Raw genomic sequence first — 49,929 nt, 5'->3', positions numbered from 1 at the left:
AGCGTTAGCGTGGGACACGAGGACCTCCGTTGGTCGGTGAAGGGTTGAACAACTCCACTCAACCCGCGGGGGTCCTCCTCACGCCACCACCCGATGCACCAAGGTCATGACCGGGTACACCTAGTCCGGCGCGGGGAAGGGGCACGACGCGGCGTCGATCGCGTGCATCGCGCGCAGCCCCGCACCGAGCGCAGCCGCGGCCGCGGCGGGGGAGCGGCGTCCCGCCGGCGAGACGATCGACACGGCGGGGATCGCGGCGATCGCGTCGGGCGCTCGGGTGCCCGGCGGCGGCACGTCGGCGGCTCGGAGGGTCACGCCGTGACGCTAGCGTGACGCCATGAGCGAGACGGATCCCCGGCGGGTGCTGGTGCTCGGCGGCACGCAGTGGCTCGGCCGCGCGATCGCGCGGGGTCACGTCGAGCGCGGCGCCGACGTCACGTGCCTCGCGCGCGGCGAGTCGGGCACAGCGCCCGACGGTGCGCGGCTCGAGCGGGCCGATCGAGATGCGCCGGATGCGTACGACGGGCTCTCGGGGGAGTGGGACGAGGTCGTCGACGTCACCCGCATCCCGCGGCACGCGCGCAGTGCGCTCGACGCGCTCGCGGATCGCGCGGCGCACTGGACGTTCGTGTCGTCGGTCTCCGCGCAGCGCCTGGAGGCGCCCGTCGGCGCCGACGAGGACGACGACCTCGTGCCGGAGTCGGCGTCGGAGGAGGACTACGGCGGCGCGAAGGCGTGGATCGAGCGCGTCGCCCGCGAGCGGCTCGGCGCCCGGCTCCTCGTCGTGCGCCCCGGGCTCATCGGCGGGCCCGGCGACGGCAGCGACCGCTTCGGCCACTGGGTCGCGCGGCTCGCCCTCGCGGCCGACGGTCCCGTGCTCGTGCCGGCGCGCGACCAGGCGACCCAGACGATCGACGTGCGCGACCTCGCCGCGTTCCTCGTCGACCGCGCCCCCGCGATCGACGGCGTCGTCAACGCCGTGGGCGCCGAGCGGCGGCTGCACGCGCTCATCGAGACCGCGCGCGGCATCGCCGGTCACACGGGCGAGCTCGTGCTCGCCACCGACGAGCAGCTCGAGGCGGCCGACGTCGGCCACTGGGCCGGGCCGCGCGCGCTGCCGCTCACGCTGCCCGCCTCGCTCGAGCCGCACGCGCAGCGCTCGAGCGCCCGCTACCGCGCGGCGGGCGGCGAGCACCGCCCGCTCGAGGGCATGCTCACCGACGTGCTCGCCGACGAGCAGGGGCGCGGCCTCGACCGGCCGAGCGCCAACAGGCTCTCGCGCGCCGACGAGCTGGAGGTCATCGATTCGCTAGCCTCGACGACATGACGGAAGAGCACCTCCTCGACGAGCTCGAGCTGCTCGAGCAGCAGCCGCTCGAGGAGCGCGCCGACCAGCTGGCCCGCATCCACGACCGGCTGCAGGCCGAGCTCGGGGCAGTCCGTGGTTGACCCGCGTGGCTGACGCCATCCGGCTCGATCAGGCGCTCGTCGAGCGCGGCCTCGCGCGCAGCCGCAGCCAGGCGCAGCAGCGCATCGCCGCCGGGCTCGTCTCGGTCGACGGCCGAGGCGTCGTGAAGGCGAGCCAGAAGGTGCCGGCCGGGGCCGAGATCGCCGTCTCCGAGACCGACGCGTGGGTGTCGCGCGCGGCGCACAAGCTCATCGCGGCGCTCGACGCCTTCGGGGTGGATGCGTCGGGTCGCGACGCGCTCGACGCGGGCGCGTCGACGGGCGGCTTCACCCAGGTGCTGCTCGCGCGCGGCGCTCGGCACGTCACGGCCCTCGACGTCGGGCACGGCCAGTTCCAGCTCGACGTGTCGAGGCATCCGGTCACCCTGCTCGAGGGGCGCAACGTGCGCGACCTCGAGCCGGGCTCGATCGCGCCCGCGCCGAGCCTCGTGACCGCCGACCTCTCGTTCATCTCGCTCGCGCTCGCGATCGGGCCGCTCGTCGGCGTCGCCGCGACCGGTGCCGACTTCGTCGTGCTCATCAAGCCGCAGTTCGAGGTGGGGCGCACGGGCGTGCGCGAGGGCATCGTGACCGACCCGGCGCTGCGCGCGCAGGCGATCGAGCGCGTGCTGTGGGCGGCGTGGGATGCGGGGCTCGGCACCGCGGGTCTCATCGGCAGCCCGATCGTGGGCGCGCGCGGCAACCTCGAGTACCTCGCGCACCTCTCGGCGAGCGTCGGGTCGAATCCGACAGAATGGCTGGACGAGTGCGTGCGGCTGTCGAAGGAGGCGCGGTGAACGAGGCAGGGGATGTGGCGGAGCGCCGCTTCCTGCTCGCGTTCCACCCCGGCCGCGCCGAGGCGGTCGAGAGCGCCGTCACGATCGCGCGTCGGCTGCTCGCGGCGGGCGTGACGCCCGTCGTGCTCAGCGACGACCGGCCCGTGCTGCTCGAGGCGGAGCCGGCGCTCACCGCGGTGGAGGGCTGGGACCGCGAGAGGCGCCTCGAGATCGAGCTCATCATGACGCTCGGCGGCGACGGCACGATCCTGCGTGCGGCCGAGCTGCAGCGCGAGCTCGACGCGCCGCTGCTCGGCATCAACCTCGGCCACGTCGGCTTCCTCGCCGAGGCGGAGGTCGCCGAGTCGGCCGAGGTCGTCGAGCGGGCGCTGCTGCGCGACTACGCGGTCGAGCAGCGGCTCACGCTGTGCGTGCGCGTCTTCCGCGGCGACGAGCTCGTGCACGAGACGTGGGCGGTCAACGAGGCCGCGATCGAGAAGTCGGGCTCGGGCCGCATGATCACGACGCTGCTCGAGATCGACAGCCGAGCGGTGTCGTCGTTCGGCACCGACGCGGTGCTGCTGTCGACCCCGACGGGCTCGACCGCCTACTCCTTCTCCGCCGGCGGCCCGATCGTCTGGCCGACCGCCGAGGTGCTGCTGCTCGTGCCGCTCGGCGCGCACGCGCTCTTCACCCGGCCGCTCGTCGTCGCGCCGACGTCGACGATGGCGGTCACGATCGCCGAGGACTCGACACACCCGGCGGTGCTGTGGTGCGACTCGCGCCGCTCGTTCGACCTGCCGCAGGGCTCGCGCGTCGAGGCGACGCGCGACGCGAAGCCGCTGCGGCTCGCTCGCCTGTCGAAGGCGCCGTTCGCCGACCGGCTCGTCGCGAAGTTCCACCTGCCGGTGGAGGGATTCCGGCGGAAGCGGCAGTGACGCGCCTCGACGAGCTGACGATCCGCTCGCTCGGCGTCATCGACGACGCGCGCGTGCCGATCGGTCCCGGCTTCACCGCCATCACGGGCGAGACGGGCGCGGGCAAGACGATGGTCGTGCAGGCGCTCGCGCTGCTGCGCGGCGAGCGCGCCGACGCGGGCGTCATCCGCTCGGGCGAGGAGCGCGCGGCCGTGCAGGGCGTGTGGATCGTCGACGACGCGGATGCGGTGGGTCTCGTCGAGGACGCGGGCGGCACGGTCGACGACGGCGAGCTCATCCTCGGGCGGGCGCTCACCCGCACGCCCGACGCGACCGCGCGCTCGCGCGCACAGGCCGGCGGCGCCGCCGTGCCGGCGGGGCTGCTGCGCGAGCTCGCCGACCGGCTCGTCGCCGTGCACGGGCAATCCGACCAGCAGCGGCTGCGCTCCGCCGAGGCGCAGGCGGCGGCGCTCGACCGCGCGGCCGGAGCCGCGCTGCAGGAGCTGCTCGCCGAGTACCGGGCCGCCCACGCGGCCTGGAGCGACGCGCGCGAGACGGCCGAGCGCATCCGCGCCGAGCACGACGCCCGCGCCGCCGAGGCGACGCGCATCCGCGAGGAGCTCGAGGAGCTCGAGGCCGTCGACCCCCAGCCGGGGGAGCAGGACGAGCTCGCGGCGCTCGCGCACCGGCTCGAGCACGCGGAGTCGCTGCGCGCCGACCTCGGCGAGGCGCACCAGGCGCTCTCGAACGACGACGACGTGCCGGACGCGGTGACCCTCGCGGGCCAGGCGCGCCGGCTCGTCGAGCGCGCCGCGGGCGACGACGCGGCGCTCGCGGAGGCGCTCGAGCTGCTCGTGCAGGCGGATGCGCTGCTGCAGGAGGCGTCGGCGTCGATCGTCACGGCGCTCGACGACCTCGAGCGGCCAGAGCGGAGCCTCGACGAGGTGCAGCAGCGGCGCGCCGAGCTCTCGGGGCTCGAGCGCCGGCTCGGCCGTCCGCTCGACGAGGCGCTCGAGGCGGCGCCCGGCGCCGCGCTGCGGCTCGCGGAGCTCGAGGGCGACGAGGCGGAGCTCGAGCGGCTCGAGGCAGAGCAAGCCAGGCACCTCGAGACGGCGACGGCGCTCGCCGACCGGTTGAGCGCGCTGCGGCGCGATGCGGCGGGGCGGCTCGAGGCGGCGGTGGGGGAGGAGCTCCGCGCGCTCGCGATGCCGAACGCGCGGCTCGTCGTCGAGGTCGCGCAGGCCGACGCGCTCGGCCCGGCCGGGCGCGACCGCGTGACGATGCTGCTCGCGCCCCACCCGGGCGCCGAGCCGCGACCCATCCAGCGCGGCGCGTCGGGCGGCGAGCTCAGCCGCATCATGCTCGCGATCGAGGTCGCGCTCGCCGACGAGAGCGTGCCCACCATGGTCTTCGACGAGGTCGACGCGGGCGTCGGCGGCGCCGCCGCGACCGAGATCGGCCGGCGGCTCGCGCGGCTCGCGCAGCACTGCCAGGTGATCGTCGTCACGCACCTCGCGCAGGTCGCGGCCTTCGCCGAGCACCACGTGCGGGTCGAGAAGGGCACCGACGGCCGCATCACGGCCTCGCAGGTCGCCCCGGTCGAGGGCGAGGAGCGACTGGCCGAGCTCGCCCGCATGCTCTCCGGCAGCGCATCCGAGACCGCGCTCGCCCATGCCCGCGAGTTGCTCGAAGACTCGGGCGCGGTGGGTTAGGCTCGAAGCCCGTGGACCTCAGTGCGAACGGGACCGACACGTCGGCCAAGGTGACCAAGCAGATCTTCGTCACGGGCGGTGTCGTCTCCTCCCTCGGCAAGGGGCTCACCGCCGCGTCGCTCGGCAACCTGCTGACCGCGCGCGGCCTGCACGTCGTGATGCAGAAGCTCGACCCGTACCTCAACGTCGACCCGGGCACGATGAACCCGTTCCAGCACGGCGAGGTGTTCGTGACCGACGACGGGGCCGAGACCGACCTCGACATCGGCCACTACGAGCGCTTCCTCGACGTCGACCTCTCGCAGGCGGCGAACGTCACCACCGGCCAGATCTACTCGCGCGTCATCGAGCGCGAGCGCCGCGGCGAGTACCTCGGCGACACCGTGCAGGTCATCCCGCACATCTCCGACGAGATCAAGCGCCGCATGCGGCTGCAGTCCGAGCAGGACCCGCAGCCCGACGTCATCATCACCGAGATCGGCGGCACGGTCGGCGACATCGAGTCGCAGCCGTTCATCGAGTCGGCGCGCCAGATCCGCCACGAGCTCGGCCGCCAGAACGTCTTCTTCGTGCACGTCTCGCTCGTGCCGTTCCTCGGCGCCTCCGGCGAGCAGAAGACGAAGCCGACGCAGCACTCCGTCGCGACGCTGCGCTCGATCGGCATCCAGCCCGACGCGCTCGTGCTGCGCAGCGACCGGCCGGTGAGCGAGTCGAACCGCAAGAAGATCGCGCTCATGTGCGACGTCGAGGAGCGCGCGGTCGTCAACGCGATCGACAAGCCCTCGATCTACGACATCCCGAGCATGCTCACCGAGCAGGGCCTCGACGCCTACATCATCGAGCAGCTCGGCCTCACGGCGGGCGAGATCGACTGGTCGCGCTGGCAGCCCGTGCTCGACGGCGTGCACAACCCGAAGCACGAGGTCACGATCGGCCTCGTCGGCAAGTACATCGACCTCCCGGATGCGTACCTGTCGGTGACCGAGGCGGTCAAGGCCGGCGGCTTCGCGAACCAGACGAAGGTCAACCTGCGCTGGATCCGCTCCGACGACTGCGAGACCCCGGAGGGCGCGGCCGCCCAGCTCGGCGAGCTCGACGGGATCGTCGTGCCCGGCGGCTTCGGCATCCGCGGCATCGAGGGCAAGCTCGGCGCGCTGAAGTTCACGCGCGAGAACGAGATCCCCACGCTCGGCATCTGCCTCGGCCTGCAGTGCATGGTGATCGAGGCCGCGCGGAACCTCGCCGGCATCGAGGGCGCCTCCTCGACCGAGTTCGACGTCGACACCCCGGCGCCGGTCATCGCGACGATGGCCGAGCAGGAGCAGCACATCCACGGCGGCGACCTCGGCGGCACGATGCGGCTCGGCATCTACGAGGCGAAGCTCGCCGAGGGGTCGCTCGCCGCGCAGCTCTACGGCGCCGACTCCGCCGAGGAGCGCCACCGCCACCGCTACGAGGTCAACAACGCCTACCGCGAGCAGATCGCCGAGGCGGGGCTCTGGTTCAGCGGCACCTCGCCCGACGGCCACCTCGTCGAGTACGTCGAGATGCCCGGCCACCCGTTCTACATCGCCACCCAGGCCCACCCGGAGCTCCGCAGCCGGCCCAACCGCGCGCATCCGCTCTTCCGCGGCCTCGTCGCGGCCGCCCTCGACCGGCAGCGCGCCTCGAAGCTCTTCGACGAGACCGACGAGTCGATCGAGACCCCCTGATGCTCGAGGACGCGCTCGGGCGGCAGCCGGTGCTCGCGGGCGAGCAGCTGTTCTCGGGGCGCATCTGGGATGTCGAGCGGCAGGAGTTCGAGCTCGGCGGCGAGCGGATCGTGCGCGAGGTCATCGTGCACCCCGGCGCGGTCGCGGTCGCGGCGCTGAACGAGCTGGGCGAGGTCATGCTCGTGCACCAGTACCGCCACCCGGCGGGCGGCACGCTGTGGGAGCTGCCCGCGGGCCTGCTCGACGTCGACGGGGAGGACCCGCTCGTCGCCGCGCAGCGCGAGCTCGCCGAGGAGACCGACCTCGAGGCCGGCTCGTGGCGCACGCTCGTCGACCTCTCGCCGTCGGGCGGCGGCTCGACCGAGATCATCCGCGTCTACCTCGCGACCGACGTGCGGGAGCTGCCGGAGCAGCACGCGCGCGTCCACGAGGAGGCCGCGATGGAGCGCCGCTGGGTGCCGCTCGAGGAGGTCGTCGAGGCGGCGCTCGCGATGCGGCTGCACAACGCGACGCTCCTGTCTGCCGTGCTCGCGCTCCACGCCATGCGCGCGCGGGGCGCCGAGCCGCACGCGGTCGACGCGCCGTTCGACTGGCACCCCGCGCACCGGCCGTGACGCTGTGACCGTGTCACCGGCGGTCGCGGTCGACCGGCTGCTGCGGCAGCTCGCCATCGAGCGGGGCCTCTCGGCGCACACCGTCGCCGCCTACCGTCGCGACCTCGCGGGCTACGTCGCCGTGCTCGAGGCGCGCGGCGTGACGGATGCGTCGGCGATCGTGCGCGCGGACGTCGCCGCCTTCCGATCGGCCCTCGCGGATCGCGGGCTCGCCGCCTCCTCCGTCGCGCGCCACCTCTCGGCGGTCAAGGCGCTGCACCGCTGGCTCGTCGACGAGCGCGTCGCGAGCGAGGACGTCACGCGCGACGAGCGGCCGCCGAAGCTGCCGCAGCGGCTGCCGAAGGGCATCTCGGTCTCGCAGATGCAGCGGCTGCTCGAGACGCCGAGCGGCGACGACCCGGCGGGCCTGCGCGATCGGGCGCTGCTCGAGCTGCTCTACGCGACCGGCGCGCGCATCTCGGAGGTGCTCGGGCTCGACGTCGACGACCTCGCGAGCGAGCACGGGCTCGTGCGCGTCACAGGCAAGGGCGCGAAGCAGCGGCTCGTGCCGGTCGGCTCGTTCGCACGCGAGGCGGTCGAGGCGTGGCTCGTGCGAGGCCGGCCCGCGCTCGCCGCGAAGGGCCGCGGGGGACCGGCGCTGCTGCTCGGCGCGCGCGGCGGGCGGCTCAGCCGCCAGGCGGCGTGGGAGATCATCCAGCGCGTCGCCGACGAGGCGGGCGTCGAGCACGTCTCGCCGCACACGTTCCGCCACTCGTTCGCGACCCACTTGCTCGAGGGCGGGGCCGACGTGCGCGTCGTGCAGGAGCTGCTCGGTCACGCATCGGTCGCGACGACGCAGATCTACACGCACGTCACGGCCGACACGCTCCGCGACATGTACACGACCGCGCACCCGCGCGCCCGCTGAGCGGCTACCGCTCGGGCTCGGCTCCCTCCGCCCACAGCGATCGCGGGTTCGCGCGGAAGCCCGCGCGCTCGTAGACCGGGATCGAGTCGCGGCTCGCGTGCACGGTCACGTGCTCGAGCCCGCGCCGCCGGGCCTCGTCGAGCACCGCCTCGGCGAGCCGCCGGCCGATGCCCGCGGCGCGCCGCTCGGGCACGACGTAGCAGCTCTGCAGGTCGCCAGAGCGGCGCTCGAACGAGAGCGGCGTCGGCACTCGCGGCTGGATCGCGAGCCACGCCATGCCGACGACCTCGCCGCCCGCGATCGCGACGATCGGCACGTGCGAGCCGGCGTGCGCGCGAGCCCACGCGGCCGCCTCCGCCGCGTACGCGCTCCGCTCGGGCAGCGGCCCGTCGCCCGACTCCCGCACCCACCGCCAACGGAGCTCCGCGACCGCCTCGAGCTCCGCATCCGCCGCCACCCGCACCTCGACGTCCATGCGCCCATCGTCGCACTCGCCGCCCGCGCCGCCGATGCATCCGCCGCCGATGCATCCGCCGCCGGGTGCGCTTGCGCCCGACGGGGGCGGGCACGCCCGCCCCCGCGCGGCCGAAGCGCCCCTGTCGCCGGGGCGTCGGTGCGCGCTGACCGATACGCCGTCGACCGGAACGCCAGCCTGGCGGAGCCGCGCTCGCGGCCCGCTCAGCCTCAACCAGAGGTTGAGATACACGCCGTCCCCGCCTGCGGGGCGGAGGCGCGCCGCGTTCCTAGACTCGGAGCCATGAGCACGAGCAGCGAGACCCTGACCGGCCTGGAGGCGCCCGCGCTCGGGCCGACCGGGCGTCCCGCGCGCGACTTCCCGGTGCCGGCGCCGCTGCCGAGCCACGGCCCGGCGCGCATCATCACGATGTGCAACCAGAAGGGCGGGGTCGGCAAGACGACGACCTCGATCAACCTCGGTGCCGCGGTCGCCGAGTACGGCCGCCGGGTGCTCGCCGTCGACTTCGACCCGCAAGGCGCGCTCTCGGCCGGCCTCGGCGTCGACAACCACGACGCGACGACGATCTACGACCTGCTGCTGAACCCGCGCCTCGACCCGCGCGAGGCGATCCAGCAGACGAGCACCCCGGGCCTCGACGTCATCCCCGCGAACATCGACCTCTCGGCCGCCGAGGTGCACCTCGTCAACGAGGTCGCCCGCGAGCAGATCCTCGCGCGCGTGCTCCGCAAGGTCGCCGACGACTACGACCTCATCCTCGTCGACTGCCAGCCCTCGCTCGGCCTGCTGACGGTCAACGCGCTCACCGCCGCGCACGGCGTGCTCATCCCGCTCGAGAGCGAGTTCTTCGCCCTCCGCGGCGTCGCGCTCCTGAAGGAGACGATCGACAAGGTGCAGGACCGCCTGAACCCCGCCCTGCAGCTCGACGGCATCCTCGTCACGATGTACGACGCCCGCACGCTCCACGCGCGCGAGGTCATGGAGCGGGTCGTGGATGCGTTCGGCGAGACCGTGCTCGAGACCGTCGTGCGCCGCACGGTGAAGTTCCCCGACGCATCCGTCGCCGGGGTGCCGGTGACGCAGTTCGCCCCCGAGCACAGCGCAGCGGAGGTCTACCGCCAGCTCGCCCGCGAGCTGATCCACCGTGGCGCCATCGCCTGAACCGGTCGCGCCCGAGGCAGCCGGGGAGTCGGCCGCCGACGAGGAGCGGCGCGGCTTCCGCCTCGCGCTCGACAACTTCGACGGCCCCTTCGACCTGCTGCTGACGCTCATCGGCAACCGCTCGATGGACGTCACCGAGATCGCGCTCTCGCGCGTGACGGATGAGTTCATCGCCTACGTGCGCACGCTCGACACCCAGGAGGAGCTCGAGCAGGCGAGCGAGTTCATCGTCGTCGCGGCGACGCTGCTCGACCTCAAGATCGCGTCGCTCCTGCCCGCTGGCGACGTCGTCGACAGCGAGGACGTCGCGCTGCTCGAGGCGCGCGACCTGCTCTTCGCTCGCTTGCTGCAGTACCGCGCGTTCAAGCAGGCAGCAGCGTGGATGGAGGAGCGCATCACGGCCGAGAGCGGTCGCCACGCGCGCTCGGTGCGGCTCGAGGAGCGCTTCCGGCAGCGCGTGCCCGAGCTCACGTGGACGCTCTCGCCCGACGACTTCGCCGCGCTCGCGCTCCTCGCGCTCACGCCGAAGGAGATCCCGACCGTCGGCCTCGGCCACCTGCACGCGCCGCTCGTATCGATCCGCGAGCAGGCCGCCCACATCGTCGCGACGCTCCGCTCCGCGGGCACGACGACCTTCCGCGAGCTCATCGCAGGCGAGGCGACGCGCGGCGTCATCGTCGCTCGGTTCCTCGCCGTGCTCGAGCTCTACCGGCACGCCGCGATCACGTTCGAGCAGGTCGAGCCGCTCGGCGAGCTCTCGATCAGCTGGACCGGCCACGACTTCCGCGACGAGGACCTCGTGAGCTTGGGGGCAGACTATGACCATGCCTGAGACGGATGCACTGACCGACGACGCGCGCGTGGACGACGCGGGTGCTCGGGGCCGTGCGCACCTGCCGCTCGAGCGCCGCATCGAGGCCATCCTCATGGTCGCCGACGAGCCGCAGGGCGCCGTGCACCTCGCGACCGCGCTGCAGGCGCCGGTGAAGGCGGTCAAGGCGGCGATCGAGGCGCTCCGCGCCGACTACGACGGCCAGCAGGTCGGGGACCGTCCCGCCGGCCCCGAGCGCGGCTTCGAGCTGCGCGAGGTCGGCGGCGGCTGGCGCATCTACGTGCGCGAGGCGTACGACGCCGACGCGGCCGACTTCGTGCTCACCCAGACGCCCACGCGGCTCTCGCAAGCCGCGCTCGAGACGCTCGCGGTCATCGCCTACAAGCAGCCGATCACGCGCGGCGCGGTCGCGGCGATCCGCGCCGTGAACGTCGACTCGGTCGTGCGCACGCTGCTCGGCCGCGGGCTCATCCGGGAGGCGTTCGCCGACTCCGAGACCGGCGCGATCCACTACGAGACGAGCGAGCTGCTGCTGAGCCAGCTGGGCCTCAACTCGCTCGACGAGCTGCCGCCGATCAGCCCGCTGCTGCCCGACGGCGAGGAGGACGTGCTCGCATGACCGATCCGACCAAGGCCGAGGGCGAGCGCCTGCAGAAGGTGCTCGCGGCCGCGGGCGTCGCGAGCCGCCGCGTCGTCGAGGACATGATCGTCGCCGGCCGCATCGAGGTCGACGGGAGGGTCGTCACCGAGCTCGGCACGCGCATCCGCCCCGACGCCCGCGTGAGCGTCGACGGCACCGCCGTGCAGCTCGACGTCTCGAAGCGCTACCTCATGCTCAACAAGCCCACCGGCGTCGTCTCGACCATGCGCGACGAGCAGGGGCGGCGCGACCTGCGCGAGTTCGCCGACGAGGTGGGGGAGCGCGTCTACAACGTCGGCCGGCTCGACGCCGACACCTCGGGGCTGCTGCTGCTCACGAACGACGGCGAGCTCGCGCACGTGCTCGCGCACCCCTCGTTCGGGGTCGAGAAGACGTACGTCGCGAAGGTGCGGGGCGTCGCCGACCAGCGCGTCATCCGCCGGCTGCTCGACGGCTTCGAGCTCGACGACGGCGAGATCCACGCCGACGCGGCTCGGCTCGTCGGCCGCCCCTCCCAGGGGCACTCGATGATCGAGCTCACCCTGCACTCGGGCCGCAACCGCATCGTGCGGCGCATGCTCGACCACGTCGGCCATCCGGTCGTCGAGCTCGTGCGGCGCTCGTTCGGTCCGCTCCACCTCGGCACCCTCCGGTCGGGCCGCGTGCGCGAACTCACTAGCATGGAGCGAGGCGCCATCCTCACCCTCGCGAGGTCCGAGCGCTGAACCGCCGCCGACCGCGGCCCCCGACACCACCCCTGGAGGAGCGTCCGTGACCCACCGACTGCGCGGTCCCGTGCGCATCGTCGGCACCGGGCTCCTCGGCACCTCGATCGGCCTCGGCCTCTCGGCGCGCGGCGTCGAGGTGCAGCTGAGCGACGCGAGCCCGACCGCCGAGCGGCTCGCCGCCGACTTCGGCGCCGGCCGGCTCGCGCGGCCGGGCGACCAGCCCGAGCTCATCGTGGTCGCCGTGCCGCCGGACGTGACCGCGCGCGTCGTCGCGGCCGAGCTCGAGGCGTTCCCGGATGCGGTGGTCACCGACGTCGCGTCGGTCAAGGCCGTGCCCCTCGTGGAGCTCCGCGAGCTCGGCGCCGACATCAGCCGCTACCTCGGCTCGCACCCCATGGCGGGCCGGGAGCGCTCCGGCGCGCTCGCCGGCTCGGGCGACCTCTTCGTCGGCCGGCCGTGGGTCATCGCCGGCCACGACGACATCTCCTACGAGCGGGGCAGCCTCGTCGACGACCTCATCCTCGACCTCGGCGCCGTGCCGATCGAGTCGACGCCCGAGGAGCACGACCGCGCCGTCGCGATCGTGAGCCACGTGCCGCAGCTCGTCTCGTCGCTCATGGCCGCGCGGCTCGCCGACGCGCCCGACGAGGCGCTGCGGCTCGCGGGCGGCGGCGTGCGCGACGTCACCCGGGTCGCGGCCTCCGATCCGGCGCTGTGGATCCAGATCCTGGGCGCGAACGCCCCCGCCGTCGTCGAGCAGCTGCGCGCGATGCAGGCCGACCTCGCGAGCCTCGTCGACGCGCTCGACGCCCTCGAGGCAACCGGGAGCCGGAAGGCGGTGGCGGATGCGCTGCGCGCCGGCAACGAGGGCGTCGCGCGCCTGCCGGGCAAGCACGGCACGCACGCGCGCTTCACGCGCGTGCAGGTGCGGATCGACGATCGACCCGGCCAGCTCGCGCGGCTGCTCGCCGACATCGGCGACGCCGACGTCAACCTCGAGGACGTGCGCATCGAGCACGCGGAGGGCGCGCAGTTCGGCGTCGTCGAGATCACCGTGCTGCCCGACGCGCTGCAGCCGCTGCACGAGGCGCTCGAGCAGCTCGGCTGGCAGGTGGTCGCATGAGTGCCGGGGCGCAGGGCGCGACGGTCGTCGCGATCGACGGGCCCGCGGGCAGCGGCAAGTCGTCGGTCGCGCGCGCGGTCGCGCGCGAGCTCGGCTTCCAGTTCCTCGACACCGGGGCCGCCTACCGCGCGCTCGCGTGGCTCATCGTCGAGCGCGGCGGCGACACCGACGACCCCGCGACCGTGATCGGCGCCCTCGACGCGCTCGACTCGCTCGAGCTGACGGTCGACGCCGCCGGCCAGCGCGTCGCGATCGCAGGCCACGACGTGACCGACGAGATCCGCAGCGAGCGCATCTCGGTCGCCGTCTCGGGCGTCGCTCGCACGCTGCCGGCGCGCGAGGCCGTCAACCTGCGGTTCCGGGCGATCATCGCCGAGGCGCGGCCCGGCATCGTCGCCGAGGGCCGCGACATCACGACGGTCGTCGCGCCCGACGCCGACGTGCGCGTGCTGCTGACCGCCGACGAGGCCGTGCGCATCCGCCGCCGCTTCGGCGACGTGGGCGGTGACGAGCGGCAGGTGGGTGCCCGCCTGGCCGCGCGCGACGCATCCGATGCCAAGGTCGTCGACTTCCTGAGCGCCGCGGAGGGCGTGACCGTCGTCGACTCGACCGACCTGACATTCGACGAGACCGTTGAGGCCATCGTGCGCCTCGTGAACGAGGAGAGCCATGACTGACGAGCTGCACGGCGACGAGCGGGAGCTCGAGCCGGACTTCGAGACCGACGTCCAGACCGATGCCGATGCCGATGCCGATGAGGCGCGGGTCTCTGCGCTGCGCGCGGGTCTCGCCGACTACGAGCTCGACGAGGAGGACGCCGCGCTCCTCGACATCGGCGACGAGGACGAGGACGGCTACCGGATCGAGCCGGCGCTGCCCGTGCTCGCGATCGTCGGCCGCCCGAACGTCGGCAAGTCGGCGCTCGTGAACCGCATCCTCGGGCGCCGCGAGGCCGTCGTCGAGGACACGCCGGGCGTCACGCGCGACCGCGTCTCGTACAAGGCGGAGTGGAACGACCGCCGCTTCACGCTCGTCGACACGGGCGGCTGGGAGCCCGACGCGCGCGGCATCGACCGCTCGGTCGCGCAGCAGGCGGAGATCGCCGTCGAGCTCGCCGACGCCGTGCTCTTCGTCGTCGACGTCAACGTCGGCCCCACATCCACCGACGAGCACGTCGTGCGGATGCTGCGGCAGTCGCAGCGGCCCGTGCTGCTCGTCGCCAACAAGTCGGACGACTCGCGCCGCGACCTCGAGGCCGCGTCGCTGTGGAGCCTCGGGCTCGGCGAGCCCCACCCCGTCTCGGCGCTGCACGGCCGCGGCGTCGCCGACCTGCTCGACCTCGCGATCAAGGCGCTGCCCGAGGTCTCGGCAGTCGCGAAGGAGGAGTTCGGCGGGCCGCGCCGCGTCGCGCTGCTCGGGCGCCCGAACGTCGGCAAGTCGAGCCTGCTCAACAAGGCCGCGGGCGAGGAGCGCGTGGTCGTCAACGAGATGGCCGGCACGACGCGCGACCCGGTCGACGAGCAGATCGAGCTCGGCGGGCGCGTGTGGCGCTTCGTCGACACGGCCGGCATCCGCCGCCGCGTGCACCTGCAGCAGGGCGCCGACTTCTACGCGACGCTGCGCACGCAGGCCGCGCTCGAGAAGGCCGAGGTCGCGGTCGTGCTGCTCGACGTCACCGAGGCGCTCTCGGAGCAGGACGTGCGCATCATCGACCTCGTGCTCGAGTCGGGGCGCGCGCTCGTGCTCGCGTTCAACAAGTGGGACCAGCTCGACGACGAGCGCCGCCGCTACCTCGAGCGCGAGATCGAGCAGGACCTCGCGCACGTCGCGTGGGCGCCGCGCGTCAACATCTCCGCCCGCACGGGCCGCCACCTCGAGAAGCTCGTGCCGGCGCTCGAGACGGCGCTCGAGTCGTGGGACAAGCGCATCCCGACGGGCAAGCTCAACGCCTTCATCGCCGACCTCGTCGCCGCGCACCCGCACCCGCTGCGGGGCGGCAAGCAGCCGCGCATCCTGTTCGCGACGCAGGCGGGCACGCGCCCGCCGACCTTCGTGCTGTTCACGACCGGCTTCCTCGACCCGCAGTACCGCCGCTTCATCGAGCGCCGCTTGCGCGAGGACTACGGCTTCGAGGGCACGCCGATCGCGGTGAACATGCGAGTGCGCGAGAAGCGCGAGCGCCGCTGACCTGTCCCCGCCCGTCGAGTAGCGGCCGAAGGCCGCGTATCGAGACGCGTCACGATCGACCTCGACGAATGAGGCCACACCACCCGTTCGTCGAGTAGCGGCCGCAGGTCGCGTATCGAGACGCGTCACGATCGACCTCGACGAATCAGGCCACACCACCCGTTCGTCGAGTAGCGGCCGCAGGTCGCGTATCGAGACGCGTCACGATCGTCCCCGACGAGTGAGGCCACACCACCCGTTCGTCGAGTAGCGGCCGCAGGTCGCGTATCGAGACGCGTCACGATCGTCCCCGACGAATGAGGCGACACCACCCGTTCGTCGAGTAGCGGCCGAAGGACGCGTATCGAGACGCGTCACGATCGTCTCGATACGGCCCTTCGGACCTACTCGACGAGCGGGGTGGCCTGCGGGCCTACTCGACGAGCGGGGTGGCCTGCGGGACTACTCGACGAGCGGGGTGGCCTGCGGGACTACTCGACGAGCGGGGTGGCCTGCGGGACTACTCGACGAGCGGGAGACGAGCGAGTGGCTGGTCAGCGCACCTGGCGCGCCTCGAACTGCATGCGCGGGTGCGCGAACGCATCCTGCGCCTGCACGATCCGCAGCTCGCGCTCGCCGGAGTCCAGCGTCACCTGCAGCAGGTCGAAGACGCTCGATGCCGTGCGCTCGAGCGCGACCTTCGCCGAGCCGCTCTCGCGGTAGTGCGCGGTGAAGAGCGCGCTCGTGACATCGCCGGAGCCGTTCGCCTTGAACGGCAGGTGCGGGGTCTGGAGGATCCACGCGCCCTCGCCGTCGACCGCGAGCATCTCGATCGTGTCGGGCTCGCGGTCGGGCCGCAGCACGCTCGTGACGAGCACCGTGTCGGGACCGAGGTCGCGCGCGCGGTCGACCGACTCGAGCGTCGACTCGATCGTGTCGGGGTCGGTGCCGGTCATGAAGCCGAGCTCGAACTGGTTCGGCGTGATGATGTCGGCGACCGGCAGCGCGCGCTCGCGGATGAGCGGCGGGATCGTCGGGGCGACGAAGCAGCCCGACTTCGCGTTGCCCATCACGGGATCGCACGTGTACGTCGCCTGCGGGTTCGCGGCCTTCACACGGGCGACGGCGTCGAGCACGACCTCCACGATCGCCTCACCGCCGAGGTAGCCGGAGAGCACGCCGTCGACCGAGCCGAGCACGCCGCGGTCCTCGATGCCGGCCACGACCGCGCGCACGTCGCCGGCGGGGATGAGCGGCCCGCCCCACGCGCCGTAGCCTGTGTGGTTCGAGAAGTTGACGGTGAGCACCGGCCACACCTCGTGCCCCGCGCGCTGCAGGGGGAAGACGGCCGCGGAGTTGCCGACGTGCCCGTAGGCGACGTGCGACTGGATCGACAGGAACCTCATCTGTCGATTCTCGCACTGCGCGCCGGGCGAGCCGTGCGTCAGCGGTCGATGACCTCGATGCCCGCCGTGGTGGGGCCGAGCACCGTCGCGACGACGTGGTGCGTCGCGGTGTCGGGCTGGCGGTCGATCGCGAGGCTCCAGATCGCGATGAGGAAGCCGGTGCCCGCGAGCGCGACGCCGATCCACGCGGGCGCGAGGTAGCCGAGGCCTGCTGCGATGACCGCGCCGCCGAGGGCCGCGCCGATCGCGTTGCCGACGTTGAAGGCCGCGTGGTTCGTCGCCGCGCCGAGCAGCTCGGCGTCGCCCGCGATGCCCATGATCCGCGCCTGGATGGCGGGGTTGAGCACCGAGCCGGCGCCGCCGATCATGAACGCGAGCACGAAGAGCGCGACCGGCTGCGAGCCGAGCATCCCGAAGAGCGCGAGGGATGCGATGAGCACGGGGAAGCCGATGAGGATCGTGCGTCGGATGCTGCGGTCGCTCGCCCACCCGCCGATCGCGTTGCCGATCGTCATGCCGACGCCGACCGTCGCGAGCAGCCAGGCGATCGCCGGCTCGGGCAGGCCCGCGACGCGCGTGACGATCTCGGCCGCGTACGAGTAGACGGCGAAGAAGCCGCCGAAGCCGATGCAGCCGACGGCGATCATGAGCCACAGCCTGGGGTTCCGGAACGCCGAGATCTCGCGCTTCGCGCTCCGCGTCGGGTCGCCCGGCTGCCGCGGCAGCGCGATCGCGGCGAGCACGAGGGTGATGAGGAAGATGATGGCGACGGCCGCATACGTCCAGCGCCAGCCGGCGACCTGGCCGAGCCACGTGCCGAGCGGCACGCCGATCACGTTCGCGATCGTGAGCCCCGAGAGCGCGAGCGCGACGCCCGCGCCCTGCCGCCCAGGCCCCATGATGCGCGCGGCGAGCAGCGCCGCGACGCCGAAGTAGGCGCCGTGCGGCAGCCCGGCGACGAAGCGCGCGGCGACCGTGAGCTCGAACGTCGGCATGAGGCCGCTCGCGAGGTTCGCGACGGCGAACGCGGCGGCGAGCAGCAGCACGAGCGTCTTCTGCGACATCTTCGCGGCCCAGACCGACACGAGCGGCGCGCCGACGACGACGCCGAGCGCGTAGGCGGTGATGAGCCAGCCGGCGTGCGCGATGCCGCCGGCCGGGTCGGCGTCGAACGCGGGCACGAGGTCGCTCGCGGCGAGGGGGAGGATGCCCATCGTCGCGAACTCGGTCGTGCCGATCCCGAATCCGCCGAGCGCGAGGGTGAAGAGCGCGAGGGATCGTCGCGCGGGAGTCAGCTGCATGCTGCTGTCGATGCTACGCGCCGGGGATCGAGACGGATGCGCTCCGGCGGCCTCGCTTGCTACCTTGGTAAGGCTTGCCTCACTTGAGGCACCCATCCCCAGGAGGATTCGCATGGCGGGACCCGAGCGCGTCGCTGCGGTCGCACCCAAGTTCATCGAGCTCGAGGTGCTCGACAACCAGCAGGTGTCGCCGCACATCCGTCGCGTGACCCTCGGCGGTGACGAGGTCTCGGCGATGACGCCGCAGGGCTTCGACCAGTGGTTCCGCTTCTTCATGCGCCGCGAGGGGCAGGACGTGCTGCGGGTGCCGAAGAGCCCCTCCACGTGGTTCCCGCAGTACCTCGCGATGCGGGAGCAGCACCGCCCCTGGATCCGCAACTACACGGTGCGCGGCTTCCGGCTCGACCTCGGCGAGCTCGACATCGACTTCGTCTGCCACGAGGATCCAGGCCCCGGCGCGGCATGGGCGATGGCAGCGGAGCGCGGCGAGCGCGCCGTGCTGCTCGACGAGGGGCTGCTCTACAACGACGACGGTCTCGAGGGCGAGATCCTCATGGTCGGCGACGAGTCGGTGCTGCCGGCGGTCGCGGGCGTGTGCGGCTCGCTCGAGGACGACGCGCGCGGCACGGTCGTGCTCGAGGTCGGCCACCGCGACGACATCCAGGAGTTCCGCCGCCCGGCCGGCGTCGACATCCGCTGGATCGAGCGCGGGAGCCTCCGCGAGGGCCAGGCGGCGCTCGAGGAGCTGCGCGGGATGCGCATGCCCGAGGCGTTCGGCTACGCCTACGCGGCGGGGGAGCAGCAGCTCGCCACGGGTGCCCGCCGCCACCTCGTGCGCGATCGCGGGATCGACAAGCGGCGCATCACCTTCACGGGCTACTGGAAGCTCGGCAAGGCGTACGTCTCCTGAGGCGAGCGTCGGAAAGTTCGCGCGAACTTTCGCCCTGGTGACGTTGCCGCCATCCTGGCCGTCCGTTTCGACGGTCGTGACGCATCCGCTTGCCTAACGTGTAATTCGTGGCATCCGCAACCGTTCCCGCCGTCGACAGCGCCCACCAGGCGTGGCTCGACCGCGTCGCCCTGGCCGAGTCCGCCGTCCCCATCATCGGGCGGCTCTACCGGGAGCGCGATGTCGTCACGCACGTGCACGGCAAGCAGCTCGTGAACCAGTCGCCGATCGAGATCCTCAAGGCGCACAAGTGGGCCCGCCGCGTGGGCGAGCGCGTGCTGCGCATCGAGGACTCGATGGCGGTGCTGCGCCTCGTCGACGAGCTCGGCATCCGCGGCGTCTCGCTCGACCTCGGCCTGCTGCTGGGCGATGCGCCCGAGAGCGGCCTCGAGGAGTGGGCGCGCGAGCGCGTCGCCGAGCTGCCGACGTGGGAGCAGGACCAGCCGACCGACGTCGTGCTCTACGGCTTCGGCCGCATCGGCCGCCTGCTCGCGCGGATCCTCATCGGCCACGCGGGCCGCGGCCTCGGCCTGCGCCTGCGCGCGATCGTCGTGCGCCGCGGCGGCGAGAACGACCTCGAGAAGCGCGCGAGCCTGCTGCGCCGCGACTCGGTGCACGGCGCCTTCCAGGGCACGATCGAGATCGACCGCGAGGCGAACACGATCCTCGCGAACGGCACGCTCATCCAGGTCATCTACTCCGACGACCCGTCGAGCGTCGACTACACCCAGCACGGCATCGAGCACGCCGTCGTCGTCGACAACACCGGCCGGTGGCGCGACGAGGCGGGCCTCGCGCAGCACCTCGAGTGCCCCGGCGTCGACCGCGTCGTGCTCACCGCGCCGGGCAAGAGCCCGCTCAAGAACGTCGTCTTCGGCGTCAACCACGAGACCATCGGCGCCGACGACCGCATCGTCACCGCCGCATCCTGCACGACGAACGCCATCACGCCGGTGCTCAAGGTCATCAACGACGCCTACGGCATCGAGCACGGCCACGTCGAGACGGTGCATTCGTACACGAACGACCAGAACCTCATCGACAACTTCCACAAGGGCGCGCGCCGCGGCCGCTCGGCGGCGCTCAACATGGTGCTCACCGAGACCGGTGCGGCGAAGGCGGTCTCGAAGGCGCTGCCCGAGCTCGAGGGCAAGCTGACCGGCAACGCGATCCGCGTGCCGACGCCCAACGTGTCGATGGCGATCCTCAACCTCTCGCTCGAGCAGGCCGTCGAGCGCGACGCCGTCAACGAGCTGCTGCGCCGCACGTCGCTCACCGGCGAGCTGCGCGCGCAGATCGACTTCACCGACTCGGCCGAGGTCGTCTCCTCCGACTTCGTCGGCAACAACCGCGCCGGCATCGTCGACGGACTCGCGACGATCGCGACCGGCCGCCACCTCGTGCTCTACGTCTGGTACGACAACGAGTTCGGCTACTCGTCGCAGGTCATCCGCGTCATCGAGCACATGGCCGACCAGATGGCCAAGGCCCGGCAGCTCGCCCCGGCCTGACACGACTTGCCCCCGTCGGGACTCTCCTGGGTGGAGGCCCGACGGGGGCAAACCCCTCGATGCCCAGCGCGCATCCGATAGCGTCGTCGGCATGCGCGAGGTGACCGAGGAGCAGCTCCGCGCGTGCTTCGTGAACGCGACGCGGCGCGAGCTCGAGCAGCTGCCCATGCCGGGGCTGCACGAGACCATCTGGGACGAGCGGGAGTACCTCGGCTGGCGCGATCAGCGCTCGAGCCGGGTCGGCTACATCGTCCACTGGCGCGGCGACGAGCTCGTCGGGGTCGTCGTGCGCGCGGCGCCCGGCGGCCTGCGCCCCGGCATCGCGGCGATGTGCTCGATGTGCCACTCGACGCAGCCCGCGACCCAGGTGCGGATGTTCAGCGCCCGGCTCGCGAGCCTCGACGGCGACACCGGCAGCTCGATCGGCACGTACCTCTGCGACGACCTCGCGTGCTCGCACATCATCCGCAGCGGCCCGCCGCACCTGACGAGCCCGGCGCGCATCGCTGCGCGCGGTGCCGCGCTGCTCGAGCGGCTCGAGCGCTTCACCGCCCGGGTCGAGCGCGCGACGCGCGAGGCGCGCGAGGGCTGAGCGGCCTGCGGTTCGATAGCGTCGGCGCGTGAACGACACGCAGCGCAGCGACGACTCCAAGCCCGCACCCGACACCGGCATCACGCAGCTCGACGACGAGCTCATCACCACGCGGCACACGCTCGCGACCGACGAGGGCGAGCTCGCCTACACGGCGCGATCGGGCCGCGTCGTGCTGTGGCAGGAGAAGACGGAGGACGACGTCTTCCGCGGCCGCCGCGCCCGCGCGCAAGTCGCGATCACCGCCTACACGCTCGACGGCGCCGATCCGACGCAGCGTCCGGTGACCTTCGCGTTCAACGGCGGTCCGGGATCGGCGAGCGTGTGGCTGCACATGGGCGTGCTCGGGCCGCGCCGCGTGGTGATGGGCGACGCGGGCTCGCTCGCCGCGCCGCCCTACGGCATCGCCGACAATCCCGAGTCGCTCCTGCGCGTCTCCGACCTCGTCTTCATCGACCCCGTCTCGACCGGTCGCTCGCGGCCCGCCGAGGGCGAGAAGGCGAAGGACTTCCACGGCTTCACCGCCGACATCGAGTCGGTCGCCGAGATCGTCCGCCAGTGGGTGACGGCCGAGGGCCGCTGGCTGAGCCCGAAGTTCCTCGCGGGCGAGTCGTACGGGACGACGCGCGCCGCGGGCCTCGCGCAGCACCTGCAGGGCGAGCTGGGCATGTACCTCAACGGGCTGCTGCTCATCTCGAGCGTGCTCGACTTCTCGACCGCCAACTTCGAGCGCGGCGGCGACCGCGCGCACGCGATGTACCTGCCGTTCTATGCTGCGACGGCGTGGCAGCACGGCTTCCACGGAGGCCGCTCGCTCGAGGAGGTCGTCGCCGAGGCGCAGGACTACGCGGCACGCGACTACCCGTACGCGCTGGCTCGAGGCGCCAGGCTGACGGCGGAGGAGAGGGCGGATGCGGTGGCTCGCGTCGCGCGCCTCACCGGCTTGAGCGAGTCCTACGTCGACCGCGCGGACCTGCGCATCGAGCACTGGCGCTACTTCGGCGAGCTGCTGCGCGACCGCGGCCTCACCGTCGGCCGGCTCGACTCCCGCTTCACCGGCCCCGCGGCGAGCGGGATCGCCGAGCACATGGACGCCGACCCGTCGATGGACGCCATCCTCGGGCCGTACGCGGCCGCCTACCAGCACTACCTCCACCACGAGCTCGGCGTGCGCGACACCGGGCCGTACCACGTGTTCGGCAAGGACGTCATCGAGCACTGGAGCTACAAGGAGTTCGAGAACGCGCCCGTCTACGTCATCGACCGGCTCTCGCGCGCGATGCGGCAGAACCCGCACCTCGCGGTGCACTTCGCGTACGGCTGGTTCGACGGGGCGACGCCGTTCTCGGCGGCCGAGGACTCGGTCGCGCACCTGCAGATCCCCGAGGCGCTGCGCGACAACCTCGAGCACCGCTACTACGAGGCCGGCCACATGATGTACGTGCACGAGCCCTCGCGCGTCGCGCAAGCGGCGGACCTCGCCGACTTCGTCCGCCGCCGCTCCGGTCGCTCCGCTCCCTGAGCCGGTCCGCGCCGAAGGCGCCGAGCGTGTCGAAGGGCGAAGCAGCACCTCCCGCATGCGGTAGTCTGTCTTGGTTGCCTCCGGGCGACTCGGTCGCGAGAGCGACGGGATGTGGCGCAGCTTGGTAGCGCACCTGACTGGGGGTCAGGGGGTCGCAGGTTCAAATCCTGTCATCCCGACAGGAAAGCCCAGGTGAGAGCACGTTTCTTGCCTGGGCTTCGTCGTCAGTGTCGGAGGGTTTGCGCAGACCTTCGCCGACCCAGGCGCGATGCGTCGCGAAAGCCGTGAGTGGGTGCGCTGCCGCGGGCCGGGACACGGCCGGGACCGGGCTGGACGGAGCGACGACCTTCATACCGGGCACGAAGGGGTACGGATGACGAGGGGGGCGCAGGCCTGGCCATGCCGTAGATCTTCGCGGCGTGGTTGACGATCTGATCCAGCGCGAGCAGCGAGAAGTTGATGGTCATGATCTCCACCACCGGGCGAAGCCCCAGCATGGCGGCACCGATCGCGGCACCGGTGAAGCCCTCCTCGGCGATCGGGGTGTCGACGGTGGCCTCCTCGCCCAGGTCCAGATGGCAATAGCCGCCGATCTCCGCCTGCGTGTACGAGCGAGCCGCACGCTCCTCGAATCGACGGATCGCATGGTTGGCGACGGGCGTCGACTCACGAGGCCCATAAGCGGGGAAGGCCACCAAGAGCGACGATTCAGCGAACAGGGTTCGCAAGCGGGGCCGTCCGACCGCTGAAGAGCGCGCGCAACGCAGGGATCAGATCCTCCATGCGGCCGTCGGTTCGTTCGTCGCGAGCGGCTACGGCCAGGTCACGATCGACGAGATCGCCACCGCTTCCCGGGTCACCAAACGCACGATCTACGCGTACTTCGGCGACAAGGCGGAGGTGTTCACCGCCGCTATCGAGCGGTTCCGCGCTCGCGACCTTGCGAATCTCGAATCGACCGCGGACGCTCTGCTCGACGTCGCGTCGCGGCTCTCCTGCGGGTAGCGTGGAGGGATAACCACGTGACACGGGGTGCCCGGCAGGGCTGAGATCACACCCGTCGAACCTGATCTAGTTCGTACTAGCGAAGGGATGTCGCGCATGACGCGCACGCCAGAGAACCTGCTCGATTTCACCTGTTACGCCCTGGACGGGGTGCGCGCCCAAGCGCCGCTCGTGCACTGCATCACCAACAGCGTGGTGGTGAACGTCACCGCCAATGCACTCCTCGCCCTCGGCGCATCGGCCGCGATGGTCGACATCCCCGGCGAGGCCGGACCGTTCGCCCGGGTCGCGTCCGGCCTCCTCGTAAATCTCGGGACGCCGGCCACGGAGCAGCGGGAGGCGATGTTCGAGGCGGTGGAGGCCGCGAACGGCGCGGGAACGCCGTGGGTGCTCGACCCAGTCGCGGTCGGCTCCCTCCCAGTGCGGACATCCCTGAGCCACACACTGAAGGATCTGCACCCAACCATCGTGCGGGGGAACGCGTCGGAGATAATCGCCGTGGCCGGCTCTGGTGCGGGTGGACGGGGCGTGGACGCCTCCGACGGGGTGGACGCTGCCGTGTCGGCCGCGCAGTCGCTGGCCGAGCGCACCGGGGGAGTCGTCGCGATATCCGGGCCGGTGGACGTCGTCACCGACGGACGCGGTCTGGTGCGGATCGCCAACGGCGACGCGCTGCTGACGAGGATCACCGGAGGCGGGTGCGCGCTCGGCGCGGTGATGGCCGCGTTTGCAGCGGTGGACGCAGATCGGTTTGCGACCACGGTCGCCGCGATCGCCGTCTACACGGTCGCGGCGGAGCTCGCCGCCGAGCGCTCCGCGGGGCCGGGCAGCTTCCAGCCGGCGTTCCTCGACGCGCTCGCCGCTGTCGACGCGGACACCGTCCGCAGCAGGGCGGTGCTGTCGTGAGCGTCGATCTGTCGCTGTATCTCGTGACGGACTCTCGCCTTGCCGCGTCGGCCGGCCACGAGCTGGCCGACCTTGCCCGCGCGGCGGCGGAGGGTGGCGTGACGGTGGTGCAAGTGAGGGAGAAGGACACCTCTGCCGGCGCGTTCCTGGAGATGGTGCTGCGCGTCGCCGACGTCCTCCCCTCTGAAGTCGCAGTTCTGGTGAACGACCGGGTGGACGTGTTCCTCGCCGCCCGCTATGCCGGGGCCCGGGTTGCCGGCGTTCACGTCGGTCAGTCCGATCTGCCAGTGGAGGCGGTGCGGGAGCTGATCGGGCCGGATGCGGTCCTCGGGCTGAGCGCGGCCACGCCGGAGCAGCTCCGTCTCGCCGCAGACAGTCCCGCCCGCGTTGACTACGTCGGCATCGGGGCCGTGCACGCCACGACCACGAAGAAGGACGCGCCCGAGCCGCTCGGCCTGGACCGGTTCGCCGATCTGGTGGCGGCGAGCGCGCTGCCCGCGGTCGGGATCGGGGGAGTTACGAGGGCCGATCTGCCGGCGATGCGCTCGGCGGGAGCGGCCGGAGCCGCGGTCGTCTCGGCGATCTGCTCGGCCCCCGACCCCCAGGCCGCCGCGGGCGAGCTGCGCGCGGCCTGGGAGGCAGCATCGTGACCGGGGCTCGGCGGGCGCCGCGCGTGTTGAGCATCGCGGGCACCGACCCGACGGGCGGCGCTGGCATCCAGGCGGATCTGAAGAGCATCGCCGCGAACGGCGGCTACGGCATGGCGGCAATCACCGCACTGGTCGCGCAGAACACCCACGGCGTCCGCTCCGTGCATGTGCCTCCGGTCCCGTTCCTTGCCGAGCAGCTCGATGCGGTGTCGGACGACGTGGAGATCGACGCGGTCAAGATCGGCATGCTCGCCACCACGGGCGTCATCCACACCGTGCGGGACTGGCTCGACCGCGTCCGCCCGCCGGTCGTGGTGCTCGACCCGGTGATGGTCGCCACCAGCGGCGACCGTCTCCTCGACGCGGACGCCGAACAGGCGCTACGCGAACTGCTCTCCCGCACGGACCTGCTCACCCCGAACATCCCGGAACTGGCCATCCTCGCCGGCGAGCCCGCCGCGACCGACTGGGCGGCGGTGGTAGCACAGGCGGGACGGGTCTCCGTGCGATACGCGGTGCGCGTGCTCGCGAAAGGCGGCCACCTCGCAGGGGCGGAGCTGCCCGACGCGCTCGTCGACGCGCGCGGCGACTCCGTCGAGATCGTCGAGTTCCCCGGCATCCGCATCGACACGACCAACACGCACGGCACCGGCTGTTCGCTGTCTTCCGCCCTCGCCACCCGGTACGCACGCTCGGGGGACTGGACCGAGGCGGTGGGGGAGTCCAAACGGTGGCTCAGCGAGAGCATCCGCCACGGCGCCGAGCTGGAGGTCGGTTCGGGGCACGGACCGATCAGTCACTTCGCGGGGCTGTGGGAACGCGGCGGCAGCGAAACCCGTCCCGCGCCCGCGGAGGTCGAGGCGCAGTGGTGGGAGCACATCCGCGAACTCCGGGACGGGATCGACGAACTGCCGTTCGTCACCGGGCTGGGAGACGGCACCATCGACCGCGACGCGTTCCTCTGGTATCTGGCGCAGGACGCCCTCTACCTCCGCGACTACTCCCGCGTGCTCGCCGACGCCAGCCGTCTCGCGCCGACGGCCGAGGAGCAGGCGTTCTGGGCCGGATCCGCGCAGGGCGCCATCGCAGCCGAGCTGCAGCTGCACGAGAGCTGGCTCACCTCGGAGGCCATTGAGGGTGCGCGGCCCAGCGACACCACGACCGCGTATCTGAACCATCTGCTCGCGTGCGCGGCCCGCGGGGACTACCCGGTGCTGATCGCTGCGGCGCTGCCGTGCTTCTGGCTCTACCAGGACGTCGGAACCCGCCTCCACCCCCTCTCCCATCCCCGGCATCCCTACCGGTCCTGGCTCGACACCTACGCCGATCCGGCATTCGAGGCCTCCACGCGGCGTGCGATCGACATCGTCACACAAGTCGCCGCCGCGGTGGACGAGACGAAGAGAGCCGAGATGCGCGAGGCGTTCCGTGCCTCGGCCGCTCACGAGCACGAGTTCTTCGCCGTCCCCACCTCACGGCGACCCACGCCAAGAGAGGCATGACCGATGTCTCCCATCCTCGCCGCGAGCGGTGGCGTCACGGACGACGCAGGCAGATTCCTGCTCGTCCGAAGGAGACATCCGGCGGAAGCTGGACGATGGAGTGTGCCCGGCGGAAGCGTCGAACCAGGCGAGACGATGCCCCAGGCCGTTGCTCGCGAGGTGCTCGAGGAGACGGGCATCGTCGTGACCGTTGGGAGGAGTTGTGTGGACCGGTCCTACCCCGGTGTGTTCGATCTAGAAGATGCTGTGCTCGAGCTGGACGACGGAGCCGCGCTGCGCCATGGGCTCTTGTACGGACCGGGGACGTGGTACTCGCGTGACGGCGCGAACGCACAGATCGCGCGCGACGGGACGCTCACCGCGACCGCATGACCGATCTCCTTCATCCACGTGGACGACGCCGCGACCGCAATGCGAGCGGCTCTGCCCTGGCCGCGCGGAGTGTGCCTGTCCAATCCAGGAAGGTGCGCAAGGTCTGCGGAGCGGACGAGGTCGACGACTTCTTCATCGTCACGAGCGACTTCCAGTGCTACCTCATCGCGGTCGCCGCAGTCTGCGGTCTCCAGGCGATCCACCTGAAGGGGTACAGCCACTACCGCGTCTCGCGGTGGGCAGACTGATGCGGACCCAGCCCGGCGGCGCGCCGTGGATCGCAGGAGGGTCGCATACGCTGTGGTCCTCTCCGACGGAAGGGGTCATCGTGCATCCAGCAGAAGAGCACTCCGCGCCGCAGCACATCCCGGGCGCCGACGAGCACAGCATCCCCGAGCTCGAAGCCGACCAGGACGTGCCGCCGCGCCCTGAGGAGGAGATCGCCGACGTCCTGCGGTCGGAGCCGGACACGGCGGATCATCGGCAGCGGGACCGCTGACCGTGACATCGGGGGACCGCCCCACCCCGTGATCGAGCTCGAGCCGCCTGTCTATCGCGCGCCCATGCGCTCCCGTCGCTCTGACGCCCCCGCCGGTGCCGCCGTCGAGCGGGCGTTCGCCCAGGGCCTCGTCGGCATGGGCGGCGCGCTCGACCCTGCGCCGCGCTCCGTCGCCGAGGCGGCGACGCTCGCGGCCGAGCAGCACGACGAGCGGCTCGCCGCTCGCATCGAGCGCTTCGCCGACGCGCCCGACGGCGCCTTCGTCTGGACTCGCGACGACGACGGGCTCGCCTGGCTCGGGCGGCTGGCCGGGCCGTGGCGCTACGACGCGAGCCCGGATGCGTCGGCTGCCGACCTCGTGCACGTGCGGCCGTGCGAGTGGCTCGGGGCGCCGATCGCCGACGCCGCAGTGCCGCCCGCGGTGAAGGCGACGTTCGCGCGCGGCGGCCTCAACTGGCAGCGCACCCATGACACAGCCGTCGCGTCGCTCTCGGCCGCCATCTGGGCGCGCGGCGTAGGGTGACGCCGAGGGGCCCCGTCCGGCCCGTCGGAGGAGCATCCGATGATCCCCACCACCACAGCCCACAGCGGCCTCACCCTGCCCGTGCTCGGCTTCGGCACCTACAAGCTCAAGGGCCGGGCGGGCACCGATGCAGTCGGCCGCGCGATCGAGCACGGCTACACGCTGCTCGACTCCGCCTTCAACTACGAGAACGAGGGCACGGTCGGTGCCGCCGTGCGCGCATCCGGTCGTCGTGACGACCTCATCGTCACGTCGAAGCTGCCCGGCCGGCACCACGAGCGCGACGCGGCGCTCGCGACGATCGAGGAGAGCGTCGCGCGCACGGGGCTCGAGCGGCTCGATCTCTACCTGATCCACTGGCCCAACCCGCGCGTCGGGAAGTACGTGGATGCGTGGGGCGCGCTCATCGAGGCGAAGGAGCGCGGGCTCGTGGAGGCGATCGGCGTGTGCAACTTCCTGCCCGAGCACCTCGAGCGACTGCGGGCGGAGACAGGCGTCGTCCCCGAGGTCAACCAGATCGAGCTGCACCCCTACTTCCCGCAGGAGGAGCAGCTCGCCTACGACCGCGAGCACGGCATCATCACGCAGGCGTGGAGCCCGCTCGGTCGCGGCAACGACCTGCTCGAGCGCGGCGAGGTCGTCGAGATCGCCGAGGCGCACGGCGCGACGCCCGCGCAAGTGCTGCTCGCGTGGGCGATCGCGCGCGGTGCGGTGCCACTGCCGAAGGCCGCGTCGGCCGAGCGGCAGCGCGAGAACCTCGGCGCGCTCGACGTGTCGCTCGGCGACGACGAGGTCGCCGCGATCACCGCGCTCCGCCGGCCCGACGGGCGGCTCGGCGGGCAGGATCCGGCGTCGTACGAGGAGCTGTGACATGACGGAGCAACGGCGCCGCATCCTCATCACCGGCGCGACGGGCGCCATCGGCCTCGTGATCTCCGAGCGGCTGCAGGGCGACTACGACGTCGTCATGCACGGCCGCACGCCGCGCAGCCCACGGCAGGAGCGCGAGCTCCGCGAGGCGGATCTCACCGACTTCGAAGCCGTGCTCGAGCTCATGGACGGCATCGACACCGTTGTGCACCTCGCCGGCAGCGCGAGCCCGGAGTCGACGTGGGACGACGTGCTGGGCGCCAACATCGTCGGCACCCGCAACGTGCTCGAAGCGGCCCGCGAGGCGGGCGTCCGCCGCGTCGTGTTCGCCTCCTCGAACCACGCGATGGGCGTGTACGACCGGCTCGAGCAGTGGCCGGTCTACCCGCACCAGCTGCCGCGCCCCGACTCGCTCTACGGCCTCTCGAAGGCGTTCGGCGAGACCCTCGGCCGCTTCTACTTCGACGAGCACGGGCTCTCGTTCATCGCCCTCCGCATCGGCTGGATGACCGACGACCCGGCGAGCGCCGACCTCGACATCCTGCACGCGATGTGGCTCAGCGAGGACGACGCCGTGCAGGTGTTCCGCTGCGCGATCGAGGCGCCCGTCGACTTCGGGCTCTACTACGCGATCTCCGACAACCCGAACCGCCGCTGGGATCTCACGAACACCATGCTCGAGCTCGGCTACCGGCCGAAGGACTCCTGGGCGGATGCGGCACCCGGTGGCGAGGACGTCGTCCCCGAGGGGGAGTCGGTGCCCGACTCGTGGCCCGAGGGCTCCTAGGGATCAGCTCGGCGACACGGTGTCGTCGGCTGCGCGCCCGATGAGCAGGTCGACGAGCCGCGCGGCGTCGTCGGCGGTCGACGAGGTGCGGCTGAGGGCGCGCAGCACGACCGCGCCGATGAGCGCCTCGGCGAGCTGCTCGGTCGCGACGTCGGCCCGCAGGCCCGTCGTGGTGCCGATCGCCGCGTCGAGGCGGCCCGAGATCGAGGCGGAGCCCGTGAGGCTGTCGCGCAGGCGCGCGCCCACCTCGGGGTGCTCGGCGGCGGCCGCGAGCAGCGAGAGCACGAGGCCCGGCTCAGCATCGATGACCGCGAAGACGGTGGTGAGCCACTCCTGCATGTCTGCGCGCACGTCGCCCGTGTCGGGCAGCGCCAGCCGGTCGTCGAACAGCAGCCCCTCGAGCAGGCACTCCGCGACGAGTGCGCCCTTCGAGCGCCACCAGCGGTAGATCGTCTGCTTGCCGACGCCGGCGCGCGCGGCGACGCCCTCGATCGTGAGGTGCTCGTAGCCGCGCTCGGCGAAGAGCGCCGCGGTCGCGTCGAGGATCGCGATGCGGACGGCTTCGCTGCGGACGGGACCCGTGCGGGGGAGGGACATGGCACCTCCAGGGCCACAGAGAAGACGAGACGGTGCGTGTTATCTTAGTCCTCGCTTGTCGTCGTCGGGAGCGCTCGGCCTCGGCTCGCGCGCGGATCGGAAGGGCCTCATGGCCGAGCTGCTGCACCGCCTCGGGACGTTCGCCGCGCGCCGCGCGTGGACGGTCCTCATCGCGTGGATCGTCATCCTCGCCGCCGCGATCGGCGGCTTCCTCGTCGGCTTCAAGGGGTTGTCGTCGAGCTTCGACATCCCCGGCACCGCCTCCGGTGAGATCGTCGCCGAGCTCGAGCGCGAGCTGCCGGACTTCGCCGGCGCGACCGGCACCGTCGTCGTGCACGCGACCGACGGCGCGATCACCGACGAGCAGCGCGAGCAGCTCGCCGAGCTCATCGAGGGCGCGGAGTCGCTGCCCGACGTCTCGGGCGTCAACGACCCGTTCGCGACCGAGGCCGAGCGAGCCGATCAGGCGCAGCAGCTCGAGGACGGCCGCGCCCAGCTCGAGGCTGGCGAGGAGCAGCTCGACGCGGGCCTCGCCCAGCTCGAGGCGGGCATCGCGGCGCTCGAGGAGGGACAGGCGGCGCTCGACGCCGCGCGAGCGCAAGCCGAGGCCGCGGGCTTCCCGACCGCGCAGCTCGACGCGCAGCAGGCGCAGCTCGACGCGCAACGCACCGTGATCGACGAGCAGCGAGCGCAGCTCGACGAGGGGCAGGCCGAGCTCGACGAGCAGAGCGCCAGGCTCGAGCGAGGTGAGGAGCTCCTCTCGCTCGCCGACGGCATCCGCCTCGTCTCGGAGGACGGCGCCACCGCGCTCGTGACCGTCTCGTACACCGAGACGCGCCTCGAGCTGCCGCAGGAGTCGAAGGACGCCACGATGGCGCACTTCTCCTCGCAGCCCATCGACGGGCTCGAGATCTCGTTCTCGACCGACATCGCGCAGGGCGTGCCCGAGATCCTCGGCATCGGCGAGGCGGTCGGCGTGGCGCTCGCGGCGGTCGTGCTCGTCGTCGTGCTCGGCTCGATGCTCGCGGCCGCCCTCCCGATCGTCACCGCGCTGCTCGGCGTCGCGATCGGCGCGATGGCCGTGCTGTCGTTCTCGGGGGTCGTGCAGATGGCGTCGGTGACGCCGATCCTCGGCGTCATGCTCGGCCTCGCGGTCGGCATCGACTACTCGCTCTTCATCATCTACCGCCACCGCAAGCAGCTGCTGCGCGGCGCCGACGTCGTCGAGTCGATCGGCCTCGCGAACGGCACGGCGGGCAACGCGGTCGTCTTCGCCGGCGTCACGGTCATCGTCGCGCTCCTCGCGCTCGGCATCACCGGCATCCCCTTCCTCGGCCTCATGGGCGTCGCGGGCGCCGTGAGCGTCGCGATCGCGGTGCTCATCGCGATCTCGGCGACGCCGGCCCTGCTCGGCCTCGCCGGCCGCCGCATCCTCAGCCGTCGCGCGATGGCGAAGACGGAGGCCGCGGGCGACGAGGCGGATGCGATGCGCTCGGTGCGCCCGATGTCGAGCGTGCGCGCGGTCCTGAGCGCCGTGCTCGCCGTCGCGGTGCTCGCCGCGATCGCGATCCCTGCGCTCTCGATGCGCCTCGGCCTGCCCGACGGTGGCTCCGAGCCCGCCGACTCTACCGCCCACCGCGCCTACAGCCTCACCGAGGAGGCCTTCGGCGAGGGGCAGAACGGCCCGCTGCTCGTCACCGCGACGATGCCCGGCGACCTCGACGCGCTCGAGGTCGAGCAGCGCCAGCTCACCGTCGCGCGCGAGCTCGCGGCGACCGACGACGTCGTCGCCGTCGCGCCGATCGCCGTCTCCGACGACGCCGGTGAGGGGGCACGGCTCGCGGTCTTCCAGGTCGTGCCTGCGGAGGGCCCCAACAGCGAGTCGACCGAGGCGCTCGTGCGCGAGCTGCGCGAGCGGCCGCCGGTCGAGGGCGACATCGAGCTCGGCGTCGCGGGCCAGGCGGCGAGCAACATCGACATCTCTGAGGGCCTCGCCGACGCGCTGCCCACCTACCTCGCGGTCGTCGTCGGGCTGTCGTTCCTCATCATGGTGATGGTGTTCCGCTCGCTCGTCGTGCCGCTCATCGCCACCGGCGGCTTCGTGCTCTCACTCCTCGCGACCTTCGGCGCGGTCACCGCGGTCTTCCAGTGGGGCTGGCTCGGCGGCCTCTTCGGCGTCTCGGAGCCCGGCCCGATCCTGAGCTTCCTGCCCGTCATCCTCGTCGGCATCCTCTTCGGGCTCGCGATGGACTACCAGCTGTTCTTGACGACGGGCATGCGCGAGGCGTACGTGCACGGGGCGGATGCGCGGCTCGCGGTCGCGCGCGGGTTCCGGGCGGGGCGCAGCGTCGTCATCGCCGCAGCGCTCATCATGATCGCCGTCTTCGCGGGCTTCATCGCCTCGCACTCGATCATCATCAAGGCGATGGGCTTCGGCCTGGCGCTGGGCGTGCTGCTCGACGCCTTCGTCGTGCGCATGCTGCTCGTGCCCGCGATCATGCACCTCGTCGGCAAGGCCGCGTGGTGGCTGCCGCGCTGGCTCGACCGCATCATCCCGAACGTCGACGTCGAGGGCGCCTCGCTCGAGCGGCGGCACCCGAGCGCGAGCACCGGCAGCGCCGACGCGGTCGCCGCCGGCGCGACGAAGCGGGACTGACGCCGCGAGGCGGGGCTCAGAGGAGCGAGAGCTCCTTGAGCTTCGCCTCGACCTCGTCGTCCGTCGGCTCGACCTGGTGCGAGCCGTCGGGGAAGACGACGACCGGGATCTGCATGCGGCCCGAGATGCGCTGCGCCTCGCGGGTCGCCGACTCGTCCTCCTCGAGGTCGATGTAGTCGTAGGCCACCTCGAGCCCGTCGAGCTGCTGCTTCGTGCGTCGGCAGTCGCGGCACCAGTCGGCGCCGTAGACCCGGATCGTCGTCGTGTCGGTCATGCCCCCACGGTACGTGAGCGGCGCTCGCCTCCGCCACGCGCGAGGGCCGCGAGGCTGCGCCAGCCGACGAGCAGCGCGAGCAGCGCGAGCGTCGCGACGACGACGAACGGCAGTGCCGTGCCCTGCCCGCTCAGCGTGCGCAGCAGCATCCCACCGACGACGGCCACGAGCCACACGGGCACGCCGGTGCGGAGCGGCGCCGCGGGGCGCCGCCACGCGAGCGACACGAGCCAGCCGACGACGAGTGCGGCGAGGAACGGCCACGCCGTCGTCGCGAGCCCGAGCCCGCCCTCGCCGAGCACGCCGGCGCCGTCGTCGTCGTGGCTCGCGCGGCCGATCGCGGCGAAGGCCACGACGAGCGCGGCGTCGAGCGCGAACGCGAGGACGGCGGATGCACGGGGTCGTGATGCACGGGGTCGTGATGCACCGGGTAGGGCACCAGGCGGTCGGGTGGGCATCGCTCCACGCTAGCCCGCGCGGCTCCCTCGCGACGCAGGTATATGCGCACCGGCTGCAACGACGGACGGATGACGACCGGTGCGCATATACCTGTGGTCGCAGCTGTCGCCGCCGGCTGGGCACGTCGCGTCTGGCATGCTCGCTCCATGGAGCAGGCCACCGCGACCGCATTCGACGTCGACGCGCTGCGGGCGCGGTTCCCGTCGCTCGCCTCCGGCATCGCCCACTTCGACGGGCCCGGCGGCACGCAGACGCCCGCCGAGGTCGGAGAGGCGATCGCGCGCACGCTGACGAGCCCGCTCTCGAACCGCGGCTCGAGCGTCGCGAGCGAGCGCAACGCCGACGCGGCCGTCGCCGCCTTCCGCGTCGCCTACGCCGACCTGCTGGGCGCTGGCCCGCGCGGCATCGTCTACGGGCGCAGCGCGACGCAGCTGACCTACGACTTCTCGCGCGCGCTCGCGAAGGGCTGGTCGGCGGGCGACGAGCTCGTCGTCACGCAGCTCGACCACGACGCGAACGTGCGGCCCTGGCTCCAGATCGCGGAGCGCGTCGGCATGGCCGTGCGGTGGCTGCGGCTCGACCCCGCCACGGGGCAGCTGCGGCTCGACGAGCTCGACGAGGTCGTGACCGAGCGCACGCGCCTCGTCGCCGTCACCGGCGCATCCAACCTCATCGGCTCGAAGCCCGATCTGCCCCGCATCGCGGCCCGCGCGCACGAGGTCGGCGCGCTCGTGCACGTCGACGGCGTGCATCTCGCCGCGCACGACGCGATCGACGTCGCCGCGCTCGGCGCCGACCTCTTCGTCTGCTCGCCCTACAAGTTCTTCGGTCCGCACTGCGCCGTGCTCGCCGCCTCGCCGGAGCTGCTCGAGTCGTTGCACCCCGACAAGCTGCTGCCCTCGACGAACGCCGTGCCCGAGCGCTTCGAGCTCGGCACGCTGCCCTACGAGCTCATGGCGGGCGCGACCGCCGCCGTCGACGTGATCGCGAGCATCGCCGGTCGCGAGGGCGACCGGCGCGAGCGGCTCCTCGCGGCCAACGCGCTCATCGAGCACCACGAGCTGCGCCTGCGGGAGCGCATCGAGTCGCACTTGCGGTCGTACGACGTGCGGCTGACGCTGCACTCGGTCGCCGAGGACCGCACCTCGACGCTCTTCGTCACCTTCCGCGACCGCGACCCGTTCGCCGTCGCGCGCGAGCTCGCCGGGCGCGACGTGCTCGCGCCCGCGGGCACCTTCTACGCGCACGAGCCGTTCCTCGCGCTCGGCACCGGGGTCGAGGCGGGCCTGCGGATGGGGCTCGCGCCCTACAACCACGACGCCGATGTCGACCGGCTGCTCGAGGGGCTCGACGCCGCGCTCGCGTGAGCCCGTCGCGGCGCTACGGCTCGAAGACGAGGATGCGGTCGTCGCCCTCCGCGGGTCGCCCGCGGCCGTCGGTGCTGCCGGTGAGCGCCCAGACCGAGCCGTCCGGCGCCGCCGCGACGTCGCGCATCCGACCGTGCTCGCCCTGCCAGTGCACGCTCGAGCGCGCCACGTCGTCGATCGGCACGCGGCGCAGCGACTGGCCGCGCAGGTTCGCGATCCAGAGCGCATCGGCGGCGAACGCCATGCCGCTCGGGCTCGCCTCCGCCGGCGCCCACTGCTGCACGGGCTCGGCGAAGCGCCGATCGCCCGCCGCCCCCTCGACGAGCGGCCAGCCGTAGTTCGCGCCCGCCTCGATGACGTTGAGCTCGTCCCACGTGTCCTGGCCGAACTCGGTCGCGAAGAGCCTGCCGTCGTCGCTCCACGCGAGGCCCTGCGGGTTGCGGTGGCCGAGCGTGTAGACGGGGGAGGCGGGGTCGGGGTTGTCGGCGGGCACCGAGCCGTCGGCCTCGAGCCGCAGGATCTTGCCCGCGAGGCTCGCCGGGTCCTGCGCCCTGCTCGGCACGCCCGCGTCGCCCGTCGTGGCGTAGAGCATCCCGTCCGGTCCGATCGCGATGCGCCCGCCGTTGTGGTTGCCTGCCGCCGGGATGCCGGTGAGCAGCTCCGCGGGCTCGCCGAGCGTGCGCGCGCCGGGCTCGCCCTCGAGCGTCGCGCGCAGGATCGCGTTGCCGTCGCCCCTCGTCGCGTACCAGTAGAGGTGCCCGTCGTGGACCGCGATGCCGAGCAGCCCGCCCTCGCCGCGCGGCTCGACGCCCTCGATCTCGGCGACCGGCGCGGTGCTGCCGTCGGGCGCCACCTCGACGATGCGGGCGGTGTCCCGCTCGCTCACGAGCGCGCCGCCGCCCGGCAGGAGCGCGATCGACCACGGGCTCTCGAGGTCGGTCGCGAGGGTCTCGGGCGACTCGAGCGTGCCCGCGGGCGGCGACGGCGGTGCGGATGCGTCGGGCGGGGCGGGCGAGCCGGTCGGGGCCGCGTCGGCGCGCGACGAAGGCCGCTCGGCGGGCTCTTCCGCGGGCCCGCACGCCGCGAGCGCGAGGACGACGGCGAGCGCGAGGGGCGGCAGCGGGCGGGGGCGCGCGCGGCGGTCGCTCACAGTGCTGCTCCGGCCATGCTCGGGCTCCCTCCCGGGGTGCGCTCAGCATACGCGCGCACGGGAGGTACGGTGGCGATCATGAGCACGCCCGCGGCTGGCTTCGCGCTCGACACGAGCGTCGACGTCGATGCGCGGCCGAGCCTGCCGTGGCCCGCGTGGATCGCGGCGGGGGCGCTCATCTTCCTCGCCGCGGTCGCGGGCGTGCTGTTCGCGCCCGGAGGCACGACGGTCGCGGTGTGGTGGCCGGCCGCGGGGCTCTCGGTCGCCTTCGCGCTGCTGCAGCCGCCGCGCCGGATCTGGCTCGTGGTCGTGCTCGTGCTCGTCGCGACCGCGGCGGCGAACGTCGCGGGCGGCCGCACGCTCGTGCAGGCGCTCGGCTTCGGAACGGCGAACGCCGCGGAGGTCGCGGTCATCGCGGCGATGCTCGGCTGGGGCCGCGAGCACTTCCAGCTCTCGTCGCTGCGCGCGGGACTGCGCTTCGCGATCGCGATCGGCGTGGGCTCCCTCGCCGCAGGCCTCCTCGCGGCGATCTCGGTCACCGTGCTCGTGGGTGGCGCGTTCTGGCCGACGATCGCGCTCGTCGCGGCATCGCACGCGGCCGCGGTCGCGATGATCGCGCCGTTCGCCGCGCTCCCGCCACGCGTGCCGGTGCGCGCGAGCGCCATCGAGTTGCTCTCGCAATCGCTCGTGCTCGTGCTCGTGATCGTGCTCGTCTTCCAGCTCGATCCGACCCTGCCGCTGTCGTTCGCGCCCTACCCGGTGCTCGCGTGGGCGGCGTTCCGCTTCTCGATCCGCGTCGTGCTCGTGCAGTCGCTCGTCGCGTCGCTCGCGATGCTCGTGCTCACGCTCGCCGGACGCGGCCCGTTCGCGGTGGCGAGCCTCGACGTCACGGAGCAGGCGGCGGTGCTCGAGGTCTACCTGCTGACGATCGCGGGCTTCGCGCTCGTCATCTCCGCCGCCCAGTACGAGCTGCGCGCCGTCTGGCGCCGGCTCGACGCCTCGGCGCGGCTGCTGACGGGGAGCGTCGTCGAGTCGCGCCTCGGCCTCGTGCTGTGGCGCCCGGGCCGCGACGCCGCCCGGCTCGTGTGGGCGAACCCTGCGGCGCGGGCGATGCTCGAGGCCGAGCTCCAGGGTGACGGCTGGTCGGGGCCGATCGCCGCCGCGGCAGCCGACGCGCTCCGCTCGGGCAGCACCACGACCGTGACGACCGCCGCCGGTCGCACGCTCACGGTCGAGGCCAACCCGATCCACGGCGAGGACGACCGCGTCGCGGTGCAGCTGCTCGACGTGACCGAGCCCTTGCGAGCGCGCCGGGCCGAGGTCGAGGCCGAGGTCGAGCGCGAGGCGGCGCGCTCGATCCGCGCGGAGCTCGAGCGGCAGCGCGACGACTTCCTCGCCACCACGAGCCACGAGCTGCGGACGCCCATCACGAGCGTCGTCGGCTACGCGGAGCTGCTCGCCGAGTCCGGCGGCCTCGGCGCCTCGGAGCGGAAGTGGGTGACGGTCATCGAGCGGAACGCCGTGCGGCTCTCCGAGCTCGTCGAGGACCTGCTGACGCTCAGCGGCGGCGCGACCTCGACGCCGCGGCCGACGGAGCCCGAGCGCATCGACAGCCGGGAGCTGCTCGACGACGCGGTCGCGAGCCTCGCGCCGATCGCGGAGCGCAAGGCGGTCGAGCTCCTCCTCGACGTCGACGACAGCGTCGCGCTCGGCTCGCGCAGCGACGCGAGCCGAGCGGTGTCGAACCTGCTCACGAACGCCATCAAGTTCACGCCGGCGGGCGGGCGCGTGCAGCTCGCCGCCGACCGCGACGGCGAGCACGTGCGCATCCGGATCGCCGACACCGGGCCCGGCATGAGCGAGGAGGAGCTCTCGCATGCCTTCGACCGGTTCTACCGCGCGCCCGGTGCCGTGCGCGACAACGTGCCGGGGACGGGCCTCGGCCTCCCGATCGTCGCCGAGCTCGCCCGCCGCAACGGCGGCACGATCGAGCTGCGCCGCGGGGACGGCGGCGGGCTCAGCGCCGAGCTGCGGCTGCCGGCTGCGCCGCCGCCGAGCGACTGAGCGCGCGCTCGAGGTCGTCGATGAGGTCGGCCGGGTCCTCGAGGCCGATCGACAGCCGCAGCACGCCCGCGTGCGGCTTCGCCTCCGCCGCGACGGGGCGGTGGGTGAGCGACGCGGGATGCTGGATGAGCGAGTCGACGCTGCCGAGCGAGACGGCGTGCGTGAACAGCTCGACCGACTCCGCGACGGCGGCGGCCCGCTCGAACGAGCCGACGTCGACCGCGATCATCGAGCCCGGCCCCGCCATCTGCCTGCCCGGTCCCACGAGGCCCGCGGTGTCGCATCCGTCGAGCCCCGGGTAGCGCACCTCGAGCACGCCGTCCATCGCGGCGAGGGCGCGCGCGACGACCTCGGCCCCCGCCTGCTGCGCCCGCACGCGCAGCGGCAGCGTCTGCAGGCCGCGGTGCATGAGGTAGGCGGCGAGCGGATGCGCGAGGGCGCCCGTGATGGCGCGGACGGGCCGGAGGGCTTGCGCCCACTCCGCATCGCACGCGACGACGCCGCCGACCACGTCGCCGTGGCCGCCGATGTACTTCGTCGCCGAGTGCAGCGAGAGCGCGGCGCCGTGCGACAGCGGTCGCTGCAGCACGGGCGTCGCGAACGTGTTGTCGACGAGCACGGGCGCGTCGCCGGCAGCGGCGGCGAGCGCCGAGAGGTCGACGAGCTCGAGCGTCGGGTTCGCGGGGGTCTCGACGACCACGAGGCCCGTGTCGGGGCGGCACGCGCGCGCGACGCCGTCGACCGAGTCGACGAAGGTCGTCTCGGTGCCGAGCAGGCCGGTCGCGAGCAGGTGGTCGGTGCCGCCGTAGAGCGGCCGCAGCGCCACGACGTGGTTGCCGCGCCGCTGCCGCGCGGCCATCAGCACGGCGGTCACGGCCGCCATGCCGGAGGCGAACGCGACGGCGCGCTCGGCGCCCTCGAGCTGCGCGAGGGCCTCCTCGAACCGCGCGACGGTCGGGTTCCAGAGCCGCTGGTAGACCGCGGAGCCGTCGCCGACGTCGCCGCCCGTCGCGAGCCGCTCGTAGGCATCGCCGCCGGTGAGGACGTCGGGGAGCGGGTTCGTGGAGGAGAGGTCGATGGGGATCGCGTGCACGCCGAGCGACCGCAGATCGTCGCGGCCGGCATGCACCGCGAGCGAGTCGGGTCGGAGGCGAGCGTCATTGCTCGTCGTCATGCACTCGATCATGCCTCAAATCCCGGATGATGGGGCGCGCCTCGCGAAGGCGGGTGTCAGCGCTGCTGCGGTGCCAGGATCGAAGCCGTGACGCTCCTCGCCCAGCCCTTGCGCATCGGCTCGTTCGACGCCCCCAACCGCATCATGCAGGCCGCGCACTCGAAGCAGTACTCCGACCGCGTCGAGTCGGATCGCGAGACCGCCTACTTCGTGCGTCGCGCTCGCGGCGGCTGCGGCCTCTTCGTCGCGGGCAACCACCTCGTGCATCCGAGCGCCTCGACGCGCGGGTTCCAGGACGCGTGGCGGCCCGAGGCCGTCGACGCGAACCGCCGCATGACCGACGCGATCCACGAGGCGGGCGCGCGCGTGCTCGTGCAGCTCAACCACCACGGCGCGCAGGCCTCGCCCGAGGGGCCGGACGGACCGCGCGCGGTGCTCGCGCCCAGCCGCATCCTCTCGCCCTCGACGGGAGTCGCCACCGCCGAGGCGAGCCCGCGCGAGCTCCGGTCGCTCGCGGATGCGTGGGCCGACTCGGCCGAGCGCGCGCGGCTCGGCGGCTTCGACGGGGTCGAGGTGCACATGGCGCACGGCTACCTGCTGCACCAGTTCCTCACGCCGCTCACCAACCGCCGCACGGACGCCTACGGCGGCGACCTCGAGGGCCGCTCGCGCTTCCCGCGCGAGGTGCTGCGTGCCGTGCGCGCCCGCGTGGGCGACGACTTCACGGTCGGCATCCGCATCGTGCTCGACGAGCACCACGAGGGCGGGCTCGACGCGGCCGCGATGCGCGAGGTCGTCGCCGCGCTCCGCGCGGAGGCGAGGATCGACTTCCTCGACACCGCGGCCGGCAGCTACCACGACGTCCACTGGGTCTTCCCGTCGTCGGCGATGCCGGTCGCGTGGCTGCGCGACGACGTCGCTGCGCTCAAGGCGGCGAACCCCGACCTCCCCGTCTTCGGCGTCGGCGCGGCGCTGAGCGTCGAGGAGGCCGAGGAGGTGCTCGGCAGCGGCATCGCCGACATGGTCGCGCTCACGCGCGGCCAGCTCGCCGACCCCGACCTCGCCCGGAAGCTCCTCACCGGGGCGACCGAGGGCATCCGGCACTGCATCCGCTTGAACCAGGGATGCCTCGGGCGCGGGAGCCAGGGGCTGCCCGTCTCGTGCACGGTCAACCCCGAGGCGGGGCGCGAGCTCGAGCCGGTGCCGGCCGTCGCCGCGACGCCGCAGCGCTGGGCGGTCGTCGGTGGCGGCCCCGCTGGCCTCCGCGCCGCGCTCGACCTCGCCCGGCTCGGGCACGCGGTCACGCTGCTCGAGCGCGAGGTCGAGCTCGGCGGGCAGCTGCGGCGCGCCGCGCGCGTGCCCGGCCGATCGTCGGTCGCGCTGCTCGTCGCCGACCTCGAGCGCGATGCGCGGGCTGCGGGCGTCGAGCTGCGCCTCGGCGAGCCGGCGACGATCGAGGGCCTCCGCGCGCTCGGCGCCGATGCCGTCGTGCTCGCGACCGGCGCGGTGCCTCCCGAGGGATCGTCGCTCGCCGTCGACGAGGCGTTCGAGGGGGAGCGGCCGGCGACGATCGACGCGTGGCGCGCGATGGACGATCCCGCCGCGCTCGGCGACCGCGTGCTCGCCGTCGACGACGACGGCACGGCGCGCGCCTCGGGCGTGCTGCTCGCGCTCGCGGCCAGCGGCGCCGCGATCGAGGTCGTGACGCCGTTCGAGCAGCTGCTGCCGCACGTCGGCACCGGCTACGAGCGGCAGCTCGTGCTGCGCTCGCTCGCCACCGGCGGCGTCGTGCGGCGCACCGCGGCGCGCGTGCGGCTCGACGGCGGCCGGGCGTGGGCGGTCGACGTGCTGACGGGGGAGGCGACGCCGCTCGCGGACCCCACGGCGATCGTCGCGCTCACGCCGCCGGCGGCCGTCGGGCTCGAGCGGCAGGGCGCCGAGGCGCTCGAGGGGACCCTCGGCGTGCCGGTGCATGCGATCGGCGATGCGCGCGCTCCGCGCGGCATCGACGCGGCGATCGCCGAGGCGTGGCAGCTCGCTCGAGGCACCGCCGGCTGACGCACCCTGGCGCACGCCGCCCGCCTGCGGCATGCTGACTCCACGCGGCCGAGCGGCCGCAGTGAGGAGCCGAGATGGCAACCCTGCTCAACCCCTACCTCGCGTTCGGGCGCGAGGCTCGCGAGGCGATGAACTTCTACCACGGCGTGTTCGGCGGCGACCTCGTCGTCAGCACGTTCGGCGAGAGCGGCATGGCCGACGACCCGGGCGACGCCGACCTCGTCATGCACGCCCAGCTCACGACCGCCGACGGCCACACGATCATGGCGAGCGACACCCCGCGCGGCATGGACCAGCCGAGCGGTCGCCAGCAGGTCTCGCTCTCGGGCGACGACGACACGACGCTCTCGCGCTACTGGGAGGGCCTGAGCGGCGGCGCGACCGTGCTCGAGCCGCTCGTCGAGGCCCCGTGGGGCGACAAGTTCGGCATGCTCGTCGACCGCTGGGGCGTGCTCTGGATGGTCAACATCGCGCCGGCGGCGGGTCGGGGGGCGGGTGTGTCGTCGGCGATCGACGACGACGGCGACGCGACCGCGGGCGGTCACCAGGACACCGCGCAGCAGTGGCACACCGAGGGTGCGACGCCGGAGCCGACCTCCGGGCACGAGAACACCGCCGACCAGTGGCCGGCGGACGAGCAGCGGGATCCGGGCGCGCCGCGCTGACCGGCTGAGACGGGCGCGGCGCCGGCACCGGGGAGACCCGGCTGCCGGCGCCGCGCTCGACTCGCGCGATCGCTAGGCGGGCCCGCCCGAGGTGGTGTCCTCCTCCGTCTCCGGGTTGTGGTGGTCGGGCTCCGGGCGCCCCGCGCCCTCGCGCGGCTCCTCGACCTCGTCGGGCTGCTGGCCATGCTGCTGGTCGGTCACGATGCCTCCTGTCGTCGTCGTGCCCCCGTCCTACCGCGCGCACCTGGGAGGCGCACGACCGCCGAGCGCGCACCGGCGTATCCTGGTCGTACCCCGACCTGCGAAGGAGCAGCACCATGCCCGAGACGATCATCGCCGGATACGCGCGCACGCCGTTCGCGAAGTTCCTGGGCCAGCTGGCGCAGTCGAAGTCGACCGAGCTCGGTGCCCACGCCGCCCGTCACGCGATGGAGCGCGCCGGGGTCGCCCCCGGTGAGGTCGACGCCGTCGTCGTCGGCCAGGTGCTGCAGGCGACCGTCGGCCAGAACCCGCCGCGCCAGACCGCGGTCGCCGCGGGCGTGCCGATGTCGGTGCCCGCGCTCGGCATCAGCGCCGTCTGCCTCTCGGGGGCCGAGGCGATCGTGACGGGCCACCGCATGATCCAGCTCGGCGAGGCCGACGTCGTGCTCGCCGTGGGCCAGGAGTCGATGTCGCTCGCGCCGCACGCCGCGCCCATGCGCGCCGGCTCGAAGTTCGGCGACACGAGCCTCATCGACACGATGCAGTTCGACGGGCTCACGGATGCGTTCGACCGCGTCGCGATGGGAGCCTCGACCGACGAGCACAACGGCCGGTTCGAGATCACGCGCGAGCAGCAGGACGAGTTCGCCGCCGCTTCGCACGCGCGCCTCGCCCGCGCCCAGGCGGACGGCACGCTCGACGGCGAGATCGTGCCGTTCGAGGCGAAGGCCGGCCGGAAGACCGTCACGGTCTCGGTCGACGACGGCCTCCGGGCCGACACGACGGTCGAGTCGCTCGCGTCGCTGCGCCCCGCCTTCACGCCCGACGGCACGGTCACCGCCGGCAACGCATCCCAGATCACCGACGGCGCTGCCGCGGTCGTGCTCGTCTCGGGCGCCTACGCGAAGCAGCAGGGCCTCACGGGCCTCGCGCGCATCGTCTCGACCGGCTTCGTCGCCGGTCCCGACGTCTCGCTGCACTCGCAGCCCGCCGACGCGATCGAGCAGGCGCTCGAGCGCGCGGGCCGCGCGACGAGCGACCTGCAGGCGGTCGAGATCAACGAGGCGTTCGCGGCGGTCGGCGTCGCCTCGACCCGCCAGCTCGGCGTCGACCCCGAGATCGTGAACGCGAACGGCGGCGCGATCGCGCTCGGCCACCCGATCGGCGCGTCGGGTGCCCGCATCATCGGCCACCTCGCGCGCCGGCTGCAGCAGCTCGGCACCGGCTCGCTCGGGGCGGCCGGCATCTGCGGCGGCGGCGGTCAGGGCACGGGTGTCGTGCTCGAGGCCATCTGACGCCGCGCGACCGCTCGGCCAGCCGCGGCGCAGCGCCCCTGGCCTAGGCTGGATCGATGCGCTTGTCCGTGCTCGACCTCGCCCCCATCAACCCAGGAGAGACGGCGGGCGAGAGCCTGCACGGCTCGGTGCTGCTCGCCCAGGCGGCGGAGCGGCTCGGCTTCGCGCGGGTCTGGTACGCCGAGCACCACAACATGGCGACGATCGCCTCGAGCGCGACGAGCGTGCTCATCGCCCACGTCGCAGCGCACACGTCGACCATCCGCCTCGGGGCGGGCGGGGTCATGCTGCCCAACCACTCGCCGCTCGTGATCGCCGAGCAGTTCGGCACCCTCGCCGAGCTGCACCCCGGCCGCATCGACCTCGGGCTCGGCCGCGCGCCCGGCACCGACCAGCGCACGTGGACGGCGCTGCGCCGCGACATCCGCGCATCCGAGCGCTTCCCCGAGGACGTCGTCGAGCTGCAGGGCTACTTGCGCGGCGAGCCGACCGTGCCGGGGATCAAGGCCGTGCCGGGCCACGGCACCGACGCGCCGCTCACGATCCTCGGCTCGTCGCTCTTCGGCGCGCAGCTCGCCGCCGCCCTCGGCCTGCCCTACGCGTTCGCGTCGCACTTCGCGCCGGATGCGCTGCACCAGGCCGTCGCCGTCTACCGCGAGCGGTTCCAGCCCTCCGCGCAGCTCGCGGAGCCCTTCGTCATCGCGGGCATCAACGCGGTCGTCGCCCCGTCGCGCGCCGAGGCGCTCGAGATGCAGCGCGCGGTCGCCCGAGCCCGGGTGCGCGGACTGCTGCTGCGCGACAGCCCGATCGCCCAGCAGGTCGGCGACGACGAGCTCGACGCGCTCGCCGCGAGCCCGCAGGCCGCGCCGGTGCAGAAGATGCTCCAGCACACCGCGCTCGGCACGGGCGAGGAGGCGGTCGCGACGCTGCGCCGGTTCGCCATCGAGGCCGACGCCGACGAGCTCATCATGGCGGTGCACGGCAAGACCGCGGAGCGCGTGCGCGCGCTCGAGCTCATCGAGGGCGCGGGCGGCCTCGCCGACTGATCGGGCGTGCGGATGCTGCGGACGCCGTCGTCCGTGGTGGCAGCCTGCTCGCGCGGCGTCGGGCTGTCCAGCCCCCGCCACGGCCCTCAGCGCGGGCGGAGCGCGAGCCGCGCGACGGTCGCGGCGGCCGCCTCGACGAGGCTCGCGGCGTCGCGCTGCAGCTCGTCGAGGCTCGCGGGACCTGGCGCGATCGAGAGCGCGGGCACGCCCATCGACGACGCGGCCACAGCGTCGACCGAGCCGGCGATCACCGCGAGCGGCGCGCCCGCGCGTCGGGCGGCGGCGTGCACGACCGAGACGACCTTGCCGAGCGCCGACTGGCCGTCGAAGCGACCCTCGCCCGTGAGCACGAGGTCGGCGCCCTCGAGCGCGGCGTCGAGGCCCGCGAGCTCGGCGAACCACGCGCCGCCCGCGACGATCTCGCCGCCCGTGAGCGCCCGCAGCACGCTCGCGACCCCGCCCGCGGCGCCCGCGCCCGGCACGTCGGCGATCCCGGCCACATCGACGCCGAGCGCGCTCGCCGCCACCCGGGCGAAGCGCTCGAGCGCGGCGTCGAGCGCCGCGACGTCGACGGGGCTCGCGCCCTTCTGCGGGCCGAAGACGGCCGCAGCGCCGCCCGGTCCCGTGAGCGGCGCGTCGACATCGGTCACGAAGCGCCAGCGGGCCGCGCGCGCCCGCGCGTCGAGGCCCGTCGCGTCGAGGTGCTCGAGCGAGCCGAGCCCACCGCCGCCCGTTCGCACGGGCCGGCCCGACGCATCCAGCAGCTGCACCCCGAGCGCGGTCAGGAGGCCCGCGCCGCCGTCGGTCGTCGCCGAGCCGCCGAGCAGCAGCGTCAGCTCATCGGCGCCGCGCTCGAGCGCGTCGAGCACGACCGCGCCGAGCCCCGTCGTGGAGGCGGCGAGCGGCGCGAGCGGCACGTCCTCCACTTGCGGCAGCCCCGCGGCCTGCGCGAGCTCGATGACCGCGTGCGTGCCCTCGAGCGCCCAGCGCGCGAGCGCCGGCCGGCCGAGCGCGTCGACCGTGCGCGTGACGCGCTCCTCGCCGCCGCGCGCGAGCACCGCGTCGAGGCTGCCCTCGCCGCCGTCGGCCATCGGCACGAGCGCGACGTCGGTGCCCGGCACCGCGGCGCGGATGCCGCGTGCCGCGGCCTCGCATGCCTCGAGCGCCGTGAGGCTGCCCTTGAAGGCGTCGAACGCGACGACCGCGCGGGCGGGCTGCCGGCCCGCGGTCATCGGGAGAGCCCGTAGCGCTCGGCGAAGCGCGCGAGGATCGTCTGCGGGTGCGAGACGCTCGCGTCGCGCCCGGCGGCGACGAGGTCCTCGACCTCGTCGGGGGAGAAGTAGCCGTGGTCGCGGTAGACCCGGATGCGCTGCTCGAGGCCGTCGGCGTCGAGCTCGGGGTGGAACTGCGTGCCGATCGCGTGCTGCCCGATGCGCACCATGTGCACGCACGCGGCCGAGACGGCGAGGGTCGTCGCGCCCTCGGGCGCCTCGGCGATGCCCTCCTTGTGGCCGCCGAAGGCGGTGAAGGCGCGCGGCAGCCCGTCGGTGAGCCAGTCGTCGCCCACGAGGCTGAGCTCGACCGGCGCGACCGACTCGGCGATGCCCCGCACCATCCGGCCGCCGAGCGCGTGCACGAGCGCGCCGAGCCCGAGGCACGCGCCGAGGTAGGGGATGTCGTCTCGGATGACGCGCTCCCCGAGGTGCGTGAGCCACGCGATGGTCTCGGCGTGGCCGGGCGGGCGGCGGTGCTCGTCGCTGAAGTTCGCCGGGCCGCCGCCGACGAGCACGGCGTCGACGTCGCGGAGCTCGAGTGCCGGGATCTCGCGGTCGAGCCGCACGCGCTGGATGCGCGACTCGTCGAGCGCGCCGAAGCGCACCATCGCCTCGAGCTCCGCGTCGGCGACCTCGTCCTCGGGCCGCGACTGCACGATCAGGATCCGCCGCAACACGCCGCCTCCGCCCGCGAGCCGTCCGCCGTCCACACGCCGCTCGAGCCGCGCCGGTGCGAGCCGATCAGGTGCGTGTCGACGATGCCGACCGCCTCCATGAGCGCGAACATCGTCGTCGGCCCGACGTGCGCGAAGCCGCGGCGCTTGAGCTCCTTCGAGAGCGCGACCGACTCCGGGCTCGACGTGGGCACGTCCGCGAACGAGCGGGGCGTCGGCGTCGACTCCGGCTGGAACGACCAGATGAGGGCAGCGAGCCCGCCGTCCTCCCGCAGCCGCACGGTCGCCCGCGCGTTCCCGATCGTGGCGTCGACCTTGCGCCGGTTGCGCACGATGCTCGCGTCGGCCATGAGGCGCAGGGCGTCGTCCTCGCCGAAGCGCGCCACCGCATCCGGATCGAAGCCCGCGAACGCCGCGCGGAACGCCGGGCGCTTCCGCAGGATCGTCGCCCACGAGAGCCCCGACTGGAACGCCTCGAGCGAGAGCCGCTCGAACAGGCCGCGCTCGTCGCGCACCGGCATGCCCCACTCGGTGTCGTAGTAGTCGCGCAGCAGCGCATCGGTCGCCGCCCACGCGGGGCGGGCGAGGCCGTCGTCGCCCACGATGAGGTGCATGCAGGCAAGGCTAGCCGCTTCGACTTGTGTCCGTCTTCTGTATACGGCATACTGAACTCGTGACTGCGACCCTGACTCCCCTTGGGACGCGCCGACTCAGCGGCCAGATGTACGCCGAGCTGGAGCGGGTCATCGTGGACTGCTCTTTGCCCCCGGGCACGGCGCTCAATGATTCGGACCTCGCCGCGCAGTTCGGCGTGAGTCGTACGCCTGTGCGAGACACGCTGCACTTGCTCGAATCATCCGGTCTCGTCGAGCGCGGGCGATCGACCGGGTGGGTGGTCACGCCCATTCGCAAGCGCGACGTCGACGAGCTGGCTGAGCTGCGCTCGCTGCTCGAGCCGGCGGGACTTCCCAAGATCATGGAGTGGGATGACGAGCGGCTCGAGTGGTTGGGAACGTTCTTCGACGCCTTCCCTGAGCACCTGCCGCCGGCGGACACGGAGCAGTACCTCGCCCGAGACGACGAGTTCCACCGCGCATTGATCGCAGCGACGGAGAACTCGCGGATCGAACGCATGTACCACGTGGTCGAGCGACAGCTCGCGCGGTGCAAGCGCTACGTCTCCGTGCAGGACGACGCACGTCGCGCGGCGAGCCTCGAGGAGCACCGCGCTGTGTGCCGGGCGATCCTCCGCAGAGACTTCACTGGCGCCAGGGAGGCGCTGCTTCAGCATCTTGCGACCGCGCACTCCACCCTCGCGGCTGCCATCAAAGCCTCGTTGACCTAGTACCCACGCGGTCCGCTTGGGACCGAGACCCACAGCACATGATTCAAAGGAGAATCGATGAAACTCGCCCGTACATTCACGGCACTCGCAATCGCTGGTATCACTCTCACCGCAGCCGCCGGCTGCTCCGCGGGTGGCGAAGCAACTCCGAGCGGAGAAGGCGGCGACGCGGTCGAGTCCGTCAGCATCCGAATCGCGGTTGGTGATCCTGCTGGCTCCGCAGTTGCGAATGCCGCCGAGCACTTCGCCGAGCAGGCCGCCGAGCTGAGCGATGGCGCGGTCGACGTCCAGGTATTCACCGACGGCACGCTCTTCAACGGCGACCAGAACGCGGCGGTGAACCTGCTCGGCAACGGCACGCTCGACGCGACGATCATCTCGACATCGGTGTACGCCTCGTTCGAGCCGACCATGAACGCCATCAGTCTGCCGTTCCTCTTCGACGACATGGACCAGTTCAGCGAGTACCTCGCCGGCGAGCCGGGAGAAACGCTGCTCGGCTCTCTCGAGTCGCAGGGCATCGAGGGCCTCTCGATGCTCACCCGCACACCGCGCGTCACCACGAACTCCGCGCGCCCGATCGAGACCCCCGAGGACTTCCAGAGCTTGAGGATCCGCGTGCCTCAGAACGAGCTCTGGGTGAAGTTCTTCAGTGAGCTCGGCGCGAACCCCACGCCGATGGACTTCACGGAGGTCTACACAGCCCTGCAGCTGGGCACCATCGACGGGCAGGAGAACCCGCTCGAGGTTCCGGTGGCGAACAAGTTCTTCGAGGTGCAGGACTACCTGTCGCTCACGAACCACATCTCTGACGGCTACGTTCTCGGCTTCAACAAGGACAAGTTCGACGGGTATAGCCCCGAGGTGCAGGAGATCCTGCTCGAGGCGGCGTCGAGCACGGCCGAGTGGAAGCGCGAGACGGACGACGCCGAGGCTGAGCAGCTGCTCGCCGAGATCGAGGAGCAGGGCGTCCAGGTCAACGAGCTGACCGACGAGGCGCGCGCGGAGTTCCAGGAGCTCGCACAGGGCCTGTACCCCGAGTTCGAGTCGCTCGTGGGCGCAGAGTTCATGCAGGAGTCCCTGGACTTTCTCGGCCGCTGACCCGAACCGGCCAAACCGGCGAACTAAGGAGCGAGCATGTCGAAGGACACTCCGGGCGCCTCTGGTGCACCCTCGGCTGAGGAGCCGCTCATCGCGATGCTCCCCGACGCCGACCAGCTCAAGAAGAGCGGTCCGCTGTGGCGGGTCATCGAGGTGCTGCTGGCGCTCGGGGTCCTGGGCATGCTCGTCATCCTCATCATCCAGGTGATCGGCCGGCTGGCCGGCGCTTCGCCGTCCTGGACCGAGGAGGCGTCCCGCTTCCTGTTCATGGACGGTGTCTTCCTCGGGTTCGCCGCAGGCTTCCGCGCAGCAGTCCACCCCCGCGTCTCCTACCTGGTGGCGCGGGGGCCGGGCTGGCTCGGCAAGGTGAGCCTGCATACGACCGTGGTGACCGCGATCCTGTTCTTCACGATCCTCGCCTGGAAATCGATCGAGCTAGTGATGCAGCAGATGCGCACCAACGAGACGAGCCCCGCGCTCGCGGTGAGCATGTGGATCATCACCGTCCCGCTCGCGATCGCAGCGGTCCTCTCCATCGTCGGCGTGCTTCAGTCCGTGTACTTCGACAAGAACCTCCGGCAGCGACTTCTCGAAGGCGAGGTCATCGCATGATGAGCACAACCCTGATCGCGATCTTTTTCATCCTTCTCGCACTCGGCGTGCCGCTCGCGCTCGCCCTCGGCGCGGGAGTGGTCGCCACGCTCCTCATCTTCGGGCTGCCGCTCGAGATGCTGGCCCAGTCGATGTTCAGCTCGATGAATAGCTTTCTGCTCATCGCCGTCCCGCTATTCGTCCTGGCGGGCAATGTGGCTCATCGCATTTGAGGGTGTAGCGCCGGTCTGAAGCCGCCGGCTTCGAGCAGGGATCGGGCGATGTAGTTGGCGAGGTTGCGGAAGCCGAGCGCGGAGCCGCGGAGGTGCTCGAG

General features: G+C 73.0%; 54 protein-coding genes, 1 tRNA gene and 1 riboswitch. Of the genes, 41 read left to right on the top strand and 14 right to left on the bottom strand.

All coding sequences use genetic code 11. The features are described from left to right. Positions 1–120: 120 nt before the first annotated feature. Positions 121–315: a hypothetical protein gene (locus ACP7BI_RS12815; RefSeq protein ID WP_425846945.1), complete on the bottom strand. Its 195-nt coding sequence runs from the start codon at positions 313–315 to the stop codon at positions 121–123. A 22-nt stretch (positions 316–337) separates the two neighbouring features. On the opposite strand from ACP7BI_RS12815, the gene ACP7BI_RS12810 reads away from it, so the two are divergent. The 8 genes from ACP7BI_RS12810 to xerD are packed head-to-tail and all read left to right on the top strand — an operon-like array spanning position 338 to position 8,084. After that, on the top strand, positions 338–1,327 hold the full coding sequence (locus ACP7BI_RS12810; RefSeq protein ID WP_425846943.1) for an NAD-dependent epimerase/dehydratase family protein: 990 nt from the start codon (positions 338–340) through the stop codon (positions 1,325–1,327). Then, positions 1,324–1,449: a hypothetical protein gene (locus ACP7BI_RS12805; RefSeq protein WP_021011834.1), complete on the top strand. Its 126-nt coding sequence runs from the start codon at positions 1,324–1,326 to the stop codon at positions 1,447–1,449. The genes ACP7BI_RS12810 and ACP7BI_RS12805 overlap by 4 nt, the downstream gene beginning before the upstream one ends. A 5-nt stretch (positions 1,450–1,454) precedes the next feature. Further along, positions 1,455–2,243 carry a TlyA family RNA methyltransferase gene (locus ACP7BI_RS12800; protein WP_425846940.1) on the top strand — a complete coding sequence of 263 codons (789 nt, stop codon included), beginning with the start codon at positions 1,455–1,457 and terminating at the stop codon, positions 2,241–2,243. Beyond that, positions 2,240–3,160, top strand: coding sequence for an NAD kinase (locus tag ACP7BI_RS12795; protein WP_425846938.1), 921 nt, complete (start codon positions 2,240–2,242; stop codon positions 3,158–3,160). Before ACP7BI_RS12800 ends, ACP7BI_RS12795 begins: the two co-directional genes overlap by 4 nt. Then, entirely contained in the window at positions 3,157–4,851 is a 1,695-nt protein-coding gene (gene recN / locus ACP7BI_RS12790; protein WP_425846936.1) for a DNA repair protein RecN, read from the top strand. Before ACP7BI_RS12795 ends, recN begins: the two co-directional genes overlap by 4 nt. An 11-nt stretch (positions 4,852–4,862) precedes the next feature. Then, positions 4,863–6,563: a CTP synthase gene (locus ACP7BI_RS12785; RefSeq protein ID WP_425846933.1), complete on the top strand. Its 1,701-nt coding sequence runs from the start codon at positions 4,863–4,865 to the stop codon at positions 6,561–6,563. Continuing rightward, complete coding sequence (locus ACP7BI_RS12780; protein WP_425846930.1) at positions 6,563–7,177, top strand: NUDIX domain-containing protein; 615 nt, start codon at positions 6,563–6,565, stop codon at positions 7,175–7,177. The genes ACP7BI_RS12785 and ACP7BI_RS12780 overlap by 1 nt, the downstream gene beginning before the upstream one ends. Positions 7,178–7,187: 10 nt before the next feature. After that, positions 7,188–8,084 carry a site-specific tyrosine recombinase XerD gene (xerD, locus tag ACP7BI_RS12775; protein ID WP_425846928.1) on the top strand — a complete coding sequence of 299 codons (897 nt, stop codon included), beginning with the start codon at positions 7,188–7,190 and terminating at the stop codon, positions 8,082–8,084. Between the two features lie 4 nt (positions 8,085–8,088). On the opposite strand, the gene ACP7BI_RS12770 is transcribed toward xerD, so the two are convergent. Beyond that, positions 8,089–8,559 carry a GNAT family N-acetyltransferase gene (locus tag ACP7BI_RS12770; protein ID WP_425846925.1) on the bottom strand — a complete coding sequence of 157 codons (471 nt, stop codon included), beginning with the start codon at positions 8,557–8,559 and terminating at the stop codon, positions 8,089–8,091. A 282-nt stretch (positions 8,560–8,841) separates the two neighbouring features. Between ACP7BI_RS12770 and ACP7BI_RS12765 the strand changes: the two genes are divergently transcribed. The 7 genes from ACP7BI_RS12765 to der are packed head-to-tail and all read left to right on the top strand — an operon-like array spanning position 8,842 to position 15,230. Beyond that, positions 8,842–9,720: a ParA family protein gene (locus ACP7BI_RS12765; protein ID WP_425846922.1), complete on the top strand. Its 879-nt coding sequence runs from the start codon at positions 8,842–8,844 to the stop codon at positions 9,718–9,720. Further along, positions 9,704–10,552, top strand: coding sequence for a segregation and condensation protein A (locus tag ACP7BI_RS12760; RefSeq protein ID WP_425846919.1), 849 nt, complete (start codon positions 9,704–9,706; stop codon positions 10,550–10,552). Before ACP7BI_RS12765 ends, ACP7BI_RS12760 begins: the two co-directional genes overlap by 17 nt. Further along, positions 10,539–11,171 (top strand): SMC-Scp complex subunit ScpB, encoded by a 633-nt coding sequence (scpB, locus tag ACP7BI_RS12755; RefSeq protein ID WP_425846916.1) that lies wholly within the window; start codon positions 10,539–10,541, stop codon positions 11,169–11,171. The genes ACP7BI_RS12760 and scpB overlap by 14 nt, the downstream gene beginning before the upstream one ends. Next, on the top strand, positions 11,168–11,917 hold the full coding sequence (locus ACP7BI_RS12750; RefSeq protein ID WP_425846914.1) for a pseudouridine synthase: 750 nt from the start codon (positions 11,168–11,170) through the stop codon (positions 11,915–11,917). Before scpB ends, ACP7BI_RS12750 begins: the two co-directional genes overlap by 4 nt. Positions 11,918–11,963: 46 nt before the next feature. After that, complete coding sequence (locus ACP7BI_RS12745; RefSeq protein WP_425846912.1) at positions 11,964–13,043, top strand: prephenate dehydrogenase; 1,080 nt, start codon at positions 11,964–11,966, stop codon at positions 13,041–13,043. Continuing rightward, the gene (gene cmk / locus ACP7BI_RS12740) at positions 13,040–13,720 is read left to right on the top strand and encodes a (d)CMP kinase (RefSeq protein ID WP_425846910.1); all 681 of its coding nucleotides are present in this window, start codon (positions 13,040–13,042) and stop codon (positions 13,718–13,720) included. The genes ACP7BI_RS12745 and cmk overlap by 4 nt, the downstream gene beginning before the upstream one ends. Beyond that, entirely contained in the window at positions 13,713–15,230 is a 1,518-nt protein-coding gene (gene der / locus ACP7BI_RS12735; protein WP_425846908.1) for a ribosome biogenesis GTPase Der, read from the top strand. The genes cmk and der overlap by 8 nt, the downstream gene beginning before the upstream one ends. A gap of 533 nt (positions 15,231–15,763) precedes the next feature. Here the strand turns inward: der and pdxY are convergent. Together pdxY and ACP7BI_RS12725 are read right to left on the bottom strand one after the other, a co-directional pair. Beyond that, positions 15,764–16,615, bottom strand: a complete 852-nt coding sequence (gene pdxY, locus ACP7BI_RS12730) for a pyridoxal kinase PdxY (RefSeq protein WP_425846906.1) — start codon at positions 16,613–16,615, stop codon at positions 15,764–15,766. A gap of 38 nt (positions 16,616–16,653) precedes the next feature. Continuing rightward, positions 16,654–17,916: an MFS transporter gene (locus ACP7BI_RS12725; RefSeq protein ID WP_425846904.1), complete on the bottom strand. Its 1,263-nt coding sequence runs from the start codon at positions 17,914–17,916 to the stop codon at positions 16,654–16,656. A 112-nt stretch (positions 17,917–18,028) separates the two neighbouring features. On the opposite strand from ACP7BI_RS12725, the gene ACP7BI_RS12720 reads away from it, so the two are divergent. From ACP7BI_RS12720 to ACP7BI_RS12700, 5 genes are all read left to right on the top strand, one after another. Beyond that, a complete protein-coding gene (locus ACP7BI_RS12720; RefSeq protein ID WP_425846902.1) occupies positions 18,029–18,826 on the top strand; it encodes a siderophore-interacting protein in 798 nt (265 codons plus the stop codon). 107 nt (positions 18,827–18,933) lie between these two features. Continuing rightward, entirely contained in the window at positions 18,934–20,376 is a 1,443-nt protein-coding gene (locus ACP7BI_RS12715; protein ID WP_425846900.1) for a glyceraldehyde-3-phosphate dehydrogenase, read from the top strand. 91 nt (positions 20,377–20,467) lie between these two features. After that, complete coding sequence (locus ACP7BI_RS12710) at positions 20,468–20,968, top strand: FBP domain-containing protein (RefSeq protein ID WP_425846898.1); 501 nt, start codon at positions 20,468–20,470, stop codon at positions 20,966–20,968. 28 nt (positions 20,969–20,996) lie between these two features. After that, entirely contained in the window at positions 20,997–22,490 is a 1,494-nt protein-coding gene (locus ACP7BI_RS12705) for a S10 family peptidase (RefSeq protein ID WP_425846897.1), read from the top strand. A gap of 105 nt (positions 22,491–22,595) precedes the next feature. Next, positions 22,596–22,669 (top strand) — tRNA-Pro (locus ACP7BI_RS12700). Positions 22,670–22,714: 45 nt separating this feature from the next. On the opposite strand, the gene ACP7BI_RS12695 is transcribed toward ACP7BI_RS12700, so the two are convergent. After that, positions 22,715–23,185, bottom strand: a complete 471-nt coding sequence (locus ACP7BI_RS12695) for a hypothetical protein (protein ID WP_425846895.1) — start codon at positions 23,183–23,185, stop codon at positions 22,715–22,717. Between the two features lie 79 nt (positions 23,186–23,264). On the opposite strand from ACP7BI_RS12695, the gene ACP7BI_RS12690 reads away from it, so the two are divergent. The 10 genes from ACP7BI_RS12690 to ACP7BI_RS12645 all read left to right on the top strand — a co-directional run bounded on the left by ACP7BI_RS12690 (position 23,265) and on the right by ACP7BI_RS12645 (position 29,604). Continuing rightward, a complete protein-coding gene (locus tag ACP7BI_RS12690; RefSeq protein ID WP_425846951.1) occupies positions 23,265–23,495 on the top strand; it encodes a TetR/AcrR family transcriptional regulator in 231 nt (76 codons plus the stop codon). A gap of 13 nt (positions 23,496–23,508) precedes the next feature. Then, positions 23,509–23,600, top strand: a riboswitch (TPP riboswitch). Continuing rightward, complete coding sequence (gene thiM, locus ACP7BI_RS12685; RefSeq protein WP_425846893.1) at positions 23,592–24,401, top strand: hydroxyethylthiazole kinase; 810 nt, start codon at positions 23,592–23,594, stop codon at positions 24,399–24,401. It overlaps the preceding riboswitch by 9 nt. Further along, positions 24,398–25,051 (top strand): thiamine phosphate synthase, encoded by a 654-nt coding sequence (gene thiE / locus ACP7BI_RS12680; protein WP_425846891.1) that lies wholly within the window; start codon positions 24,398–24,400, stop codon positions 25,049–25,051. Before thiM ends, thiE begins: the two co-directional genes overlap by 4 nt. A gap of 23 nt (positions 25,052–25,074) precedes the next feature. Beyond that, a complete protein-coding gene (locus tag ACP7BI_RS12675; RefSeq protein WP_425846887.1) occupies positions 25,075–26,553 on the top strand; it encodes a bifunctional hydroxymethylpyrimidine kinase/phosphomethylpyrimidine kinase in 1,479 nt (492 codons plus the stop codon). A 3-nt stretch (positions 26,554–26,556) separates the two neighbouring features. Further along, positions 26,557–26,925 (top strand): NUDIX domain-containing protein, encoded by a 369-nt coding sequence (locus ACP7BI_RS12670; protein ID WP_425846885.1) that lies wholly within the window; start codon positions 26,557–26,559, stop codon positions 26,923–26,925. A 92-nt stretch (positions 26,926–27,017) separates the two neighbouring features. After that, a complete protein-coding gene (locus tag ACP7BI_RS12665; RefSeq protein WP_425846884.1) occupies positions 27,018–27,173 on the top strand; it encodes a hypothetical protein in 156 nt (51 codons plus the stop codon). Positions 27,174–27,253: 80 nt separating this feature from the next. Continuing rightward, a complete protein-coding gene (locus tag ACP7BI_RS12660) occupies positions 27,254–27,424 on the top strand; it encodes a hypothetical protein (protein ID WP_425846882.1) in 171 nt (56 codons plus the stop codon). 64 nt (positions 27,425–27,488) lie between these two features. Further along, on the top strand, positions 27,489–27,947 hold the full coding sequence (locus tag ACP7BI_RS12655) for a GAF domain-containing protein (protein ID WP_425846881.1): 459 nt from the start codon (positions 27,489–27,491) through the stop codon (positions 27,945–27,947). A gap of 39 nt (positions 27,948–27,986) precedes the next feature. Beyond that, entirely contained in the window at positions 27,987–28,817 is an 831-nt protein-coding gene (locus ACP7BI_RS12650; protein ID WP_425846878.1) for an aldo/keto reductase, read from the top strand. A 1-nt stretch (position 28,818) separates the two neighbouring features. Then, a complete protein-coding gene (locus ACP7BI_RS12645; RefSeq protein ID WP_425846876.1) occupies positions 28,819–29,604 on the top strand; it encodes an NAD-dependent epimerase/dehydratase family protein in 786 nt (261 codons plus the stop codon). Between the two features lie 3 nt (positions 29,605–29,607). On the opposite strand, the gene ACP7BI_RS12640 is transcribed toward ACP7BI_RS12645, so the two are convergent. Beyond that, entirely contained in the window at positions 29,608–30,201 is a 594-nt protein-coding gene (locus tag ACP7BI_RS12640) for a TetR/AcrR family transcriptional regulator (RefSeq protein WP_425846874.1), read from the bottom strand. Between the two features lie 109 nt (positions 30,202–30,310). Here ACP7BI_RS12640 and ACP7BI_RS12635 point away from each other — a divergent pair, with 109 nt between their 5' ends. Continuing rightward, positions 30,311–32,857, top strand: coding sequence for an MMPL family transporter (locus ACP7BI_RS12635; protein ID WP_425846948.1), 2,547 nt, complete (start codon positions 30,311–30,313; stop codon positions 32,855–32,857). A 16-nt stretch (positions 32,858–32,873) separates the two neighbouring features. Here the strand turns inward: ACP7BI_RS12635 and ACP7BI_RS12630 are convergent, their stop codons facing one another. Both ACP7BI_RS12630 and ACP7BI_RS12625 read right to left on the bottom strand, forming a co-directional pair. Next, positions 32,874–33,131: a glutaredoxin family protein gene (locus tag ACP7BI_RS12630; protein WP_425846871.1), complete on the bottom strand. Its 258-nt coding sequence runs from the start codon at positions 33,129–33,131 to the stop codon at positions 32,874–32,876. Then, the gene (locus tag ACP7BI_RS12625; protein ID WP_425846869.1) at positions 33,128–33,589 is read right to left on the bottom strand and encodes a DUF3054 domain-containing protein; all 462 of its coding nucleotides are present in this window, start codon (positions 33,587–33,589) and stop codon (positions 33,128–33,130) included. The genes ACP7BI_RS12630 and ACP7BI_RS12625 overlap by 4 nt, the downstream gene beginning before the upstream one ends. Before the next feature lie 147 nt (positions 33,590–33,736). Between ACP7BI_RS12625 and ACP7BI_RS12620 the strand changes: the two genes are divergently transcribed. Continuing rightward, positions 33,737–34,957, top strand: coding sequence for a cysteine desulfurase-like protein (locus ACP7BI_RS12620; RefSeq protein ID WP_425846866.1), 1,221 nt, complete (start codon positions 33,737–33,739; stop codon positions 34,955–34,957). 13 nt (positions 34,958–34,970) lie between these two features. Here the strand turns inward: ACP7BI_RS12620 and ACP7BI_RS12615 are convergent, their stop codons facing one another. Next, positions 34,971–36,107 (bottom strand): PQQ-dependent sugar dehydrogenase, encoded by a 1,137-nt coding sequence (locus tag ACP7BI_RS12615; RefSeq protein WP_425846864.1) that lies wholly within the window; start codon positions 36,105–36,107, stop codon positions 34,971–34,973. A 78-nt stretch (positions 36,108–36,185) separates the two neighbouring features. Between ACP7BI_RS12615 and ACP7BI_RS12610 the strand changes: the two genes are divergently transcribed. Next, positions 36,186–38,171: an ATP-binding protein gene (locus ACP7BI_RS12610; RefSeq protein WP_425846861.1), complete on the top strand. Its 1,986-nt coding sequence runs from the start codon at positions 36,186–36,188 to the stop codon at positions 38,169–38,171. On the opposite strand, the gene ACP7BI_RS12605 is transcribed toward ACP7BI_RS12610, so the two are convergent. Further along, positions 38,125–39,345: a trans-sulfuration enzyme family protein gene (locus tag ACP7BI_RS12605; protein ID WP_425846859.1), complete on the bottom strand. Its 1,221-nt coding sequence runs from the start codon at positions 39,343–39,345 to the stop codon at positions 38,125–38,127. The two genes, ACP7BI_RS12610 and ACP7BI_RS12605, sit on opposite strands and share 47 nt — an antisense overlap. Positions 39,346–39,432: 87 nt before the next feature. Between ACP7BI_RS12605 and ACP7BI_RS12600 the strand changes: the two genes are divergently transcribed. Further along, positions 39,433–41,403 carry an FAD-dependent oxidoreductase gene (locus ACP7BI_RS12600; protein WP_425846857.1) on the top strand — a complete coding sequence of 657 codons (1,971 nt, stop codon included), beginning with the start codon at positions 39,433–39,435 and terminating at the stop codon, positions 41,401–41,403. A 74-nt stretch (positions 41,404–41,477) separates the two neighbouring features. Continuing rightward, entirely contained in the window at positions 41,478–42,068 is a 591-nt protein-coding gene (locus tag ACP7BI_RS12595; RefSeq protein WP_425846854.1) for a VOC family protein, read from the top strand. A gap of 72 nt (positions 42,069–42,140) precedes the next feature. Here ACP7BI_RS12595 and ACP7BI_RS12590 read toward each other — a convergent pair whose 3' ends face one another. After that, the gene (locus ACP7BI_RS12590; RefSeq protein WP_425846852.1) at positions 42,141–42,269 is read right to left on the bottom strand and encodes a hypothetical protein; all 129 of its coding nucleotides are present in this window, start codon (positions 42,267–42,269) and stop codon (positions 42,141–42,143) included. Between the two features lie 116 nt (positions 42,270–42,385). Between ACP7BI_RS12590 and ACP7BI_RS12585 the strand changes: the two genes are divergently transcribed. Beyond that, the gene (locus tag ACP7BI_RS12585; RefSeq protein WP_425846850.1) at positions 42,386–43,564 is read left to right on the top strand and encodes an acetyl-CoA C-acyltransferase; all 1,179 of its coding nucleotides are present in this window, start codon (positions 42,386–42,388) and stop codon (positions 43,562–43,564) included. A 56-nt stretch (positions 43,565–43,620) separates the two neighbouring features. Next, the gene (locus tag ACP7BI_RS12580; RefSeq protein ID WP_425846848.1) at positions 43,621–44,610 is read left to right on the top strand and encodes an LLM class flavin-dependent oxidoreductase; all 990 of its coding nucleotides are present in this window, start codon (positions 43,621–43,623) and stop codon (positions 44,608–44,610) included. Positions 44,611–44,696: 86 nt separating this feature from the next. Here ACP7BI_RS12580 and ACP7BI_RS12575 read toward each other — a convergent pair whose 3' ends face one another. From ACP7BI_RS12575 to ACP7BI_RS12565, 3 genes are read right to left on the bottom strand one after another with little or no spacing between them, the layout of a single operon-like run. Continuing rightward, entirely contained in the window at positions 44,697–45,842 is a 1,146-nt protein-coding gene (locus ACP7BI_RS12575; protein WP_425846845.1) for a glycerate kinase, read from the bottom strand. Next, positions 45,839–46,558 (bottom strand): glutamine amidotransferase-related protein, encoded by a 720-nt coding sequence (locus ACP7BI_RS12570; protein WP_425846842.1) that lies wholly within the window; start codon positions 46,556–46,558, stop codon positions 45,839–45,841. The genes ACP7BI_RS12575 and ACP7BI_RS12570 overlap by 4 nt, the downstream gene beginning before the upstream one ends. Continuing rightward, positions 46,543–47,172, bottom strand: a complete 630-nt coding sequence (locus ACP7BI_RS12565; protein WP_425846840.1) for a DNA-3-methyladenine glycosylase I — start codon at positions 47,170–47,172, stop codon at positions 46,543–46,545. Before ACP7BI_RS12565 ends, ACP7BI_RS12570 begins: the two co-directional genes overlap by 16 nt. A gap of 59 nt (positions 47,173–47,231) precedes the next feature. Between ACP7BI_RS12565 and ACP7BI_RS12560 the strand changes: the two genes are divergently transcribed. The 4 genes from ACP7BI_RS12560 (at position 47,232) to ACP7BI_RS12545 (ending at position 49,828) form a co-directional block, all read left to right on the top strand. Further along, complete coding sequence (locus ACP7BI_RS12560) at positions 47,232–47,903, top strand: GntR family transcriptional regulator (protein ID WP_425846838.1); 672 nt, start codon at positions 47,232–47,234, stop codon at positions 47,901–47,903. A gap of 57 nt (positions 47,904–47,960) precedes the next feature. After that, complete coding sequence (locus ACP7BI_RS12555; protein ID WP_425846835.1) at positions 47,961–49,004, top strand: DctP family TRAP transporter solute-binding subunit; 1,044 nt, start codon at positions 47,961–47,963, stop codon at positions 49,002–49,004. Between the two features lie 96 nt (positions 49,005–49,100). Beyond that, positions 49,101–49,616, top strand: a complete 516-nt coding sequence (locus ACP7BI_RS12550) for a TRAP transporter small permease (protein WP_425846832.1) — start codon at positions 49,101–49,103, stop codon at positions 49,614–49,616. After that, the gene (locus ACP7BI_RS12545) at positions 49,613–49,828 is read left to right on the top strand and encodes a TRAP transporter large permease subunit (RefSeq protein WP_425846829.1); all 216 of its coding nucleotides are present in this window, start codon (positions 49,613–49,615) and stop codon (positions 49,826–49,828) included. The genes ACP7BI_RS12550 and ACP7BI_RS12545 overlap by 4 nt, the downstream gene beginning before the upstream one ends. Positions 49,829–49,929: the final 101 nt, after the last annotated feature.

Origin of the sequence: Agrococcus sp. TSP3-2-1 (genome assembly GCF_049897585.1) — a bacterium.
Classification (GTDB): Bacteria; Actinomycetota; Actinomycetes; order Actinomycetales; family Microbacteriaceae; genus Agrococcus.
Note: the sequence above shows the minus strand (reverse complement) of the source record. Positions and strands in the feature narration are given on the sequence as shown.

Coding starts and splice junctions, on each gene's coding strand:
- ACP7BI_RS12780 (WP_425846930.1), top strand. CDS start 6,563: ATGCTCGAGGACGCGCTCGGGCGGCAGCCGGTGCTCGCGGGCGAGCAG.
- ACP7BI_RS12720 (WP_425846902.1), top strand. CDS start 18,029: ATGGCGGGACCCGAGCGCGTCGCTGCGGTCGCACCCAAGTTCATCGAG.
- pdxY (WP_425846906.1), bottom strand. CDS start 16,615: ATGAGGTTCCTGTCGATCCAGTCGCACGTCGCCTACGGGCACGTCGGC.
- ACP7BI_RS12545 (WP_425846829.1), top strand. CDS start 49,613: ATGATGAGCACAACCCTGATCGCGATCTTTTTCATCCTTCTCGCACTC.
- ACP7BI_RS12645 (WP_425846876.1), top strand. CDS start 28,819: ATGACGGAGCAACGGCGCCGCATCCTCATCACCGGCGCGACGGGCGCC.
- ACP7BI_RS12630 (WP_425846871.1), bottom strand. CDS start 33,131: ATGACCGACACGACGACGATCCGGGTCTACGGCGCCGACTGGTGCCGC.
- ACP7BI_RS12650 (WP_425846878.1), top strand. CDS start 27,987: ATGATCCCCACCACCACAGCCCACAGCGGCCTCACCCTGCCCGTGCTC.
- ACP7BI_RS12605 (WP_425846859.1), bottom strand. CDS start 39,345: ATGACGACGAGCAATGACGCTCGCCTCCGACCCGACTCGCTCGCGGTG.
- ACP7BI_RS12595 (WP_425846854.1), top strand. CDS start 41,478: ATGGCAACCCTGCTCAACCCCTACCTCGCGTTCGGGCGCGAGGCTCGC.
- ACP7BI_RS12610 (WP_425846861.1), top strand. CDS start 36,186: ATGAGCACGCCCGCGGCTGGCTTCGCGCTCGACACGAGCGTCGACGTC.
- ACP7BI_RS12765 (WP_425846922.1), top strand. CDS start 8,842: ATGAGCACGAGCAGCGAGACCCTGACCGGCCTGGAGGCGCCCGCGCTC.
- ACP7BI_RS12575 (WP_425846845.1), bottom strand. CDS start 45,842: ATGACCGCGGGCCGGCAGCCCGCCCGCGCGGTCGTCGCGTTCGACGCC.
- ACP7BI_RS12725 (WP_425846904.1), bottom strand. CDS start 17,916: ATGCAGCTGACTCCCGCGCGACGATCCCTCGCGCTCTTCACCCTCGCG.
- ACP7BI_RS12635 (WP_425846948.1), top strand. CDS start 30,311: ATGGCCGAGCTGCTGCACCGCCTCGGGACGTTCGCCGCGCGCCGCGCG.
- scpB (WP_425846916.1), top strand. CDS start 10,539: ATGACCATGCCTGAGACGGATGCACTGACCGACGACGCGCGCGTGGAC.
- ACP7BI_RS12555 (WP_425846835.1), top strand. CDS start 47,961: ATGAAACTCGCCCGTACATTCACGGCACTCGCAATCGCTGGTATCACT.
- cmk (WP_425846910.1), top strand. CDS start 13,040: ATGAGTGCCGGGGCGCAGGGCGCGACGGTCGTCGCGATCGACGGGCCC.
- ACP7BI_RS12710 (WP_425846898.1), top strand. CDS start 20,468: ATGCGCGAGGTGACCGAGGAGCAGCTCCGCGCGTGCTTCGTGAACGCG.
- thiM (WP_425846893.1), top strand. CDS start 23,592: ATGACGCGCACGCCAGAGAACCTGCTCGATTTCACCTGTTACGCCCTG.
- ACP7BI_RS12580 (WP_425846848.1), top strand. CDS start 43,621: ATGCGCTTGTCCGTGCTCGACCTCGCCCCCATCAACCCAGGAGAGACG.
- ACP7BI_RS12585 (WP_425846850.1), top strand. CDS start 42,386: ATGCCCGAGACGATCATCGCCGGATACGCGCGCACGCCGTTCGCGAAG.
- ACP7BI_RS12620 (WP_425846866.1), top strand. CDS start 33,737: ATGGAGCAGGCCACCGCGACCGCATTCGACGTCGACGCGCTGCGGGCG.
- ACP7BI_RS12750 (WP_425846914.1), top strand. CDS start 11,168: ATGACCGATCCGACCAAGGCCGAGGGCGAGCGCCTGCAGAAGGTGCTC.
- ACP7BI_RS12625 (WP_425846869.1), bottom strand. CDS start 33,589: ATGCCCACCCGACCGCCTGGTGCCCTACCCGGTGCATCACGACCCCGT.
- ACP7BI_RS12810 (WP_425846943.1), top strand. CDS start 338: ATGAGCGAGACGGATCCCCGGCGGGTGCTGGTGCTCGGCGGCACGCAG.
- ACP7BI_RS12770 (WP_425846925.1), bottom strand. CDS start 8,559: ATGGACGTCGAGGTGCGGGTGGCGGCGGATGCGGAGCTCGAGGCGGTC.
- ACP7BI_RS12565 (WP_425846840.1), bottom strand. CDS start 47,172: ATGCACCTCATCGTGGGCGACGACGGCCTCGCCCGCCCCGCGTGGGCG.
- ACP7BI_RS12670 (WP_425846885.1), top strand. CDS start 26,557: ATGTCTCCCATCCTCGCCGCGAGCGGTGGCGTCACGGACGACGCAGGC.
- ACP7BI_RS12640 (WP_425846874.1), bottom strand. CDS start 30,201: ATGTCCCTCCCCCGCACGGGTCCCGTCCGCAGCGAAGCCGTCCGCATC.
- ACP7BI_RS12805 (WP_021011834.1), top strand. CDS start 1,324: ATGACGGAAGAGCACCTCCTCGACGAGCTCGAGCTGCTCGAGCAGCAG.
- ACP7BI_RS12655 (WP_425846881.1), top strand. CDS start 27,489: ATGCGCTCCCGTCGCTCTGACGCCCCCGCCGGTGCCGCCGTCGAGCGG.
- der (WP_425846908.1), top strand. CDS start 13,713: ATGACTGACGAGCTGCACGGCGACGAGCGGGAGCTCGAGCCGGACTTC.
- ACP7BI_RS12550 (WP_425846832.1), top strand. CDS start 49,101: ATGCTCCCCGACGCCGACCAGCTCAAGAAGAGCGGTCCGCTGTGGCGG.